At 48.7% G+C, this 56904-nt stretch carries 58 protein-coding genes and 1 tRNA gene (2 of these 59 running past the window's edge); 25 read left to right on the top strand and 34 right to left on the bottom strand.

The features are described 5' to 3' along the window. On the top strand, positions 1-781 hold the 3' portion of the coding sequence (gene pabB / locus AYK67_RS05685) for an aminodeoxychorismate synthase component I (RefSeq protein ID WP_068083559.1). The gene continues 1019 nt to the left of window position 1, outside the view; the window shows 781 of its 1800 coding nt (coding positions 1020-1800); the start codon falls outside the window, past its left edge; the stop codon is at positions 779-781. Here the strand turns inward: pabB and AYK67_RS05680 are convergent. The 3 genes from AYK67_RS05680 to AYK67_RS05670 form a co-directional block, all read right to left on the bottom strand. Next, positions 778-1407, bottom strand: coding sequence for a nucleotidyltransferase family protein (locus tag AYK67_RS05680; protein WP_068083556.1), 630 nt, complete (start codon positions 1405-1407; stop codon positions 778-780). The two genes, pabB and AYK67_RS05680, sit on opposite strands and share 4 nt — an antisense overlap. An 81-nt stretch (positions 1408-1488) precedes the next feature. Further along, positions 1489-2103, bottom strand: coding sequence for a nucleotidyltransferase family protein (locus AYK67_RS05675; RefSeq protein ID WP_068083554.1), 615 nt, complete (start codon positions 2101-2103; stop codon positions 1489-1491). Positions 2104-2161: 58 nt separating this feature from the next. Then, positions 2162-3196 carry an alcohol dehydrogenase catalytic domain-containing protein gene (locus tag AYK67_RS05670; RefSeq protein ID WP_244266886.1) on the bottom strand — a complete coding sequence of 345 codons (1035 nt, stop codon included), beginning with the start codon at positions 3194-3196 and terminating at the stop codon, positions 2162-2164. Positions 3197-3702: 506 nt separating this feature from the next. On the opposite strand from AYK67_RS05670, the gene AYK67_RS05665 reads away from it, so the two are divergent. From AYK67_RS05665 to AYK67_RS05630, 8 genes are all read left to right on the top strand, one after another. Beyond that, a complete protein-coding gene (locus AYK67_RS05665; RefSeq protein ID WP_068083545.1) occupies positions 3703-4731 on the top strand; it encodes a TRAP transporter substrate-binding protein in 1029 nt (342 codons plus the stop codon). Positions 4732-4859: 128 nt separating this feature from the next. Then, positions 4860-5366: a TRAP transporter small permease gene (locus AYK67_RS05660; protein ID WP_068083542.1), complete on the top strand. Its 507-nt coding sequence runs from the start codon at positions 4860-4862 to the stop codon at positions 5364-5366. After that, positions 5363-6643, top strand: coding sequence for a TRAP transporter large permease (locus tag AYK67_RS05655; RefSeq protein ID WP_068083539.1), 1281 nt, complete (start codon positions 5363-5365; stop codon positions 6641-6643). Before AYK67_RS05660 ends, AYK67_RS05655 begins: the two co-directional genes overlap by 4 nt. A 3-nt stretch (positions 6644-6646) precedes the next feature. Further along, positions 6647-7492, top strand: a complete 846-nt coding sequence (locus AYK67_RS05650) for a dihydroorotate dehydrogenase electron transfer subunit (RefSeq protein ID WP_068083536.1) — start codon at positions 6647-6649, stop codon at positions 7490-7492. After that, positions 7486-8430, top strand: coding sequence for a dihydroorotate dehydrogenase (locus AYK67_RS05645; protein ID WP_068083533.1), 945 nt, complete (start codon positions 7486-7488; stop codon positions 8428-8430). Before AYK67_RS05650 ends, AYK67_RS05645 begins: the two co-directional genes overlap by 7 nt. Beyond that, the gene (locus AYK67_RS05640) at positions 8427-9719 is read left to right on the top strand and encodes a Zn-dependent hydrolase (protein ID WP_068083530.1); all 1293 of its coding nucleotides are present in this window, start codon (positions 8427-8429) and stop codon (positions 9717-9719) included. The genes AYK67_RS05645 and AYK67_RS05640 overlap by 4 nt, the downstream gene beginning before the upstream one ends. Next, complete coding sequence (gene pyrC / locus AYK67_RS05635) at positions 9716-10774, top strand: dihydroorotase (protein WP_068083528.1); 1059 nt, start codon at positions 9716-9718, stop codon at positions 10772-10774. The genes AYK67_RS05640 and pyrC overlap by 4 nt, the downstream gene beginning before the upstream one ends. A gap of 32 nt (positions 10775-10806) precedes the next feature. After that, positions 10807-11502, top strand: coding sequence for an orotate phosphoribosyltransferase (locus AYK67_RS05630; protein ID WP_068083524.1), 696 nt, complete (start codon positions 10807-10809; stop codon positions 11500-11502). Between the two features lie 105 nt (positions 11503-11607). Here AYK67_RS05630 and katG read toward each other — a convergent pair whose 3' ends face one another. Further along, the gene (katG, locus tag AYK67_RS05625) at positions 11608-13803 is read right to left on the bottom strand and encodes a catalase/peroxidase HPI (RefSeq protein ID WP_068083522.1); all 2196 of its coding nucleotides are present in this window, start codon (positions 13801-13803) and stop codon (positions 11608-11610) included. A gap of 489 nt (positions 13804-14292) precedes the next feature. Here katG and pheS point away from each other — a divergent pair, with 489 nt between their 5' ends. Both pheS and pheT read left to right on the top strand, forming a co-directional pair. Then, positions 14293-15375 carry a phenylalanine--tRNA ligase subunit alpha gene (gene pheS, locus AYK67_RS05620; protein ID WP_068083520.1) on the top strand — a complete coding sequence of 361 codons (1083 nt, stop codon included), beginning with the start codon at positions 14293-14295 and terminating at the stop codon, positions 15373-15375. Between the two features lie 39 nt (positions 15376-15414). Next, positions 15415-17835, top strand: a complete 2421-nt coding sequence (gene pheT / locus AYK67_RS05615; protein WP_068083517.1) for a phenylalanine--tRNA ligase subunit beta — start codon at positions 15415-15417, stop codon at positions 17833-17835. Positions 17836-17933: 98 nt separating this feature from the next. Here pheT and AYK67_RS05610 read toward each other — a convergent pair whose 3' ends face one another. The 6 genes from AYK67_RS05610 to AYK67_RS05585 form a co-directional block, all read right to left on the bottom strand. Continuing rightward, entirely contained in the window at positions 17934-18482 is a 549-nt protein-coding gene (locus AYK67_RS05610; RefSeq protein WP_068083515.1) for a hypothetical protein, read from the bottom strand. 98 nt (positions 18483-18580) lie between these two features. Next, entirely contained in the window at positions 18581-19690 is a 1110-nt protein-coding gene (locus tag AYK67_RS05605; RefSeq protein ID WP_068083512.1) for a hypothetical protein, read from the bottom strand. Between the two features lie 25 nt (positions 19691-19715). Further along, on the bottom strand, positions 19716-19928 hold the full coding sequence (locus AYK67_RS05600) for a helix-turn-helix domain-containing protein (RefSeq protein ID WP_068083509.1): 213 nt from the start codon (positions 19926-19928) through the stop codon (positions 19716-19718). Positions 19929-19996: 68 nt separating this feature from the next. Then, positions 19997-21181 carry a hypothetical protein gene (locus AYK67_RS05595; RefSeq protein ID WP_068083506.1) on the bottom strand — a complete coding sequence of 395 codons (1185 nt, stop codon included), beginning with the start codon at positions 21179-21181 and terminating at the stop codon, positions 19997-19999. A 65-nt stretch (positions 21182-21246) separates the two neighbouring features. Beyond that, the gene (gene mepA, locus AYK67_RS05590) at positions 21247-22284 is read right to left on the bottom strand and encodes a penicillin-insensitive murein endopeptidase (protein WP_082735660.1); all 1038 of its coding nucleotides are present in this window, start codon (positions 22282-22284) and stop codon (positions 21247-21249) included. A gap of 218 nt (positions 22285-22502) precedes the next feature. Further along, positions 22503-23285: an alpha/beta hydrolase gene (locus AYK67_RS05585; protein WP_068083503.1), complete on the bottom strand. Its 783-nt coding sequence runs from the start codon at positions 23283-23285 to the stop codon at positions 22503-22505. A gap of 87 nt (positions 23286-23372) precedes the next feature. Here AYK67_RS05585 and AYK67_RS05580 point away from each other — a divergent pair, with 87 nt between their 5' ends. The 8 genes from AYK67_RS05580 (at position 23373) to AYK67_RS05545 (ending at position 30944) form a co-directional block, all read left to right on the top strand. After that, positions 23373-24608, top strand: a complete 1236-nt coding sequence (locus tag AYK67_RS05580) for a glycosyltransferase family 4 protein (protein ID WP_208976221.1) — start codon at positions 23373-23375, stop codon at positions 24606-24608. Between the two features lie 204 nt (positions 24609-24812). After that, the gene (gene infC / locus AYK67_RS05575; RefSeq protein ID WP_082735658.1) at positions 24813-25355 is read left to right on the top strand and encodes a translation initiation factor IF-3; all 543 of its coding nucleotides are present in this window, start codon (positions 24813-24815) and stop codon (positions 25353-25355) included. A 249-nt stretch (positions 25356-25604) separates the two neighbouring features. Next, a complete protein-coding gene (rpmI, locus tag AYK67_RS05570) occupies positions 25605-25802 on the top strand; it encodes a 50S ribosomal protein L35 (RefSeq protein WP_068083497.1) in 198 nt (65 codons plus the stop codon). A gap of 28 nt (positions 25803-25830) precedes the next feature. Beyond that, a complete protein-coding gene (rplT, locus tag AYK67_RS05565; RefSeq protein WP_068083494.1) occupies positions 25831-26187 on the top strand; it encodes a 50S ribosomal protein L20 in 357 nt (118 codons plus the stop codon). Positions 26188-26398: 211 nt separating this feature from the next. Beyond that, a complete protein-coding gene (locus AYK67_RS05560) occupies positions 26399-27805 on the top strand; it encodes a methyl-accepting chemotaxis protein (protein WP_068083491.1) in 1407 nt (468 codons plus the stop codon). Positions 27806-27942: 137 nt separating this feature from the next. Then, positions 27943-28290: an ArsR/SmtB family transcription factor gene (locus AYK67_RS05555; protein ID WP_208976220.1), complete on the top strand. Its 348-nt coding sequence runs from the start codon at positions 27943-27945 to the stop codon at positions 28288-28290. A gap of 41 nt (positions 28291-28331) precedes the next feature. After that, the gene (gene arsB, locus AYK67_RS05550) at positions 28332-29378 is read left to right on the top strand and encodes an ACR3 family arsenite efflux transporter (protein WP_173645101.1); all 1047 of its coding nucleotides are present in this window, start codon (positions 28332-28334) and stop codon (positions 29376-29378) included. Between the two features lie 228 nt (positions 29379-29606). After that, complete coding sequence (locus tag AYK67_RS05545) at positions 29607-30944, top strand: MFS transporter (protein WP_068083486.1); 1338 nt, start codon at positions 29607-29609, stop codon at positions 30942-30944. Positions 30945-30996: 52 nt separating this feature from the next. Here the strand turns inward: AYK67_RS05545 and AYK67_RS05540 are convergent, their stop codons facing one another. Then, entirely contained in the window at positions 30997-31647 is a 651-nt protein-coding gene (locus AYK67_RS05540) for a DUF2799 domain-containing protein (RefSeq protein WP_068083483.1), read from the bottom strand. Positions 31648-31772: 125 nt separating this feature from the next. Between AYK67_RS05540 and AYK67_RS05535 the strand changes: the two genes are divergently transcribed. Further along, positions 31773-32177 carry a GFA family protein gene (locus AYK67_RS05535; protein ID WP_068083480.1) on the top strand — a complete coding sequence of 135 codons (405 nt, stop codon included), beginning with the start codon at positions 31773-31775 and terminating at the stop codon, positions 32175-32177. Between the two features lie 67 nt (positions 32178-32244). Here the strand turns inward: AYK67_RS05535 and AYK67_RS05530 are convergent, their stop codons facing one another. Genes AYK67_RS05530 through AYK67_RS05520 form a run of 3 tightly spaced genes read right to left on the bottom strand, consistent with a single transcriptional unit; the run spans position 32245 to position 34869 of the window. Then, positions 32245-33111 (bottom strand): SDR family oxidoreductase, encoded by an 867-nt coding sequence (locus AYK67_RS05530; RefSeq protein ID WP_068083477.1) that lies wholly within the window; start codon positions 33109-33111, stop codon positions 32245-32247. 43 nt (positions 33112-33154) lie between these two features. Then, positions 33155-33997 carry a TrmH family RNA methyltransferase gene (locus AYK67_RS05525; RefSeq protein ID WP_068083474.1) on the bottom strand — a complete coding sequence of 281 codons (843 nt, stop codon included), beginning with the start codon at positions 33995-33997 and terminating at the stop codon, positions 33155-33157. Next, positions 33994-34869 (bottom strand): class I SAM-dependent methyltransferase, encoded by an 876-nt coding sequence (locus tag AYK67_RS05520; RefSeq protein ID WP_082735673.1) that lies wholly within the window; start codon positions 34867-34869, stop codon positions 33994-33996. Before AYK67_RS05520 ends, AYK67_RS05525 begins: the two co-directional genes overlap by 4 nt. Positions 34870-35405: 536 nt before the next feature. Here AYK67_RS05520 and AYK67_RS05515 point away from each other — a divergent pair. Continuing rightward, entirely contained in the window at positions 35406-35717 is a 312-nt protein-coding gene (locus AYK67_RS05515; protein WP_068083471.1) for a hypothetical protein, read from the top strand. Positions 35718-35793: 76 nt separating this feature from the next. On the opposite strand, the gene AYK67_RS05510 is transcribed toward AYK67_RS05515, so the two are convergent. Continuing rightward, on the bottom strand, positions 35794-36753 hold the full coding sequence (locus AYK67_RS05510; protein WP_162265083.1) for a DJ-1/PfpI family protein: 960 nt from the start codon (positions 36751-36753) through the stop codon (positions 35794-35796). Between the two features lie 115 nt (positions 36754-36868). Between AYK67_RS05510 and AYK67_RS05505 the strand changes: the two genes are divergently transcribed. Next, a complete protein-coding gene (locus AYK67_RS05505; protein ID WP_068083467.1) occupies positions 36869-37267 on the top strand; it encodes a rhodanese-like domain-containing protein in 399 nt (132 codons plus the stop codon). Positions 37268-37341: 74 nt separating this feature from the next. Here AYK67_RS05505 and AYK67_RS05500 read toward each other — a convergent pair whose 3' ends face one another. From AYK67_RS05500 to AYK67_RS05485, 4 genes are all read right to left on the bottom strand, one after another. Further along, positions 37342-37842 carry an RNA pyrophosphohydrolase gene (locus AYK67_RS05500; RefSeq protein ID WP_068083465.1) on the bottom strand — a complete coding sequence of 167 codons (501 nt, stop codon included), beginning with the start codon at positions 37840-37842 and terminating at the stop codon, positions 37342-37344. 66 nt (positions 37843-37908) lie between these two features. Next, positions 37909-39024: a divergent polysaccharide deacetylase family protein gene (locus tag AYK67_RS05495; protein WP_068083462.1), complete on the bottom strand. Its 1116-nt coding sequence runs from the start codon at positions 39022-39024 to the stop codon at positions 37909-37911. Between the two features lie 76 nt (positions 39025-39100). Next, the gene (locus AYK67_RS05490; RefSeq protein ID WP_068083459.1) at positions 39101-40432 is read right to left on the bottom strand and encodes a S41 family peptidase; all 1332 of its coding nucleotides are present in this window, start codon (positions 40430-40432) and stop codon (positions 39101-39103) included. After that, the gene (locus AYK67_RS05485; protein WP_208976219.1) at positions 40429-41727 is read right to left on the bottom strand and encodes a murein hydrolase activator EnvC family protein; all 1299 of its coding nucleotides are present in this window, start codon (positions 41725-41727) and stop codon (positions 40429-40431) included. Before AYK67_RS05485 ends, AYK67_RS05490 begins: the two co-directional genes overlap by 4 nt. A gap of 554 nt (positions 41728-42281) precedes the next feature. Between AYK67_RS05485 and AYK67_RS05480 the strand changes: the two genes are divergently transcribed. Then, a complete protein-coding gene (locus tag AYK67_RS05480) occupies positions 42282-42731 on the top strand; it encodes a glyoxalase superfamily protein (RefSeq protein WP_068083456.1) in 450 nt (149 codons plus the stop codon). A gap of 64 nt (positions 42732-42795) precedes the next feature. Here AYK67_RS05480 and rlmH read toward each other — a convergent pair whose 3' ends face one another. The 12 genes from rlmH to rplU all read right to left on the bottom strand — a co-directional run bounded on the left by rlmH (position 42796) and on the right by rplU (position 51597). Further along, complete coding sequence (gene rlmH / locus AYK67_RS05475) at positions 42796-43278, bottom strand: 23S rRNA (pseudouridine(1915)-N(3))-methyltransferase RlmH (RefSeq protein ID WP_068083453.1); 483 nt, start codon at positions 43276-43278, stop codon at positions 42796-42798. A gap of 152 nt (positions 43279-43430) precedes the next feature. Next, the gene (gene rsfS / locus AYK67_RS05470; protein WP_082735670.1) at positions 43431-43844 is read right to left on the bottom strand and encodes a ribosome silencing factor; all 414 of its coding nucleotides are present in this window, start codon (positions 43842-43844) and stop codon (positions 43431-43433) included. A 151-nt stretch (positions 43845-43995) separates the two neighbouring features. Further along, entirely contained in the window at positions 43996-44685 is a 690-nt protein-coding gene (locus tag AYK67_RS05465) for a nicotinate-nucleotide adenylyltransferase (RefSeq protein WP_244266883.1), read from the bottom strand. A gap of 9 nt (positions 44686-44694) precedes the next feature. Beyond that, positions 44695-45936 (bottom strand): glutamate-5-semialdehyde dehydrogenase, encoded by a 1242-nt coding sequence (locus tag AYK67_RS05460; protein ID WP_068083775.1) that lies wholly within the window; start codon positions 45934-45936, stop codon positions 44695-44697. A gap of 48 nt (positions 45937-45984) precedes the next feature. Continuing rightward, a complete protein-coding gene (gene proB, locus AYK67_RS05455) occupies positions 45985-47115 on the bottom strand; it encodes a glutamate 5-kinase (protein WP_068083448.1) in 1131 nt (376 codons plus the stop codon). Beyond that, positions 47115-48161, bottom strand: coding sequence for a GTPase ObgE (gene obgE, locus AYK67_RS05450; RefSeq protein ID WP_068083445.1), 1047 nt, complete (start codon positions 48159-48161; stop codon positions 47115-47117). Before obgE ends, proB begins: the two co-directional genes overlap by 1 nt. A 121-nt stretch (positions 48162-48282) precedes the next feature. After that, positions 48283-48834, bottom strand: coding sequence for a GNAT family N-acetyltransferase (locus tag AYK67_RS05445; RefSeq protein ID WP_068083442.1), 552 nt, complete (start codon positions 48832-48834; stop codon positions 48283-48285). Between the two features lie 26 nt (positions 48835-48860). After that, positions 48861-49418, bottom strand: coding sequence for a GNAT family N-acetyltransferase (locus tag AYK67_RS05440; protein ID WP_068083439.1), 558 nt, complete (start codon positions 49416-49418; stop codon positions 48861-48863). Then, positions 49396-49983, bottom strand: a complete 588-nt coding sequence (locus tag AYK67_RS05435) for a GNAT family N-acetyltransferase (RefSeq protein WP_082735656.1) — start codon at positions 49981-49983, stop codon at positions 49396-49398. Before AYK67_RS05435 ends, AYK67_RS05440 begins: the two co-directional genes overlap by 23 nt. Then, positions 49949-50590, bottom strand: coding sequence for a GNAT family N-acetyltransferase (locus AYK67_RS05430; protein WP_068083433.1), 642 nt, complete (start codon positions 50588-50590; stop codon positions 49949-49951). The genes AYK67_RS05435 and AYK67_RS05430 overlap by 35 nt, the downstream gene beginning before the upstream one ends. 131 nt (positions 50591-50721) lie before the next feature. Beyond that, entirely contained in the window at positions 50722-50991 is a 270-nt protein-coding gene (rpmA, locus tag AYK67_RS05425; protein WP_068083430.1) for a 50S ribosomal protein L27, read from the bottom strand. Positions 50992-51033: 42 nt separating this feature from the next. Then, positions 51034-51597 carry a 50S ribosomal protein L21 gene (gene rplU, locus AYK67_RS05420; RefSeq protein ID WP_068083427.1) on the bottom strand — a complete coding sequence of 188 codons (564 nt, stop codon included), beginning with the start codon at positions 51595-51597 and terminating at the stop codon, positions 51034-51036. A gap of 430 nt (positions 51598-52027) precedes the next feature. Here rplU and AYK67_RS05410 point away from each other — a divergent pair, with 430 nt between their 5' ends. After that, complete coding sequence (locus tag AYK67_RS05410) at positions 52028-54040, top strand: methyl-accepting chemotaxis protein (RefSeq protein ID WP_068083421.1); 2013 nt, start codon at positions 52028-52030, stop codon at positions 54038-54040. Between the two features lie 285 nt (positions 54041-54325). Next, a tRNA-Ser gene (locus AYK67_RS05405) sits at positions 54326-54415 on the top strand. A gap of 220 nt (positions 54416-54635) precedes the next feature. On the opposite strand, the gene AYK67_RS05400 is transcribed toward AYK67_RS05405, so the two are convergent. The 3 genes from AYK67_RS05400 to dapE all read right to left on the bottom strand — a co-directional run. Continuing rightward, positions 54636-55472 (bottom strand): DUF2189 domain-containing protein, encoded by an 837-nt coding sequence (locus tag AYK67_RS05400; RefSeq protein ID WP_068083772.1) that lies wholly within the window; start codon positions 55470-55472, stop codon positions 54636-54638. A gap of 218 nt (positions 55473-55690) precedes the next feature. Next, a complete protein-coding gene (locus tag AYK67_RS05395; RefSeq protein WP_068083418.1) occupies positions 55691-56296 on the bottom strand; it encodes a hypothetical protein in 606 nt (201 codons plus the stop codon). 99 nt (positions 56297-56395) lie between these two features. Then, positions 56396-56904 carry the end of a succinyl-diaminopimelate desuccinylase gene (dapE, locus tag AYK67_RS05390; RefSeq protein WP_068083415.1) on the bottom strand. Its footprint extends 661 nt past the window's final position, so 509 of the gene's 1170 nt are visible here — the last part of the coding sequence; its start codon lies off the right edge, out of view; its stop codon occupies positions 56396-56398.

Raw genomic sequence — 56904 nt, 5'->3', positions numbered from 1 at the left:
TAACGTTGCAATTCGAACGTTGGAAATAGATGATAATGGACGCGGAACCATAGGTGCAGGTGGCGGTATTGTCTGGGATAGCGGCGTGTCGGCAGAATACGATGAATGCCGCTTGAAATTAAACTTTTTGACCGGTAATCGCGAAGAATTTACGATTTTTGAAACATTGAAATGGACACCCGAAGATGGCTATTTGCTGTTGGCACGCCATATGAAACGGCTTGAGGCATCAGCAAATTATTTTGGTTTTAATGTTTCCTCGCAACAGATTAGCACTGCATTGAATGAGCATGTAGTAGACTGTGATACACCGCAACGCGTTAGGGTCGACCTGTCAGAAAATGGAGATTTTTCGGTGAAATCTACGGCTCTAAACGTAAGTGAACGAGATAAGGGTCAAGTTTGGCTGGTGGCCTTAAGTGATAAAACAGTGTCATCACAAGATCGCTTTTTGTTTCATAAGACCTCAAGAAGATCGTTCTATGACAATGAGAGGTCGCTTTGGCAAAGCCGATTAGACCTACAAGAAGTTATTTTTACAAATGAAAGTGGCTTTCTTACAGAAGGTAGCTTTACCAACATATTCCTCAAAAAAGATGGCATATTGCTCACTCCATGCTTAATGCATGGCTTATTGCCGGGTACCTTTAGACAAGGGCTTTTAGATTTAGGTTTGGCCGTAGAGGCAGATTTAAAGGTGGATGATTTAAAAGCTGCTGATGAACTGTTTGTAGCCAATTCAGTTCGTGGGTTGAAGGCAGCTAAGGTCGTTAATGTTTAATCGTCCCTGAACGCTGTGAGGTATTGCAGCTTTTCTTTTCGATAAGTGGCGGGATCAACAACCAGTGGGTTTGGGGTAAATTGCATCTGAAGAACCGACTTAAGACCAAAGGGCGCAAAGATCTCTATACGTCTATTTGCACAAAGCCTTATGCCAAAAGCGTAGGTTTGCACAGGATGTCGTGTCAAAGCTTCTGTCGTTGCGCTGATTGGTTGCGATAACTCAACATATTGCAGCAAGGCATTTCGGTTGAGTTGGCTTACATTGATTAGTTTAGAACGACCGCCCAAGCATTGCATTAGCTTGTTGTAGTTTTGTGCGCGAAGTTGGTTTCTTTCTAGCGGCCTATAGTAGCAAACGAAAACTGGCTCAGGCAGTATTTTAGTTAGAGACAGTGAGCGGCTTGATACGAGCGCGGCCCACAAATACCAGCAAACAGTTTTTCCAGAAATGTAATAGTCATTGAGATTCAAGGAACGGCAGGCATTCAGCCGTATCATGAGTTGTTTACACTGGAGAACAGACAGCCTTAGGAGCACTTGATAGTCTTGTTCCGAGGCATGATGTGTATCCAATACAAGTAGGGGGTGCTTCTCTTGCTGAAAACAAAATTCTTGTTGGCTCATGTTACCTGACTTTTTGCCAGAGACTTTATTGCCATACAATGAATGTGGCTAGAGTAAGTGATCGTTAAGGCTAGCAAACTCTTACTTGGTCAGATCGTTTTCCCATGGCAGAACGGTTAGTTGTGGCCAAATGCTTTGTTGGCGCATGGCTTTGCTAACATAACTCTTTTGATTGTTGAGCGCATAATTGGGGCGAATAATCATAGAAAAAATATCTTCCAAACCAAAAGGTGCATGTATTTCCAATTCCCCCCGACCACTTAACCGCACTGCAACACTATGTGTTGTCGAAGCATAATATAATAGGGACTGTAGAGCGGTTTGGAGTTGCGGGTAAGGGCATTGAAACCGTTTGGGATACCACAAATGCACGCGTGCCTGGTTTTTAAGCTCAACTTCGATTCTCATATGTGCACTTAGCTTATTTAGGGTGCCAATATGCTTGTCTTCCCCGTCATAGCTTAAATCATCCGCATCATAATAGATGATATCGTAGTCTTTAATCCCGTTGCCCAAAGGCTTATTTGAGAGGGTATTCCAGACATTTTGATAAATCGCACCAGAAACCAGCCAACATTGTTTTAGTTGCAAGCGGTTTACAATGTGCAAGAGCTCCATTGTAACTGGATCGTCCAGTATTATTTTCTTCAATCTATCTTCTAGCGTGATCGTGTCTTCCACTTGAGAACTGGCCATGCGGTGCTCCTTGATAGCCGTTTCAAAGCAAGCAGCATATCCGCGTATTTTCAAATATCTACTCGTTTCTAGCCGATATCAGAACTTTAATTGTGGGTCGTTTCGAGCTTGCGAGCTCAAATGCGCTGATAGATTCTTCAAATGGTACGCTGGTCGTGATTAAGGGTAAAAGGTTTACTTCCTGTCGGGCAATAAGGTCAACTGCTTTAGCAAACTCGCCGTCGAATTGTGTTGCTCCGCGCAGCTCGAGTTCTTTTTGTGCAATTAGGTATAGCAATGAGATAGACACATTATCTTGTTTTCCACTCGAATAAACAACGCGTCCTCCACGGGAAACATAATAAAGGCAATCGTGCAGTAAATGTGTACTGCCACTTGTTTCTATTGCGATATCGATATCAGATAAGATTTCCTGTTTATGTGTATCTGACAGGCGAGTATCGACAATATTAGTAATGCCCAACTGCATTGCTGTAAGGATAGTGTGCTCGGAGTCTGCGAGATAATAGACTTTTTCTGCCGCCTCCAACGTCGCCGCTAAAGCAGTAAGAAGGCCGTTGGCGTTTGAGCCGGACACCAGAACACGCTTGCCCAATAAGGGGCCCGCTCGATTGGTGCGATGTAGCGCACCTGCTAGTGCGGCACACAAGCTTAGTAAGTGTGTATCGCACTCAGGGCCAACAGGGTAGCATTGATAATCCTCTACTACAAAATACTCGCTGAGCATGCCGTGTTTAGCATAGGCTAACTCTTGATTGGTTGTAATAGTATCTAAGCATAAATGAGTTTGATCGTTGAGGCAGTATTTACAGTGCCAACAAGGACGACAGGGGTTAATGGCAACAAGCTCTCCAACATCAAAGCCTTCCACCAGGTCCCCGTAGGAAACGACAGTAGCACATGCTTCATGGCATGGCGTTATACTGGTATTTGTTTTTATCCTCCCTGAAACTGTATCGTTGTATAAGTCAATGTCATTTGCGTTAAGGCTTGCGCATACAAGTTTTAGAAGTACCTGACTTCTGGAAGGTGAGGGTACTTCTTGCTCAATTATTTGACATCCTGCAGAAGGGTGGAAAGACACTGAGGACATTAATAGTGGTGCAAGCATGACAATTCCAAACCAATAACAGTAAAACTCTAAGTCATAATGATTTTCTAATGCCTACTGAAAGCTATAGGAAGAGTTCATTGATAAGAATTCTTCACCAATTGCTATTTAGTCACAGCGCATATGTGGGATGGATAAGTATTTACACTTTGTGACGAATTCATTCAATAACTATTTATATAAATTAAAGAAATAATTACAGTAAGATTACAAATTAAAATCTACTGTGTTTCGAAGCGTAACTGCATCGATATATTTAGTGAAATTATAAGTAATTCTACATTTATTTACTAGTAAATTTAGTATCTCATGTATTCAATTGCTTTTAAAAACTATTATTAAACGATTAAAATTTGATCAAATGGTAAATAACTAATATATTTATAAAGTGAATACTAACTGTTGACACTGAATGTCTCTCAGGTAAATGTAACTTTTGTTTGTAACCCGCAAAAAGGCGCGAGTTATATTTTACTTTCGGAGATATTATGTCTAACACAAACCGTAGATTGCGTTCTGTTGCCGCGTCAATTGCCTTGGCTGGCTCGCTTTCAATCGCTTCATTTCAAGCTTTAGCAGCAGATTACACAGTCCGCTTAGGTCATTTGGAATCAACAGCTCAAAGCCGTCACATTCACTTGGAAAAAGTGGCAGACCTTGTGAAAGAGCGCACAAATGGCGCTGTTGAGTTTCAAATTTTTCCGCAGGGCCAACTTGGTAACCAGCGTGAAATGACTGAAAGTGTACAGTTAGGCGTGATTGAAGCAACAGTTTCACCCGCTGGCTTTTTAGGGGGCTTTAACCCAAGTGTATCCGTATTGGATATTCCATACTTGATGCCAAATGATGCTGCGAAAGCTAAGGTTATTCGCGATGGTGCATTTGGTAAAGCATTGTTAGGTACATTTGATAGTCGTGGTGTGAAGGCAATTGCATTATGGCCAAATGGTTGGAAAAACATGACTTCCAACAAAGCCCTTAACAATCTGGAAGACTATAAGGGCCAAAAGTTCCGCGTGATGGATTCTAAAATCCTCATCGAGCAATTCACTGCTCTTGGCGCTTCCGCTATCGTACTGCCGTTCAACGAAGTATACACTTCTTTGCAAACCGGTCTGGTTGATGGTCAGGAAAACCCGCTTGATACCATTCAGCGCATGAAGTTCTATGAAGTTCAAAAGAACTTGGTTGTAACCAACCACGGGGCTTTTGAAGATGTTGTTCTGTTTAATCCTGCATGGTGGAATGCGCTTCCTGCAAACTACCAGGACGTTATTGTGGCAGCGTTCCACGAAATTATTCCACAAATGGTAGAGCACAAAGCAAAAGCTGCTGAAGAAGCTCTGGCAACAATGGAAAAAAGCGGTATCAAAGTGCGTCGGCCTAATGATGCGGAAAAAGCTCAAATGCGTGAGCTGATGTATCCTGCAGCACGTGAAGCTTACCTCGCCGGTGCAGGCGATGAAGGTAAAATGTTGATCGATACCTACGAAAAGGCCTATGCAGAGATAAACTAAAGTATTTTTAGTTTTATCTACGCAATTTAACAGTTGCTTTTAAAAGCCGAGGTGATCATTAAATTGGTCTCCTCGGTTATTTCTTTTCTGGTGAGCAGAAAAAAGAAAATAAAAACTAAAGGTGTGTCATGGATTTCGTTGGAGTGCTGCGGAAAATCGAAAAGAGCGTGATAGTGGCGCTATTTCTTTTGATGGTTTCTTTGTTCTTCTTGAATATTCTTGTGCGTGAGGTTGCTGTTACTTATGTGCATTACTTTGCGTGGATTGAAGAAGCCGTAAGGCTGTTAAATATATACCTTATCTTTTTTGCCCTGGGGCTTGCATTGGAAAAAGGCCGCCATGTCAGCATTGATAGTCTACGAAACAAATTGAGTAAGAAATCCCGTCGAGTACTCACGAAGCTGATTGATTTAACTGGTTTTTTGGTTTGTCTCTACATGATTATACTCTCATATCGCCTTATGAATTTTATTTTTGGGACAGGGCAGGTAAGTCCGACACTAGGCATTGAAATGGGGTGGATCTATTTTGCACCTGTCGTGGGTTTTTCAAGTTTAGCACTTCGATATGCGCTTAGTTTCTTCAATTGCTTTGATCGTTATGCCAGCCAGAAACCAGCGGGGCCAAATTCATGATTCTTATTCCGGTAGTTTTAGCGCTCTTATTGCTGCTTCTAGGCTTTGAAATGTTTTTGGTGTTGGCTGTGCCCTCATTGGCTATTAAGGAAATTTATTTTCCAGCACTTAATGACGTCGCGCTTATTCAAAAAGTTGTTGGTGGTGTAAACCACACAACTCTTTTAGCAATTCCGTTTTTCATTTTTGCTGCCCAGCTCATGGGGGCAGGACAAATTGCCAAACGTTTGACCGACTTCATTCAAGCTCTGGTGGGGCATACCCGCGGTGGTATGGGCCATACAACCATTGGCGCCTCCATGATGTTTGGCTCGGTCTCTGGTTCTGCGCCTGCGACTGTGGCCGCCATGGGCAAGATGGTATATCCACGCTTACTGAAAACTGGTTTTTCCGAAAAATTCAGTCTTGGCCTGATCGTCTCAAGCGCTGAAACCGCATTACTTATTCCCCCTTCCATAACACTTATCATTTATGGCTGGATGACGGGGACTTCCATTGCGCAGCTGTTTGCTGGAGGTCTTGCCATTGGTGTGTGTCTTGGGTTGGCCTTTGCAGCACTTGTGATGTTGGAGGCACGGCGTAGTACCATTCACACAGTTGCCAAAACCACATTGAAAGAACGTTGGCAGGCATTTTTACGTGCCGGTTGGGCGCTGGGAATGCCGCTCATAATTTTGGGGGGTATCTACTCGGGTTTTGTAACACCCACAGAAGCTGCGGTCTGTTCGGTTGTCTACGCTATCTTTGTGGAGCTTTGTATCTACCGCCAGCTTACATTGAAAGACCTATTTGACTTAACCGAGAAAAGCGCCCTGCAAACCACGGTGATTTTCATTCTGCTTGCCTTTGGTGGCATGATTTCCTATTTCGTGACGCTGGCACAAGTCCCGTCAATGATTATCGGTTTTCTTGATTATATCGATGCGGGGATGATCCTGTTCCTGCTGGTGATAAATATTTGTTTCCTCATTGCAGGGATGTTTATTGACCCCAACTCGGCCCTGCTGATCCTCATTCCGCCGCTTTATCCGGTGGCTATGTCACTTGGGGTTGATCCGGTTCACTTTGGCATGATTGTTACCTTGAACATCAGCCTTGGTATGATCACGCCGCCGTTTGGTCTGGATATATTTGTAGCCTCTTCCACGCTCAACAAGCCTGTAACGACCATTGTTTCCGGTGTGTGGCCGTTCGTTATTGCGAACATTCTGGTGCTGTTGCTTATCACCTATGTGCCGCAAATCTCCCTGTTTATCCCTCGCCTCATTTTCGGCTAAAACATGCAAAAAAAAACTCTTCAAGCGGCTTTAGGACACCCTGAAACCGCACTAACTGCTTTTGAAGTCCCAACGACTGTGCTCTCGAACAAGCCGGTAAATGCCGAGTACCACCTGTTGGTTGTCTCGGCTCCAGAAGAAATCCTTGCCTGTACGCCGGGACAGTTTTTTAATCTTTTGTGTCCGGTTTCAGATGCGCACAGCCCTTACTTACGTCGCCCTATGAGCATATACGGCTTTGACCGCCACAAGCGGCGCTTATCGTTTTTGTACAAAGTTGCAGGTGAGGGGACAGGGGCGTTAACCGCCCTGAAAAGAGGCGCGATTTTGCCTGTTCTAGGCCCGCTTGGCCATGGATACTCCATAAAAGATGACTGGCAAAAACTGCTTATTGTCGCGCGTGGGGTCGGCTTGGCAACGCTTGCCCCCCTTGCTCAATATGCGCGTCAGCAAGGGCGGCAGGTAACGGCGATCTGTTCGGCCCGCTCGCAAGCGGCGCTGCTTTCTACCGATTATTTCCGGCAATTAGGTGTCAATGTCATCGCGCTAACCGATGAAGATGGCACTTCGGATACGCAGAACCTGCGCAGCATCATTGAAAAGCAGATTGCCGAGAATGGGGTTGATGCCTTTTATACCTGCGGTTCCAACCGCTTGTTGGCTATGCTGCAAGAGCTGTCTCGCCATTATGGAATAGAGGGACAAGTGGCACTGGAGCAGCAAATGGCCTGTGGTTTGGGCATGTGCCAGTGTTGCGTGCGCCCGTTCAACCGTGATGGCGAGCAGGTACAGTTGCGCGTGTGCCGTGAAGGGCCAGTTTTTGACTTGATGGAGGCAATACCATGCTAGATCTCTCGGTTAATTTGGGCGGTTTGCAACTGGCAAACCCCATTATGCCCGCGTCCGGTACGTTTTCCGAAGACTTGGCGGATGTGTTTGATCTGGATGTCATTGGCGCCCATGTGACCAAAACCATCACCCGTGAAAAACGCAGTGGGAACCCCACACCGCGGGTTTGCGAAGTAAAAGGAGCGATGCTCAATGCCATTGGCATACCCAGCAAGGGTATCGAGCATTTTTTAACCCACACGGTGCCTTTTTTTAACCGCTATCAAGCGCCACTGGTGGCGTCGATCTCGGCCCCCAGTGCCGATGAATTCGCCAGATTGTGTGAAGAGGTCAGTGTTGAGGGAGTTGCGGCGATTGAGGTGAACATCTCTTGCCCGAATATTGAGGAGGACGGCAAGGCATTTGCCATGCGCCCGCATACCACAAGCAATGTGCTCAATAAGCTGCGTCAAGCGACCGACAAGCCCTTATGGGCGAAACTCTCCCCTAATACCGGCGAGGTGACAGAGGTAGCATTGGCAGCACAAGAGGCCGGAGCCGATGCGCTGGTTGTGGCCAATACACTGCTGGCGATGGCGATTGATATTCGCAGCCGCAAGCCCAAGCTGGGCAATCTGATGGGCGGGCTTTCCGGTCCCGCGCTGAAACCAATTACGCTGCGCATGGCCTACCAGTGTGCCAAGGCGGTTTCCATACCGGTTATTGGCTGCGGTGGTATTGCCACACTGGATGATGTGCTGGAATATTTGATCGCGGGTGCTAGTGCGGTGCAAGTGGGGACGGCAACTTTTATCAGCCCCATGACCATGGTGCATCTGGTGGGCGAGTTGCAAGAGTATATGCGCACTAACAACATCACCAGTTTGAGCGAGATAATCGGTTCGGTGCGCGATGATGAAGCCTCGGACAAACCAGTGATGCAGGAGATTGGGCAATGAGCACAACAGCACCGCAAGAAACCAGGCACTCTTTACGCCCGAAAATGCATCAGTTGGCTACCGAGATTTTTGAGTATTTCGCGCAAAATACCAAGGATACCGAGGGAGTCAGCCGACCGGCCTATTCCGACATAGAAACCCAAAGCCTTGCCTATCTGGATGCCTTGGCAACCCGCTATGGGCTTTGCGTGCAAAAGGATACCCTGCAAAACAGCATTTACTGCTTGCCAGAACATGCAACGCAAACGCCTTATATTCTTGTGGCTTCGCACATCGATAGTGTGCCACAAGGGGGCAATTTCGACGGTTTGGCGGGGATTGTCGGCGGCCTGCTTTGCCTGATTGAAGCCAAACAAACGCAAAAGCAACTGCCAATGGCAGTGCGGGTGATGGCGCTGCGCGGCGAGGAAAGTGCGTGGTTTGGCCCTTGTTATATGGCTTCAAAAGCATTGCTCGGCAAATTATCGCGCGAGGAGTTAACCTCCAAGCACAAAACCGACGGTCACACGCTGGAACGTGCCATGCAAGCGGTGGGTATCGATACCGCGCCCATAGCAGCGGGAACTCCGCTACTTGATACTAGCGAGGTCTATCAGTATCTGGAGCTGCATATTGAGCAAGGACCGCTCTTGGTGGAAAAAGATTTGCCCGCCGCCGTGGTTTCAGGCATTCGCGGTAATTTCCGCCATAAAAAACTGCGCTGTATTGGTGAAGCGGGACACTCGGGCGCTGTGCCGCGTGCTTACCGCCATGATCCGGTGTTTGCCTTGGCCGATTTGCTCACCCGCTTGGATGAGAGCTGGTTGACCATTTTGCAAAAAGGCTCGGATATGGTGCTGACCAGTGGTATTGTAGGCACTGACCCCGCACGCCATGCCATGACCCGCATTCCCGACGAGGTGAGTTTTTCGCTGGACATTCGTAGCCAGTCAATCCATGTACTCAACGCAATGCGTGCGCTACTGCGTGAAGAGATGTGCACCTTGGAAAAAGATCGTGGTGTGCGATTCGAGCTGGATGAAGAACACGCGGTGGCACCGGCTCTTTGCGATGACTATATGGTGGCCCAGCTCAGTGCTTCTATGGCGGATGTGGTTGGCGAGCCATTTGTGATGGCAAGTGGTGCGGGCCATGATGCCGCCGTTTTTGCCAATGAAGGGGTGGCAAGTGCCATGGTCTTTGTGCGCAACGCCAATGGATCGCATAATCCACTTGAACAAATGGAAATTTCTGACTTTATGGTCGCAACAGCAATCATATATGACTATCTTGGAAAGGCCCACCCATGAGTACGACCACAAGGCTGACCCTGCGCCGCCCCGATGACTGGCACTTGCACTTGCGTGATGACGAGATGCTGAAGGGCATTTTACCATCTACCAGCGAGAACTTTGGCCGCGCGATTATCATGCCTAACCTGGTTCCGCCCGTGGTGAGTGCAAAAGATGCCAAAGCTTACCGCGAGCGCATTATGGCCGCGCTGCCCGAGGGTCATGATTTTACCCCGTTGATGACTTTGTATCTGACCGAAACCACGGATCCGCAAGATGTAGCGGAAGCTGCAAAAAGCGGGTTGATTAGTGCGGTTAAGCTCTATCCGGCCGGTGCCACCACCAACTCGCAAAGCGGTGTCCGCGATTTTGAAAACGTCTCAAACGTTTTGGAAAAAATGGCCGAAATCGGCTTGCCCCTATGCGTTCATGGCGAAGTGACCGATGCAGACGTTGATATTTTCGACCGCGAGGCCGTGTTTATTGACCGTATTCTCGACCCCATGCGCAAACGCTTTCCGCAGCTGAAAGTGGTCATGGAGCACATCACTACCAAGGATGGCGTGGACTATGCCAAATCCGGTGGCGATAATCTGGCTGCAACCATTACCACGCACCACCTGATCATTAATCGCAATGACATTCTGGTGGGTGGTATCAAGCCGCATTTCTACTGTTTGCCAGTGGCCAAACGCGAAGAGCACCGCTTAGCGCTGGTCGCTGCGGCAACTTCTGGCAGTCCGCGTTTCTTCTTGGGAACTGATTCTGCCCCGCACCGCGACGAGCGCAAAGTGTGTGGTTGTGGCTGTGCCGGCATCTTCACCGCTATCAATACAATGAGCTGTTTGGCACATGTTTTTGAAAATGAAGGTGCACTGGACCAATTAGAGGCATTTACCTCCTTGAACGGACCGGCATTCTATGGCATGGCAGCCAACGAGCGCACCATTGAACTTGTGAAATGTGATGCGCCGGTTGAGTTCCCCAGCCATATACACACCGGGGATGGCTCTGTGACGGTATTTGACCCCGGCTTCCCGCTGCACTGGAAAGCCATCAATAATCCGTCCTAATTAGATACGACCCGTAATACCTGAGGTTACGCATGTTCTCAAATAGCTTCCCTGATCGCGAGCTGATGGCTGAAATTACCGCCAAGATGCTGATGGAAATCAAGGCCGTTCATTTTCGTCCTGAAGAGCCGTATACATTTACATCCGGTCTTGCCAGCCCGGTATATATCGATTGCCGCAAGCTGATTTCCTACCCGCGCATCCGCAACACCTTGATGGACTTTGCCACAGCAACCATGTTCCGCGATGTGGGCTTTGAGCAGTTCGACGCTGTTGCAGGCGGCGAAACCGCCGGTATTCCGTTTGCTGCATGGATTGCCGACAAAATGAACCTGCCGATGCAATATGTGCGCAAAAAACCAAAAGGTTTTGGCCGTGACGCGCAAATTGAAGGTCATGTGGAAGAGGGCAGCCGCATTCTGCTGGTGGAAGATTTGACCACCGATGGCGGTTCGAAAATCAAGTTCTGTGAAGCATTGCGCAAAGCCGGTGCCGAAGTGAACGATACCATGGTGGTGTTCTACTACGATATCTTCCCTGAAACCAAAGTGAAGTTGCAAGAGCACGGCTTGAAGCTGCACTACCTGGCTACTTGGTGGGATATTTTGAAAGTATGCCGTACCAACGAATACTTCGACACCAAAACCTTGAACGAAGTTGAGAGCTTCCTTAATGATCCGTTGAAATGGTCTGGTGACCACGGCGGCATTACCAGCATCTCTATCTAAAAGCTTAGGGCTGGCGCTTGTTTTATGAGCGCCGCTAGAGCTAGACCACTAATAAAGCCCCGAGCGCCAGTGTGTGGCCCGGGGCTTTTGTTATTCAAGCGTAATTTAGGCCAGATCAAAACGATCGGCATTCATGACCTTCACCCACGCTTTGATAAAGTCGTGAACGAATTTCTCGTTAGCACCTTCTTGCGCATAGATCTCGGAAATGGCGCGCAGTTGAGCGTTTGAGCCGAACACCAAATCAACCCTTGTGGCGGTACGGACCGGTGTTTTACTGCCATCCTCAAAGGCTTCATAAAGCGTTTCGCTCTCATCAGTTGCTTGCCAAGTCACCCCCATATCGACCAGATGGGTGAAATAGTCATTACTGAGAGTACCCGCCTTTGTGGTCCACACGCCGTGTGCCGCGCCATAGGCATTGACCCCAAGTGCCCGCATACCCCCAACAAGGACGGTCATCTCTGGAGCGCTCAACCCTAGCAGCTGGGCTTTATCAAGCAGCATTTCCTCGGCTTTTACCGGTAGGTCCGGATTGAAGTAATTACGGAAACCATCGGCAAACGGCTCAAGCACTGCAAAGGAATCAACATCGGTTTGCTCTTGTGTGGCGTCTGTGCGGCCAGCTGTGAACGGCACGATAACATCAACGCCCGCTTTCTTGGCAGCGCTTTCAACGGCAGCACAACCGGCGAGCACAATCATATCGGAGAGTGTTATGCGCTTGTTGCCTTGTTGTGCGGCGTTGAAGTCTTGCTGGATTTTCTCCAATACGGCAAGCCTGCCTTCCAAGGTCTCGGGCTCGTTGACAGCCCAGTCTTTTTGCGGGGCAAGGCGTAAACGTGCCCCGTTGGCACCGCCGCGTCTGTCTGAACCACGGAAAGTGGCAGCGCTCGCCCATGCGGTTTTTACCAGATCGGCAATGCTTAGGCCGCTGGCAATAACCTTGTCTTTAAGCGCCCTGATGTCTTGCGCGTCGACTAGCTCATGGTCCACGGGTGGCAACGGGTCTTGCCATAAAAGCTGCTCGCTTGGCACATCTGGCCCCAGATAACAGCTTATCGGTCCCAGATCGCGGTGGGTGAGCTTGAACCAGGCGCGGGCAAAGGCATCAGCGAAAGCAGCTGTGTCCCTTTGGAACTTTCGGGAGATTTTCTCGTATATAGGGTCATGCCGTAACGCCAAATCGGCAGTTGTCATCATGGGCGGGTGAGTGACGCCCGCTTCATGGGCATCAGGTGCATAACGGGCAGCTTTAGGAGCGACCCATTGTCCGGCACCTGCTGGGCTTTTAACCAATACCCATTCATTATCAAAGAGGGTGTTGAAATAACTGTCGTCCCATTGTGTCGGAGTTGCAGTCCATGCCCCTTCAATGCCGCTGGTGGTTGTGCTTGAGCCTTTACCGGAACCAAAGGCATTTTTCCAGCCAAGGCCCATGGCTTCGAGTGGGGCAGCTTCCGGCTCCGCGCCCACAAGGGCAGCGTCTCCTGCCCCGTGGCATTTACCAAATGTATGACCTCCGGCCACCAGTGCCACGGTTTCCTCATCATTCATGGCCATACGCCCAAATGTCTCGCGAATATCTTGGGCAGATTCTAACGGGTAGGGTTTACCGTTTGGCCCCTCGGGGTTCACATAAATCAGCCCCATTTCGACCGCACCCAGCGGATTGTCGAGCAGTCTTTCCTCGCGGTGTCGCTGGTCGGTGAGCCATTCACTTTCCGGTCCCCAGTAAACGTCTTCTTCTGGCGACCACAAATCTTCGCGGCCCCCTGCAAATCCAAATGTTTTAAAGCCCATGGATTCAAGTGCGCAATTACCTGCTAATATGATAAGGTCTGCCCATGAAAGTGCATTGCCATACTTTTGTTTAATCGGCCACAGTAAGCGCCGTGCCTTATCAAGGTTGCCGTTATCTGGCCAACTGTTTAATGGGGCAAATCGTTGATTGCCGCCAGCCGCGCCGCCACGCCCATCGTGAATGCGGTAAGTGCCAGCACTGTGCCAAGCCATACGAATGAACAGCGGACCATAATGGCCATAATCGGCAGGCCACCAGTCTTTCGAATCGGTCATAAGTGCATAGAGGTCTTGCTTAACGGCAGCTAAATCGAGCCCACCAAAAGCATCCTTATAACTAAAATCAGGGTCTAGCGGGTTCTCCGCTGGGCTATGTTGGTGTAAAATCCGCAGGTTAAGCTGGTTGGGCCACCAATCCCGGTTGCTGCGTTCGCCGGTTATAGTGTGTGCCATCTCGGCTTTAGAAAATGGACACTGACTTTGAGGTGTATTTTCCATCTGACCCTCGCTTCCATCGCTCTTGTGGTGGCTATAGTCAACCATAAGCTAGCAGATACCGGTTTGGGGTCATCCCAATATTTATTTAGGGTTGATTATGGGTAATGAATAATTTGCAATTTACGTTAAATAAACGGGCCTTCAATTTTTCCGGAAGGCGTGCTATTTGAAGAAACGAGAAGATTCCTTAATATGGAAATTGTAAATGGCTACATACCAAAATAATCTGGTAATGGCTTACCGGTTCGTTCATTCCGGGCCGGCATGTGGCCGATTTATGAGCGTAAACTAGCGATAAATGTCCCCGAGGGGGGATTAAAGCATCAAGTGCGCATTTATTAAGTGTGCTGAGCAAGCTGCCCCTTTATTGCGCTGGCATTTCTGCTAAAACAACTCCACGAATTCCGACAGGTGGACCTTGGCCAAGGCGCTGACGCTGCATTTGGCAGGCTTTTGTCAAGAAGTCACCAAAACCGATGAAATGAGATCATGTCCGACCTCAATACCTTAGAAGCTGAGATCAGCGCCGCTATTGCCAGCGCTGAAACCGAGGCCGCACTGGAAGATGTGCGTGTCGCCGCCCTTGGGAAAAAGGGCAGTGTCTCTGAAAAAATGAAGACACTGGGCAAAATGTCACCAGAAGAGCGCAAGGAAATGGGTCCCGCGCTGAATGGTCTGAAAAATCGCGTGGCTGACGCCATTAACGCGCGCAAGGGCGTGCTGAAAGAAGCTGCGCTTGAAGCCCGCCTTGCCAGCGAGAAGGTGGATGTTACCCAGCCGCTGCGCTTGAACCCTGCTGATGAAGGCCGCATTCACCCTGTTTCGCAAGTGGTGGACGAGCTGACTGCCATTTTTGCCGATATGGGGTTTGCCGTGGCTGAAGGCCCCGATGTGGAAAGCGATGAGCTGAACTTCACCGCGCTGAACTTCCCCGAAGGCCATCCAGCTCGCGAAATGCACGACACTTTCTTCTTTAACGAGAAAGAAGATGGCGAGCGCAAGCTGCTGCGTACCCACACCTCGCCAGTGCAAATCCGCACCATGCGTTCTCAGCAACCGCCGCTGCGCGTTATCATGCCTGGCCGTACTTACCGCTGTGACAGCGATCAGACCCATACACCAATGTTCCATCAGCTGGAAGGCTTGGTGATTGATAAGTCCGCGCATATGGGCCACTTGAAAGGCACGCTTGAAGAATTCCTCAAGGCATTTTTCGAGGTAGATAACGTGGTGCTGCGTTTCCGCCCAAGCTTCTTCCCGTTCACCGAGCCTTCCATGGAGGTGGATGTGCAGTGCGACCGCTCTGGCGCTGAAGTGAAAATTGGTGAAGGTAGCGATTGGATGGAAATCCTCGGTTGCGGCATGGTGCATCCAAATGTTCTGCGTAATTGCGGCCTTGATCCCGATGAATACCAAGGCTTTGCATGGGGTATCGGCATTGATCGTCTGGCCATGTTGAAATACGGCATGAACGATCTGCGCGCCTTCTTCGATGCGGATGTCCGCTGGCTGAAACACTATGGGTTCCGCCCGCTTGATATGCCCACCCTGCTTGGCGGCCTGTCCGACTAAGTGGTCTTGAAGCAAACAGATTTTTAAAAGAGAAGCGCAATGAAATTCACTCTCTCCTGGCTGAAAGACCATTTGGAAACCACAGCCAGCCTTGATGAAATCCTCGAAAAGCTGACCATGATCGGCCTTGAGGTTGAAGAGGTTAACAACCCTGCCGACACACTGGGCGTTTTCAAAATCGTTCATGTGCTTGATGCCCAACCCCACCCGAATGCAGACCGCCTGCAGGTGCTGAAGGTGGACACCGGTGAAGGCGAGCCGCTGCAAGTTGTTTGTGGTGCGCCAAATGCCCGTAAAGGCCTGAAAGGTGTGTTGGGTAAACCAGGCGATTATGTCCCGGGTTTGGACATTACACTGGCAATTGGCAAAATCCGCGATGTAGAAAGCTATGGCATGATGGCTTCGGAAAGCGAATTGCAGCTTTCTGACGATCATGATGGCATCATTGATCTGCCGGAAGATGCACCGATTGGTGTGCCCTTTGTGGAATATGCCGGTCTGGACGATCCGGTTATCGAAATTGGCCTGACGCCGAACCGCCCGGACTGTGCCTCTATCCACGGTATTGCCCGTGATCTGGCAGCAGCTGGCCTTGGTACGCTCAAAGCCAAAGACCGCCCGCAAATTGCCGCTCAAGGTGAATTGCCGTTTGAAGTGAAACTTGAGCTTGGCGATAAGCCGCAGGATTGCCCGGCATTTGGCTACCGCCTTGTGCGTAATGTCAAAAACGGTCCATCGCCGAAGTGGCTGCAAGATCGGCTCACATCTATTGGCCTGCGCCCGATCAACATCCTCGTTGATATCACCAACTACATGACCTTTGATCAGGGCCGCCCGCTGCACGTGTTTGATGCAGACAAGGTTGCCGGTGATTTGGTGGTGACCCATCATCAGGGTGAAGCTGTCGAGTTCAAGGGGCTGGACGACAAAACATACCAGATCGAAGCTGGGATGCTGGTTATCCGCGATGATAACGGGGTTGAATCCCTAGCAGGCATGCTGGGTGGTGAAGCCTCTGGTTGTTCGGATGAGACGACAAATGTGATCATCGAGGCCGCGTTATGGGATCCGTTAATGGTTGCGCGCACTGGCCGCAAACTCGGGGTAAACTCTGATGCCCGCTACCGCTTCGAGCGCGGTGTTGACCCTGCATACCTTGCTGAAGGGCTGGATGTGGCCACGCAGATGGTGTTGGACATGTGTGGCGGTGAGCCGACAAATGCACGTATTGCCGGTGAAGTGCCACAGCCAGAGCACATCATCGATTTCCCGCTTGCAGAAGTGAAGCGTCTCACCGGCCTTGATGTTTCTGAAGCTGAAATCAAAGCGACCCTGACACTGCTTGGCTTCTGGGTTTCCGGTAATGGGGCCGTTGTTAAAGTGGCAACGCCAAGCTGGCGCCCTGATGTGCATGGCAAAGCCGATCTGGTGGAAGAAGTGGTGCGCATTGTCGGTCTTGATAAGCTCAAGTCCGAGGCACTGCCACGCATTCATCCGGTAAGTGAAAAAGTACTGACCTTGGGCCAGATCCGCCGTGGCAAGGCCCGCCGCGCACTGGCTACCCGCGGTATGCTGGAAGCGGTCACATGGTCGTTCATTGCCAAGGACCAAGCGGAAATCTTCGGTGGTGGCGGGGCGGACCTGTCGCTCGCCAACCCGATTTCCTCTGATATGTCCGAGATGCGGCCATCACTCCTGCCGGGCTTGATGTCCGCCAGCCAACGTAATGCCGACCGTGGCTTTGCCGATGTGGCGCTGTTTGAAGTGGGCCAGACATTCGCCAATGACAGCGAAAAGGGCCAGAAAATGGTCGCCGCTGGTTTGCGTCGTGGCACAGCCAAACTCACCGGTGCGGCCCGCCATTGGCAGGGCAATGCAGCGGATGTGGATGTGTTTGATGCAAAGGCCGACGCAGAAGCTGTATTGGCTGCTATTGGCACACCAGCGGACCGCTTGATGGTGTTCACCGATGCACCGAGCTACTATCACCCCGGCCGTTCAGGTGCGCTGAAGTTGGGCCCGAAAAACACATTGGCATATTTTGGTGAAATTCACCCCAAAGTGCTGGAGCAGCTCGACATTGAAGGCCCGATTGTTGCCTTTGAAGTGTTTGTCGATGCCCCGCCAGCACCAAAGAAAAAAGCAACCCGCTCCAAGGGCGCGATGAGTACCACCAACCTGATGCCGGTACGCCGTGACTTTGCATTCTTGGTAGATGCGGATGTCCCAGCAGAAAAACTTCTTAAGGCGGCCAAAGGTGCTGATAAGGCTCTGATTGCCGGCGTCAACCTCTTCGATATTTATGAGGGACAGGGCGTGCCGGAAGGCCAGCGATCGCTCGCCATTGACGTCATGCTGCAACCGATAAAGAAAACCTTGAGTGATGAGGATATCGAGGCGGTAAGCGACAAGATTGTCAAATCTGTTGCCAAAGCGACTGGCGGCACCCTGCGCGGTTGATGAAATAAGCTTTGTGGCCCTTGCTGAAAGGGCCGCATACAAGACAAATAAAAAGCGCTGGTGTTTGGGCACCAGCGCTTTTTTAATGCTAAATAATTTTAATAATTGTAACCTTTGGCTTGTAAGGCCAATACCTCGCGAAAGGCTTGCTTGGGAACAACGCCGTAAACCGAACCATGGGTTTGGTTGCCATAAGTTTTATTGTTGTAAACGCCTTCGATATAGAGAGGTAGGCCGATTTTGGCGGCCTCATTAAACTTGGCTTGCGAGAGCCCGATAAAGCCGACGACTGTGTAGGAGTAGGGGCCAACGCCGCTTTGGGCATGCCATAGCTCTGTAAAACTAGCCCGCTGGTTTTTAGAGGTGATGGTTTTGCTGTAGGTTAACGGATAGTCAACAGTGGTGAGCGAAACAAGTACGCCGTAGCCACGCTGTGTTTGATAAACCGCTTGGACTTTAACCTCGTCTATTTGCTTGCCGCGCAAATACATGCTGCTAGAGCTAAGCATTTTACCAATACGAATTGGCGGTGTTAAAATACCAGGCTCACCGCGGGGCTTGCAGCTCCCAACAACCAAAAGCGCTAGTACCACGACTATGATGCGCCCTAAAGGCGCTTTGGCAAACTGCAGGCTTGCTAAATTCATCTGCTACTCACAGGCTAAAAATAATATTAGGTGCTCGCAGTTTACACTCTGCAGCTTGTATGGGCCTAGCCAATTGGTAGCTTTCTAAGGCGTAGATATTAGTTTCTAATTTGTTGTGGGATAGGTAAATCTATCTTGGCATCACTATGTCCAGGTAAAGGAGCAAAAAGTGCTCGTAATAATAGTTCTCGATCCTCTGTTTGGGAAACATTGTCACCTATTAGTTGCAAGTAGGTGTCAAGAATAACTCTTCTCTGGTTAGCATCGTCCATTAACATTAAAGATCGTAAACAAAACCGAACAGTGAGGCGGCAAAGCCAAAAATAAATTACAATTGGTATCGATATAAAAAGTAACTTGCCAAATTGACGTATTATTTCAACGCCAAGTGAATTGGTTGTTTCTTTTGGTAGGGCACTTGCAAAGCTAATGCTCACTTGCGCAACATAATCTATTATTTCTTTATGCAGTATTATTGTTGCGAATATTGGTATGGTAAATAAAAAGAGGCAGAATATACCGCTACAAATCAAACTACACTTATGTCCGTTGTATTTTTTAGTCCAGTTAGATCGGGCACTGTTTAATTTAAATGACTCTGCAAACTCATTGAGTTTCGCTTGTGCTGATTCTTTGATATTGCCGATAGCTTCTTGTGTTTTTTGTTTTGCTAATAACTCAAAATCTTCGGTATTAGCTTTCTCCTTCTCTTGTATATCCTTCTTAAGGATATCGGCTTGTTTTTTAATTTCTACTGAAAGATAAGATTTATTTAGGTTGCTATTTATAAAAACATAATACTGCATGTATGCAATATCAAACTCTTGGTCCTTACCTAGAACTGAAAGTGAAAAATCTGGCTCAAACTTTGATATTACACAGGTTAGGGCTGCGAACCCTAGTAGCGAAAAATAATTTGTATACTTAATTGTCAATAATTTGTTTTTATTAAAATAAGGAAGCTTGTTATTTTCACAGATTAAAACTATTTTATTAAATATTGTATTGTATATATTTGAGTGCTTTATTTCTCCTCTTCCAATAAGCGTGATGTGTTTACTTTGATGCGCTAATCTTTCAAGTAATTCCTCATAATCTTTAATACTATTTGTTTGTTTTGAGTGCCCTTCATCATTAAAAAAGCTACCCCAGAACTCAATCGGATTGTTCAGTTCTATATCGTCACTAATTTTTAAAAATTTTGCCATTGAAACCTCGAAAATACTCTAATTCTCATTTCCCCTCTGGCCATTCAGGTGGCCGAAAGCCCGAAAGAAACCAGTTCATGGCCCGCACCATAGTTGCATGGGGTTTTGAGGAAGATTTCTTTTCCGCTGGAATTTCCGAGCGCTGGACGGTGATAATGCTGACCCCCAATATGTGTGCAAGCTCGGCCTGTTTGAGACCTAGCTGTTTACGAGCAACTTTAAATTCTTCTGGTGACATATGGTTTCTCAAATTTAAATTAAAAACAATGTATAGACGCACTATAGTGTTCTGAGAAGATAATCTGTTTAGTGCGGTAGTTGGATGTAGCCCTGCTGGCTAAGATGTAACATCAATCCGGCTGCAAATGGAAGTGTAACGCCTTTTTCATCTGGGCACTGGTCTTTGCTTGCAAAACTATCGCAGACATGCACGCCGAAACCATCAATAGCGACATACTTCTCGGAGGCAGTTTTTAAAGCTTTTGCCCCTGTTCCGAGTATACTTTTATAGGCCACCCATGCAGCTAAATACCCCGGTTCTTGCCAAAGGTCCGGCTTTTCTTGCATGTATTCTTCCAGTTGTTTTAGCCCTGTTTTATAAGCCTCTTTCAGCGCTGGATTATATTTTTGGTCGATAAGCTCAATGCCTTTGAGTTTTTCTAGTTTTAGTGGGGCATAACTGCCGGCATAGGAGGCATATTGATAAAGAAAACTGTTATCCCGACTGACAATCTCAAGCTCATGGTCACCATCTAAATCAACGTATGAATACCCCTCAAACCCATCAAGTGCACCTGCATCGATGGTGTGCCACTTGTTGTTTTGGTAGGTGTGAACGGTGTGAAGTGAGCAGCAATGCGCCCCGCCACTATAGCTTTTTGTTATGATTTGCGGATGGGGGCTGGAATTGTCTAGCCAGACCAATTCGACTAACTGTCCGTATTTACTCGGGTATTCAACGGGTATCTTTTTATCGAATAGGGTTTTGCCGCTTTTATTGAGAGTGACGCGAAAGAAAATCGGGTTAAAATCATCAAGTGTGCAGCCGGCCTTTTGACAGCTTCTCAGTGCACTGATTTGGTAATCTCCCTTGTGTGTGGACAAAGAGCCAAGATGAATTTTCATGTCATCCAACTCTAGCCTAACGATTGGCTGCGGTTGCCATAAAAGCTGCGAAAACCCACGGCCATCAGTTATAAAAACATCATCGGGCAGATTACTGCTAATCTGTTTCTTGGCTGTTTCGAGATCGGTTGCTTTTAAGGGCCCAAAAACAATTGCATACCAGCCGTTCTGGGAGCGTACAATGGCGATAGGGTCTTGATGGTTATTAAATTTACTCGTCGCAAGTTTAGCGGCAGTTAAACTGGATAGGCTTTCGGCCACAAGCCATTTTTGACCCGCTGTTAACCGTAGAGTGTTGCTAAGAGCATAAGTGCCGAGAGTAAGTGTAAAACATACAAACCCAAGTAATCTGAATAGTAGTAACATGAGAATTCACCAAATAATAATTTGGTGAATTCTATCCCATGGCTATAAGCTATACAAGTATACCACTAGCGCGCCAGAATCTGCGCACAAACCTTCGGCAATTGGTCTAATTGCATGGGCGGCTTGGGTTTGCGGGGCTTGGGTTTTACACCCGGTTTTGGCTTTTTGGGCACCCATTTGGCATCGGATAACCAGTTTGTGAGTTCCGTGCCGCAGCCGTCGCCTAAGGGTGGCGGGGCTTGGTTCACACAGCCACGACTGTCTTTGGGGCAACTCATGCGCACATGGAAATGGTAGTGGTGCCCCCACCAAGGGCGCACTTTTCGCAACCAGTGGCGATCTCCGGTTTCAAACTCGCATAATGCTTTCTTGATCACCGGATTAACGAAAATACGCGCTACTTTCGGGTCCTGTGCCGCGCGGCGAATGAGCCTTGCATGGGCATCAGTCCAGCGCTTGCGGTTAACGGTTCGATCTGCGCCCGCAACATTCAACGGGCCTTTCAGCATGGAAATTGCGCTAACGCTCTCGCGTTGCTGCATATTGTATCGCTGTTTGGGCATGGGTTTGAGCCAGATGTCTACATCAAGCCCAATTTGGTGGCTGGCATGACCGGTGAGCATAGGGCCACCGCGTGGCTGTGCCATATCGCCCACCAACAGGCCGTTCCAGCCAAGGGCCGGGGCGTCTTTTGCCAATCTGTTTAAAAAAGCGATTAACTCGGGGTGTCCATAATTGCGATGGCGTGACAGGCGCATCACTTGCCAATGCGGGCCATCAACAGGCAGGGCCTGCCCACCAGCAAGACAGCCACGTGCATAACTGCCAAAGGCACGGGCTTTCATATCCGCCGGGGTGAGCTTGTGGCCAAACAGTTGTTTGGCAGGAGATAAGGGGCGTTGGTATAAATGAGGCGGTAATTCACCACTTACCGAATAGCTGCCCGCCTGCGGTTTTGAATGTGGTAGGGCAGCCAAATTCTGAGCTTGGGCAGTCGGTGCCAATATGGCGAAAAACAACAGCAGGGCACAGTAACCAACCGCAAGCAATGGCAATCGCTTGTTATGGTTTGAAAGGCAGGGCTTGGTTGGAATGCTGTTCATGCTTTTCTCGTTAAATGGCAAAATAAATGAATGCCTCGCTATGACGAATAACTATAACATTTTTGTGACAACAGGATCTTGATTAATTCTTATATAAAATTGCCAATGCAGTAAAGGAAGGTGCATTTTCAGCATGAATTATACTTGCCGCTTAAGTAATTGGCAGGTGGACCTGCCAAAACATTTTTTGGAGATGAATAGGTTGTGTTAAGACCCTGTCAGACACAAAGCTGCTTTAAAGACTGCTTCATCAGTTCTAAATCTTGCGGGCGGGATAAACGGTGATCGCCATCTTTGATCAGTGAGAGAATAACATCTTCTTCCTGACAAGCTTCGATAATGCGTAGGGCATGTTGCCAGGGCACCGCGTCGTCTTTCTGACCTTGTAAAATAATCAATGGGCAATCGGTGGCAATCGGATCTCCGAGCAGCAGGTTGTTGCGGCCATCTTCAATTAGGGCTTTGGTAATGATGTAAGGTTCGTCATAGTCCGAGGGTTTTTCATAGGAGCCGGTTTCCATAATTTGCTGCTTCACCGCATCGGAAAATTCATGCTTCCACATCAGCTCCTCGGTAAAATCGGGGGCCGGTGCAATGAGCAACATGCCATTGAGCACGCCATTGCTGGAGACTTGCCGTTCTTTCAATATCTTGGCCAGCAAGAGTGCCATCCAGCCGCCCATGGAGGAACCAATAACCACGGTCGGCTCCTCACAGAACCGGTCAAATACTGCCAGCACTTCCTCCAGCCAAACACTGATGGTGCCATCGGTGAACTCGCCGCCTGATTCGCCATGGCCGGAATAATCCATACGCGTGCAGGTAATGTTTTGCGCTTCAGCCCATTCGGCCACCACTTCTGCTTTGCTGCCGAGCATGTCGGATTTAAAACCGGAAAGCCACAAAACACCCTGAACGCCGCGTTTTGTGTGTTTCACGGCGATCTTGCGACTGCTTTCGCCTTTGCCAACATCAATAAATTGGGTTATTTCACCAGCCATTATGTACTCCATACTCTTGCAGCCAGTTCAAAGAGTTTTGTCCACGCTGCACTGCCAAGATGAACCAGATAAAACATTAGGGTAACAATGTCCTATAGTGTATCGCAAAGTGACACGATGAATTCAAATGATCCGTGGGCAGGGACAAAGCCCGATGAACAAACGCAAACGATTATGCAAGTTATTCCTGATTTGCAAACCGGTGGAGCTGAGCGAACGACGTTAGATGTAGCCGAGGCTATTATCGCCAAAGGGTGGCGATCGCTGGTTGTCTCGCAAGGTGGGCGCATGGTGGCAGAGCTGTGCCAAATGGGGGCAACGCATGTTGAACTGCCGGTAAAATCAAAAAAGCCCTGGGTGATTTACCAAAATATCGCCCGCCTGCAAAAGCTGGTCGAGCGCTATAATGTGCAGCTCATTCATGCTCGCTCACGTGCCCCTGCATGGTCAGCCTATTATGCTGCTAAGCGCTGTCAGTTGCCTTTCGTCACCACCTATCATGGTATTTATAAGGAAACCAACTGGTTTAAGGCCCGTTACAACAGCGTGATGACCAAAGCGGACTGCGCTATTGCCAACTCCAAGTATACCCAGAGCCTGATGTGGCAGCGCAACCCAAGTTGTCAGAACCGCACCACGGTTATTTATCGCGGCTCGGACCTGCAAGCTTTCCAAGAAAGCGCGGTCAGTGAAGAGCGTCGCCAAAAGCTGCGTACAGCTTGGGGGCTGAGTGGCGGTGAACATATTGTGCTGACCATTGCCCGCATTACCGGCTGGAAGGGACATAAAACCATTATTCAGGCGGCTAAGCTTCTTAAAGAGCGCGGTCTGAACCAACTGACCTTTGTATTTGCCGGCGATACCCAAGGGCGCGAAGAGTACAAGGCCGAACTTGAGCAGCTCATTGCGGCGAATGGTTTAACGGGGGCGGTGAAACTGGTAGGGCATTGCCATGATGTTCCTGCAGCACTATCACTTGCTGAATATTCGGTTGTTGCATCCACAGAACCTGAGGCTTTTGGTCGCGCTGCCGTGGAAGCGCAAGCAGCGGGTGTGCCGGTTATTGTGAGCAATATTGGCGCGGTGCCGGAAACTGTGTTGGTGCCGCCAGTGGTAACAGATAGCCTACGCACCGGTTGGCATTTTGAAGCCGGAAACGCGGAAGACTTGGCGCAAAAGCTGGCTCTTGTGAATGCGTTACCTACCATAGAGAGGCAAGGATTGGTGAAACGAGCCCGTGAGCACGTGACGGGTGCTTTTTCCAAACAGCAAATGTGCGATAAAACTATTGCGGTCTATGAAGAGTTATTGACCCCTAAATAGCAAGAGGCCTAGAGTTATTAAGGTTTTTTGCAGGGGCGCGACAAAAGCAATATTGACTTATTCGTGAAATTTCATGATCTTTAGCCAGTAATCAAGTTTCTGGGTCGCTCTAGCAGTTTTTTACTTGACGAAACGCTGTATTCTTGCAATGGGATAGGCCTTGAAATTTCATCATTATCGGCAATTAAAGAGGAGAGCTCGACCATTCGCCGTCCGTTTCGCGCACCACCCCCCACTAAGGAAGGGCCGCGCACTAATAAAGAAATTCGTGTCCGTGAAGTTCAGTTGATCAACGCGGAAGGAGAAAACCTCGGTCCCACACCGACTGAGCAAGCGATGGAAATGGCGCAGGAGCAGGGTCTTGACCTTGTAGAAATCGCGCCAAACAGCCAGCCGCCTGTCTGTAAGATTCTGGATTATGGTCGCTACAAGTACCAAGCCCAGAAGAAAGCAGCAGAAGCTCGGAAAAAGCAGAAGGTCGTCGAGATCAAAGAGATCAAGATGCGCCCTAACATCGACACCCATGACTATGAGGTGAAGATGAAGAATATCGAGCGCTTCTTCAAAGACGGTGACAAAGTTAAAGTCACACTTCGCTTCCGTGGCCGTGAAATGGCGCACCAGGACTTGGGCATGAAATTGCTCAACCGTGTGAAGGACGAGACTGCAGAAATTGCTAAGGTCGAGTTGCACCCGAAGCTGGAAGGCCGTCAGATGATGATGGTTCTTGCACCTATCGCAAAATAATCTACCAATGATTATCGACACCCGGATAACTTCCGGGTGTTTTTTTGTGCCCGAAGGGCTGCGAATACAAGTCTTCACTTGCTTTTATCTCGAGCATCTCCTATAAGGCGCCGGTTCAGAGTCGCCCGGCTACATCTTTGGTCTATCGAATCTCGATAGCCAAAGGCGTCATAGGGCATGCCGTGGCGGCTCATGATGCATCCCAACATCATTGATCGTTAACGATCAACTAAAAGAAAGGACGCAAAAATGCCCAAGTTGAAGACGAAGTCTGGAGCAAAGAAGCGCTTCAAACTCACCGCGACTGGCAAGGTTAAATGCGGTCAGGCTGGCAAACGCCACGGCATGATCAAACGCACGACCAAGTTCATCCGTAACGCACGTGGTACAACCACACTGTGTGAAGCAGATGCACGTATCGTGAAAAAATATCTGCCTTACGGCTAAGCCAAGTAACCTGATTTAGGAGACCTCCATGTCACGTGTAAAAAGAGGCGTTACCGCCCACGCTCGTCACAAAAAAGTTCTGAAGGCTGCCAAAGGTTACTATGGTCGTCGCAAGAATACCATTCGCGTTGCTAAGCAGGCGGTTGAAAAAGCGGGTCAGTACGCTTATCGCGACCGTAAAGCTCGCAAGCGTAATTTCCGTGCACTGTGGATCCAGCGTATCAATGCTGCCACTCGTGAACACGGTATGACCTATGGTCGCTTTATCGACGGCCTGAACAAATCTGGTATTGAAGTTGACCGTAAGGTTCTTTCCGACCTTGCTATCAATCAGCCAGTTGCGTTCAAAGCACTCGTTGAAAAAGCACAGGCAGCGATCTCTTAATCCTAAGAGAACCTGTTGAGTTTTTAAGGGCACATCCGTTGGGTGTGTCTTTTTTTATGCTTTCTATAAACTTTAAACTTAGTTTAAGTACTGATACGCACGACAAACGACTTATATTCTCAGTATCGATTATACCGTATTTATACTAGTATAGGGAGAGTTGGCGGCAAACGCCAACGGCTAAAATCGCCAAGGGAACAATCATTAGGTAATGAACAATCAAATAGATAAGGAATTTAGCCAAACAGAAAATTTGGCGCTCACTCCACTGTTGCAGCGTATTGAATCTTTGGGCACGGATATCTCGCAGTCCAAAGCCGAGCTCGACGATGTCAACAAAACGGCAGCCCAACTCAGCAAAGCCATGCACTTGCTGGAAACAGCGCTGGAAAGTGTGCACGCTAGTAACGGTCATGTGCGAACGGCAGTCACCACCTCGAAAGATCAAACAGAAGTGGTGCATGAGGCTATGAGTTCTGCCCGTCATGTAATGACACATGCGCTGAGAAATATTGAACAACTCTCGTCTGCAGTTATCGCGATGAATGGCCAGCTAGAAGGGCTAGAGTCTTCTTTAAAAAGTGTGCGTGAGTTCTCCTCATCTATTGATGGTATTGCCAGACAAACCAACCTTCTGGCTTTGAACGCTACGATTGAAGCAGCTCGTGCCGGTGAGGCTGGTCGCGGCTTTGCTGTTGTGGCTGGCGAAGTGAAAGCCTTGTCTCGAGAGACAGGTAAAGTAACGGAACAAATTGACCAAACAATCGCGCATTTAGGGGAAGAAACTAAAGCTCTCACCACATTAGGTACAGCTGCACTGCAACATGTGAGTGGCGTGGAAGAAAGCACTAACGCTTTTACAGAGGTATTTTCAGAGCTCGACACATCCATTGAACTGATTGCCCAAAGTACAGCAACAATTGGCGATGCATGTAATTCTAGTGATGAAGATACTACCCGTCTTACGGGTGAAGTTGGCGAGATGGCGCAAATCGTCGACCGCAACCATGAAATGCTTACCAGTATTTCAGAGGGTATGATGCAAACTGCCATCAACTCAGATGCTATATTGGCCGATGTTGCCATTGCGGACCCAGATGGAGAAACAGCCCAAATAATTGACGATGTGCAGTGGGGGGCCTCTGAAATATCGCGCCAGTTCACAGCCGCTCTTGAAGCCGGTAAGGTAACCCTTTCGCAGCTTTTTGACCGCAACTACGTTCATATTGATGGAACAAACCCCAAACAATATTTGACCGAATTTACCCAGATTGCAGAGCAATTACTTCCGGCAATTCAAGAGCCGTTATTGAATAAGCACGAAAAAACAGTGCTTTGCGTAGCAACAGACCCGAATGGCTATATCCCAACTCATAATGCCCAATATTCCAAACCACAAAGGGATGATCCGGTATGGAATATGGCGAACTGCCGAAACCGTATGATTTTTAGTGATCGTGTTGGTCTGGCATCCGGGCAGAATGAAAAGCCGTTCTTGTTGCAAACGTATCGACGCGATATGGGGGGTGGTAAATTTGCTCTTTTAAAGGACATCTCTGCCCCCATTTATATCGAGGATCTGCTTTGGGGTAATCTGCGCATTGCCTATCGTGTGTAACTAGTTATTCACGCAAGCAAATTTTGCAGGTTCCAAGAGAACAAGAGAACTAAGCTTCTAATCGCGGTATTTTTAATTTGACCACAAGGGATAAGGCTTGCTTTTTATAATATGTCCATTATATTGGACATATGGAAATGAAAGATGCAATCCCTATTTTTGAAGCCTTTGCGCAAGAAACACGGCTAAAGGTTTTTCGGCTTTTAGTGGCAGCTGGCCCTAAAGGGTTGCCTGCTGGCCAAATAAGCCAGAAGCTAGAAATGCCACATAACTCACTCTCTTTTCACCTTGGCCATTTATCGCGGGCGGGAATACTGGACAGTGAACGTCAAGGGCGATCAATCGTCTATAGTGTTGATTTTACAAAGGTAAATGAGTTGATCCGGTTTTTGGTGCAAGACTGCTGCGGTAGCACTGTGGCAAATGATGTCCCACTTGCCTGCGACTTTCAAAAACTGGGCGACTTCGCAAAGTGTGATCAATAGGGCCGCCGAGATAGAGGCACTAATCCAGAAGGATACCCCCAATGGCAACAGCAAAAAAAGAAAAATCACCTATCGGTGTTTTTGAGAATTACCTTTCTGTATGGGTTGCGCTGTGCATCGGCGCAGGCGTTATTTTAGGTGTAGGTTTTCCGAGTGTATTTGAGTTTATCGCCTCGCTAGAATATGCCAGCGTCAACTTCGTGGTGGCTATTCTGATTTGGATCATGATTTACCCCATGATGATAGGCGTTGATTTTGCCAGCTTGAAAGATGTTGGCCGTAAACCAAAGGGCCTGTGTATTACACTGGTCATTAACTGGCTGATCAAACCGTTTACAATGGCTGCCCTTGGTATTTTATTCTTTGAATATGTATTTGCTGGCATGGTTGAGCCTGCCACGGCAAAAGAATATATCGCCGGGATGATTTTGCTTGGTGTTGCGCCCTGTACTGCAATGGTTTTTGTCTGGAGCCAACTGGTGAAGGGGGATGCCAATTACACCCTTGTGCAAGTATCCATTAACGATATCATTATGGTGTTTGCTTTTGCTCCTATTGCTGCTTTTTTACTGGGCATTACAGATATTGTTGTGCCATGGGAAACGCTGCTTCTCTCTGTTATTTTGTATGTGATCATTCCGCTCACCGCCGGTTATTTCACCCGGAAGGCGCTGGATAAAAAAGACGACCATAGCGAGGTTGAGAGGTTTACCAGTAGGCTTAAGCCGTTCTCTATACTTGGCTTGTTGGCAACAGTGGTACTGTTGTTTGCATTCCAAGCGCAAACAATTGTCGAGCAGCCAACTATCATCGTGCTGATTGCTATTCCGCTTTTGCTGCAATCCTACGGGATCTTTTTTATCGCCTATGGCTGGGCCTACTTATGGCGGGTACCGTTTAATGTGGCCGCTCCTGCAGCGCTAATTGGTACCTCGAATTTCTTCGAGCTCGCAGTTGCTGTGGCGATTAGCTTGTTCGGGCTTCATTCTGGAGCAGCCCTAGCAACGGTTGTTGGCGTGCTGGTCGAAGTACCTGTAATGCTGTCTCTTGTCGCCTTTGCCAATCGAACAAAAGCACGGTTTGCCTAACTACGGGTATAGCCAATCAATACAGAGTGAAAAAATTTCCTCTCTCTGAAAAAATATAGTTATAATAGTAGGGGGCACAATTGTGTCCCCTATTGCTTTGTTGTATCTGTCAACGGTGTCCTTCGGTCATTCGTTAGATAAAACGATAGATTGATAGCGAAAACAGTTCGATTTTTTCAATTATAGTTCGAACACCAGTTGGTGCGTAATGCATAGGGAGAAAAGGGAATGAACCGGCACCAAGTGCAGCACAATAAGTTGAATGAAACTCAGCTTCCAGATCACAGTGAGTATCGGGGTAAAGGGCGTGCTTGGCTTAATTGGTCTTTAGGTGTTGCTTTTGTTGTTGTTGTTTTCATTATGCAGTCCGGCTATGCCATCACTAATAAATCAATGGCAGCAGATTTAAGCCTAACCATAACGCAGGTGGGCTTGGTCGGCTCGGTTTATACTTGGGTTTTTGCCTTAGCGCAGTTGGGCTCTGGTTCAATGCTGGACTTGTTTGGAGCCAAGCGTTGCCTACCATTTGCGGCTATTTGCTTGACGCTAGGCATTTTGGTTTTCTCCCAAGCACAAGGTTTTGAACTTTTAATCATTGGCCAGGTTTTGATGGCGTTAGGTGCCTCCTTCGGCTTTATTGGTGCTGGCTTTATTGGGGGACAGTGGTTCAATCCGGCCAAATATGGCCTTATGTTTTCTCTCGTCCAATTTGCAGCCTCAATAGGCGCTTTGATTGGGCAAAGGGTGATCTCCTACTTGATTATTGATCTATCAATAACCTGGAGCTCTTTGATTTTGGGCATTGCTGTTATGGGAGCCCTCGTAAGCATAATGATGTTTATTTTGCTCAAAGACCCACCAGAGCAAAATGCTAAAACCCAAGGTTGGACAGGTTTTGCTAATTTCGCTAACAGCATAGGGACATCAATAAAAATTGTTGTTTCAGTACGAGCCAGTTGGGTCAATGCACTCATCGCAGGGGCGACATTCGGTGCTATGTTTGCCCTAGGCGTTGTATGGGGGCCGCGAATAATGATGGCCGGAGGCATGGAAGCAACGACCGCTTACACGACATCGTCATTATGTTGGTTGGGGCTTGCGACTGGTTCTCCCGCCATTTCTTGGTTGTCAGAGCGTATTGGCAAGATGGTCTTGCCAATGACAATCGCCAGCCTTGCTCAAGCGGTTGTTCTCATAGTTCTATTGTTTGTTGGCAGTAATGTGGATACCATCACTGCATCGTTATTGTTTTATTTCTTTGGCTTCTTTGCCGGTGGTTCTATGTTACCTTATGCCATCGCGGCCAAGTTGGTACCATCAGGTTTGGTAGGTACATCAGCTGCAATTGTTAATGCAACGCAATTTATTGTCAGCGGTATTCTTATGGCACTTCCAGGACAAATTCTGGCGGGAGCAAGCAATGTGGTTGGTCCTGAATCTATGCCACAAGACCCGAGCTATGGTGACTATCAAACGGCACTGATCATATTACCTGTTGCTTTAATTGCAGCATTTTTACTCAGTCTCTTCTTGTCTGATCCCTATAAAAAAGAAGAATATGCTTAAGTTTTACGATAAAGCAGGCTCCAAGGTGGTACCGGAGCCTGCTTTATTTTATTTAGCGGTAAATAACTGTTGGCCGAACGTAATTGGGATCCATAAGTTGCATTTGTGAGTAGACTTGTGAACGTGTTGAGTTCAACCTGCTTTCCGAGCGGTGCAAGTCTGCGTATGCAATAACCAGATCTAGGCGTAACTCTGAAATTCGGCTTTCTTTTTTGCGCCTGTCTTTTCGGCATTCCTTAGGCTTTTTCGCATCATGACAGGAAGTTTCGCTCACCTCATCTTGTAAACGGTTGATGCGGTCCTTGATGCGAGAAACTTCTCGTTCTGCATCATCGTTTGCGTCCTCGGCTTGTCGAAGGGTCTGTCCAAGGTTATAGCCGTCTAAAAACAGCGATGCAGCGCGCCCGGAGCAGACCTGATAATATCTCTTGTCCGCGCGTCCCTGCGAAAAACCAGATGAAACACTACAATATGTTTTCAACCCTTCTTTGCGGCCACTGTTATATGCCGCTCTATCGGGTATAACTTTATACTTGGCACAAGCCTTTTGGTGTTCTTCAATTCGGGTCTCTGGACGGCCTTCCTTGCCATCTAAAACACCGATTCCCTTCCAGTCTCCTTGCAAGCACTGGTCTTTTGATAAAGATGCACAACCACCTAAACTAAGCGCAACAGCAGTTAAGCAAACAACATATTTAAGCATTATATTCCCCCTAGAAATACTGGATATATTAATGTGGGGAGCAAGTTGAACACAATATGAATAACTGCTAATTTTAGGCTGTAATATTAATTGATTTGAAGCATTAAATTACAAGAGGTTACTTGATGGCAGAAGTGAAAGGGAGTTGTTTATGCGGGGAAATCCGGCTAACTATGAGGAATTTAGCTGAGGTTTCAAGTAGTTGCCATTGTGGTCAATGCCGCAAGTGGGGCAGTGGACCATTTATTTGCGCAGAAGTTGAAGAAGACGACCTCGCAATCAGTGACCCCAAAGACTATGTGGGCATCTATGAGGCCTCGGAGTATGCACGCCGCGCTTTTTGCAAAAACTGTGGTTCCAGCTTGTACTGGCATGGTCATAAACTACAAGGCCATGAGAAAACCTACAGTATCTCATTGGGACTGATTGAAGGACCAACTGATGTGAAAGAAGGCCGCCACATTTTCTGCCAATCAAAAGGCGATTACTATGATATCGCAGAGAATGTCGAGCAAGTAGCTCTTTACTAATTTTATTGCATCATAAGTTGTCGCTAAACGCCGAACCCTCAAACAGGGTCCGGCGTGCGACCATTGATTATCCCTGCCAACCCTGCACCCACATATGGTCGAAGGCTTCTCGGTATGTGGGGTATTTAAGCTGGTATCCCAGCTCCTGTTTCATTTTGTCGTTGTTCGCGCGTTTTATCTCGCCATAAAACGAGCGGGCCATAGGTGACATTTGCGCATCTTCAAAGGCAATCTCGGCAGGTGGCGTTACCCCCATAATTTGCGCTGCATATTCCACCACATCCTGTGGGGCAGATGGTTCGTCGTCACTTACGTTGTAAACACCAGCGGCGTTCTTCTCTATCGCGGCCATCACAGCACCGGCGATATCCTCGCAATGGATGCGGTTAAAGACCTGACCCTTTTTGATAATCCGCTTCGCCGTGCCACGCTGCAAATTGACAAAGGCATTGCGTCCCGGCCCGTAAATACCGGAGAGGCGGAAAACAGCCAACGGAAACCCTTGCTCTTTGGCCAAACGTAACCAGTTCTGTTCGGCTAATACGCGTTGCTGTGAGCGGGCCGAAACCGGATAACAAGGGGTGTCTTCATAAACCCATGCGCCGTTATGGTCGCCATAAACACCGATGGTTGAAAGATAGCCCACCCAGACCTGTTGTTTGGCGGCGATACGCTGCGATAACAGGTTGTAAACCGGATCTCCAGCCTCATCAGGGGCCACGCTGATTAAAATATGCGTGGCTTTATCAACCGCCGCTAACAACGTCTCGCTGGCTGTTTGTCCATCAAAAATCAGGGCAGAGATACCAAGGGTCTCGAGAGCTTCACGCTTTTCTACATCGCGGGTGGTGCCGGTTACACTGTCAAACTGTGCGCTATATTCTTTCACAAGCGCTTGCGCAGAATAGCCACAACCCAAAATCAAAAGGTGCATGAAAATATTTCCTTAAATACCAATATGACCCGACAGCTTAAGCCTACTTGGCAAGCTGGAGCATGTCACGGCGCACTTCAAACAACATCACGGCGGTTGCAATGGCAAGGTTCAGACTGTCCGCTTGGCCTTCCTGAGGGATTTTAACCAGCGTATTGCACGAGTCGGCAAGCGCATCACTTAAACCGGCCTGCTCGTTACCCATTACCAGCAATAGCGGTTCCTTATATTGTGGCTCACGGTAATCCATTGTACCGCGCAAATGGGTCCCCACCACAAGACCCGGCCAGTTGCGCCGCCAGTCGATGAATTCGTCTTCACGGCAGCGTATAAGCGGCATGTGGAACAGCGAGCCCATGGTTGCCCGCACCGCTTCCACGGCGAAGGGGTCGGTGGTATCGCCAATCAATACCACACCGGCAGCCCCTACAGCATCACCGGTGCGGATAATGGTGCCAAGGTTCCCCGGATCGCGCACCCGATCCAGACAAATCCATGTTTTGCGCTCATTGACGTCAATAGTATCAAGCCCACGGACTTTTTGCTCGTAAACCCCCACAACCATCTGCGGGTTATCGCGCCGTGTGAGGTTGGTGAGTATCGCATTGCTCACCTCAAGAATGAGCGCACCTTGTGCCTTTGCCTTGGCTGCCACATCGAGCGCGGCTTGGTTTTCACGGGCTTCCGGCCCCATGGCAAGGTAGCGCACGCCCCATCCGGCTTTTAGGGCATCACTGGCAAGTTTTAGTCCTTCGGCCACAAACAGCCCGCTATCGCGGCGGTGTTTGCGCTGCGCCACAAGGCCTTTAATTTCTTTAATAATCGGGTTGGCGTGTGAGGTAATCTGCTTCACTCCGCCTTGGCGTTCTTTACCCTGAAAGCTCATTGGGCATCTCCTTTGGGCGCACTCCAGCGGCTGAATAGCGAGGTCGACAATAACCGCCCGCCAGCTTGTTCGCGAATGGCCAACTCACCAGACTCCAAAGTTCCGGGCAAGCCGCCCAAGTGCTCTAGCACCAACTCGTGCGAGGCAATAAACGAGGAGCGAATGGCGTAACTTGTTAAAATCATGAACTGGGCTTTGGGCGAAAGTAGTTGCCGCAACAGCGCCAACATTTCCGGCATGGAGGTGAAGAAATCCCAAACCTCGCCTTTAGGTCCGCGGCCATATTTCGGTGGGTCAAGAATAATACCGTCATAGGTATTGCCGCGCCGCACTTCGCGCTGCACGAATTTCATCGCGTCATCACAAATCCAGCGTATGGGCTTATCATCCAGTCCCGAAAGTACTTGGTTCTCACGCGCCCAGCCAATAGCTTTTTTCGAGGCGTCCACATGGGTTACATGGGCACCGGCAGCGGCAGGCAATAGCGAGGCAAGACCGGTATAGCCAAACAGGTTGAGAACCTTAAGTGGCCGGTTGGCTGCCTTGATCTGCTGCTGTACCCAGTCCCAGTGTGCTGCTTGCTCGGGAAACACCCCAAGATGGCGAAAAGACATAAAGCGGCCGTTATAGGTTACGGCACCATATTTCATGTGCCACGTTTCGGGCAGCTGTTTGTTATAACGCCAGCGCCCCGGGCCTTCTTCTTCCACATCGCCAGAAAAAACAGCGTCTGCTCGGTCCCATTGTGCTTTTGGTAAGGCAGGGGCCCCCATCGCTTGTTGTTCCGGGCGTACCACCGTAAAGCGGCCGTATCGTTCCAGCTTTTGGCCATTGCCCATGTCCAACAGTTGGTAGTCTTTCCAACCGTCCATCTCTAATAGGACAGGCAGAACACTGGTTGGTTTGTTGACGCGCTTGCGGGTACTTTTATTTTTCTCATGATGGGTCAAAACGCTTGGGCCTCACGTGGTCAAACATCGCCGTTCACATATAATGAAAGCTTGAATACTATTAAGTACGCCTTAATCCCCCTGTGAGCTGTGGTCAACGTTAACACGGGCAAAAAACGGTTTCGAACGGTATCAGCAATAGGTTTGTCCTTCAAAAGCGTGCGGGTTGTTATTAAAAAACTTCGAATACACTGCAGCTTCAAGTTTTGTTCGCACCAAGACCGTTAATCCGTATATTTAAAATCATCGCTAGATAGATTCAGTAGAGGGGCCGGTTTTGCAAAGGGCCAAGCCGGTGTTACAGTGAATGCGGGAAGTGAAGGCATCATTTTCTGTTCGCAGTTCAACATCTGTGTTGGTGGGCTGGCTCAACTGGGCAAGTGCCTGACTGAATAGATAGTGAATAGCTGCAGGATAAGCTCTTCTCAAATTTAAGTGCGTAGCTTGGAGGTACCGCCATGACAAGAAGCACCCATGAAAAACCAACGAAAGCGGAACAACAAAGAATTACCAATACGGGCGAATCGCTTAAATCGACCGAACTTGATGTAGGCCTTTTAGAGGAAGCCAAAAAAATAACCATGGAGCAGGCTCCAGAGGTTGTTTCTGAAGTACTGCATGATGCAGAAGCGGCTATTGAAGAAAAGGTTATTGATGCGGAAGAGAAAATAGAAGTTGCCGCCGGGCGTAGTGTTTGGGGTGGTCCCGTTGGCTGGGGAATGCTCGCCCTTGCTGCTGTGCTGGCTGTGTATCTATTGCTGACGGCATAACAAAGTAGCTTATCACGATCGCTCGATCATGCTGCGTTGATTATATCGCCTTCGAAGCGAAATCTTTAAAGGCGATTTACCCATAACTTTTTCTGTATTGGTCAGGTGTGATATTGTGCCGTTTTTTGAAGTGGTGGCGCATGGTAGCGGCACTTTGCAGCCCTGCTTGAAAAGCGATTTGTTCTAGTGTGAGTTGCTTTTCACATTCCAGTAATTCCATCGCATATGCGAGCTTCTTCGCTACAAACCACTGTAGCGGTGCACACCCGAATTCTTCATGGCATTTACGTATAAAACTGCGCTGCGACATGTTTGCCTTTTGAGCAAGGCTGGCAATATCTAGCGGCTGTTGCAGATTATTGGCCTGCGCTTCCATAACTTCAATAAATCTATGGTTTCGCTTTGCGGGTAATGGCGGATGCTGTGGTGCTTGTGCTTGATACCCCTCTCTTACCGCCGGTACCAACAACCGTTTGGCAACTTGGTTGACAATAGCATCGCCGTAATGTTGCCTCGTTATTTTCAAGCATAAATCAATACCGGCAGAGCTGCCTGCCGAAGTAATCAGGTTTTCATCTTCTACAAATAGTTTGTTGTTTTCGAAAGTGCTATCGGGGAAGAGCTCTTCAAATAGTGGCTTATACTTCCAATGGGTCGTTGCGCTTTTGCCTTTTAAAAGCCCTGCATGGCCTAAAAGAAATACACCTGAGCAAATCGAAGCCACTTGCGCGCCGCGTGCTTGTGCCTGTTGTAGGGCTCTGCAAATTTCAAGAGCGGGTATTTCTCGTAGTCTTCGCCAACCGGGTACAAGAATGATATCGGCGTTTACGAGTGCTTGCCAGTTACAGCTACAGTTGATGCTTAGGCCGCTAGAGGTGTGTAAAGGACCATCCTCTACTGCCACTGCCTGAAATGAAAACCAGTTATCGCCATATTCAGGGCGCTCCAGCCCAAATACCTCGTAGGTGATGCTGAACTCAAAATGGCAAAGACCATCATAAACCAAGGACACAACTTTAGGACCACTGAGCGTCACACTCTTTCCTTTTCGACAAATTTGGCAATTATTTGTGGTATTGTAGCATTTTTGCCAGTTTTTGTGCGGTGATTTTTCTTGAATGATGTTTGTAGTCAACATGAGGGAATAAAAGATGAGCACGATTGGATTGAGTTATTCAGCAAACGATTTTTGTGAGATCGTCAATCATTACAGCCGTAAACTGGCATTTGAAACGGATTGTAGCGATGTAAATAAAGCTTTGAATGCCGGATCAAATGACTTTCAGCTACTCGATGTCCGTGGAAACAGTGATTATGCCAAGGGGCATATTCGCAGTGCAAAGAACATTCCGCACGCAACAATTTCTAGCGAAACCCTCCAGAGTATCCCCCAGGGCACACTATTGGTTGTCTACTGTAATGGCCCCCATTGCAATGGCGCTGATAAAGCTGCACTCAAGCTGGCTTCACTTGGCTATCAGGTCAAAGTGATGCTGGGAGGGATTTCGGGCTGGAAGCATGAAGGCTTCGCCTTACAAACAGATTGCTGATGTTAATGTAAGGTGAGACTACAAACATCACCAGACCCATACGTAGTCTGGTGATGAAACAAGTAGATTAATTGTTAACTTGTCAGGTGCTTAAAGGCAGCAACAACTTGCTGGTAAACTTCGCGTTTAAAAGGCACAATCAACTCGGGCAGTTTGTCCGCATCCATCCATTGCCATTCAGAGAATTCCTGATGCTGGCCTTCGGGCGGCTGCAAAATATTGATCTCGCTGTCCGGTCCGTCAAAGGCCACGGCAAACCAGCGCTGTGCTTGCCCCTTGAATTTGCCACGCTTGGCTGAAAGCTGCACCTCGGGCGGGTAGTCGTAGCAATACCACAGCGGTGCTTCTTCCAGTATCCGCGCAGAACGTACCGAAGTTTCTTCATAAAGTTCGCGCAGTGCAGCTGTTGCCGGTTCTTCACCGGCATCAATACCACCCTGTGGCATTTGCCAGATAAACTCGTCCGGTATGGGCATTTTGTCGCCAAAACGCTTGCCAACCCATACTTTGCCTTGCTTGTTAATGAGCATAATTCCCACGCAGGGGCGGTAATCATTTGGGCAGTCCAAAACCATTTAGAAATTCCTTTTATGCTACTTCCTAAAACAATAACGGGGCGTTTTGCGAGATACTTGAGTGTCTTACTGCGGCTTATTCAAAGCAGCCGAGATCGGGATAAGCTTTAGTCCACGTGCTTCGAGGTTTTGCGACCAGCGCTTGAGCTCCTTCAAAGTAATTGGAAAGGCGGTCGCCGATGCAACTGCAATGCCTTTACGCCTTGCAATCGATTCCAGCTCCAGTAACTGCGCGCCAATGTCCTCGCTGTTCAACTCACTATCAAGTACCAAGTCGGCACCTATAAAAGGGACTTGTGTGTTCCGGGCAACTTTACGAGCTTGGCTGCCATTGGCGTTGCCATCGTCCATAAACATCAAACCGCGTTTATGGGTTTCCTTCATCAAGGCTTGTAATGACAATTCCTTGCTTAAAAAGCGGCCACCCATGAAATTGATAAGGCCCACATAGTTGGTAGCGCGCGAAAGCACCCAGTGTAGCCGGTCTACATTGTCTGCCGCTTTGTTGTTCACCAGCAAGCTTTGCGGACCAGCATCGTTACTTGGAAAATCAAAGGGCTCTAGCGGAACTTGCAGTAATAGCTCATGACCTCGCCGCCGCGCTTTGCTTACCCATTGCCCCAGCGCTTCTCCATAGGGGGATAGAGCCAATGTGATATCCCGGGGTAAATCGTTAATGGCTATATCTGACATTGCGGCACTTTGGCCGATACCGCTCACAACAATTGCAATTCTTGCCTGATAGGCATTTGCAGCGGGGGCTGGGCGGGCATACTCGCGCAAAGGCTGTAACCCCTTTGCCGACACTTTGGGCAACAAGCCATAAGGGCCTGTTTCAACCAGCTCTGCATTCGGTGATTGGGAAAGACTGGTCGGAGCCGGGGCGTGACCTTCACCATAAGCACTTGCAGCTTTTATAGCAGCCTCGCTTAAAGGTTGATTTGCACCATCACCAAGGTCCACAATACCGATATCATTGCGTGAAATACCGTCGGGCTTGTAGTTCAAACTGACAACGGCTGTCGGTTCTCCGCCAAGCGGGTCATCAACGACATTGGTCCAGATAAAGCCAGTCACCAGTACCAGTGTGATAATTGTAAGGCCGATCAAACCGTAGGGCAGGCGAAGCAATACCCCTTTTTGTGTTTTTCCAAGTGGTGCCCTAAGGTCGTCACCCGCCATGTTACCCCCAAAAGCGGCTGCATATCATTCAAAATGCGTTGTCGGGCAGCTTAGGCAGCCCGACGCAATGCCATTATTACTTTTCAACTCGCTGATCACTCACAGGTGGAAAAGCATCATCGGTTTTGTTCCCGCGCAGCAAGTCCAGCGCCATGTTCAACTGGGTGTCTTTTTCCTTCTCGCGTGGCACATAGGCCTGGCTGCCAGAGCCTTCTTCACCTTCTTCTGCCTGCAAGTGACCGCGCAAACCGGCTTCACCCTTGGTTTCCAGCAGCTTACCTTTCAGCTCGTCCGGCAGCTCCTGCTTAACCACAATGTCAGGGTGTATCCCTTTGGCTTGGATGGAGTTGCCAGAGGGTGTGTAGTAGCGTGCTGTGGTTAAACGAATAGCGCCATTTGCACCAAGTGGAATAATAGTCTGCACCGAACCCTTACCAAAAGAGCGGGTCCCTAGAATGGTTGCGCGGCGATGATCTTGCAAAGCACCAGCCACAATTTCTGAAGCACTGGCTGAGCCACCGTTTACCATTACAATCACGGGCAGACCTTTTGTTAAATCACCATTGCGGGCATTGTAGCGCTGGGTTTCTTCCGCATGGCGTCCACGGGTGGAAACAATTTCACCGCGATTAAGGAAGTCATCGGAAACTGCAATGGCCTGATCCAATAATCCGCCGGGGTTGTTACGCAAATCGATAATATAGCCTTTCAGCTTATCACTTGGCACCTTACCGGAGATTTCTTTTATGGCCTTTTCAATGCCTACCTGTGTTTGCTCGTTAAACTGGGTAATGCGGATATAGCCCACATCTTCCATTGGCTCCCAGCGCACACTGCGGATCTTGATGATGTCACGGGTGATCTTGATTTTGAGCGGCTCATTAACCCCTTCACGGCGAACTGTAATTTCAATATCGGTTTTCACCGGTCCGCGCATTTTCTCAACCGCCTGGTTCAAGGTCAGGCCCATTACCTGTTCCCCGTCCAGTTGGGTAATCAAGTCACCGGCTTGCACACCAGCTTTATAAGCGGGGGTATCGTCGATAGGTGCCACAACCTTTACAAGGCCGTCTTCCATGGTTACCTCAATGCCAAGGCCGCCAAATTCCCCTTTGGTCTGTACCTGCATGTCGCGGAAGCTTTTGGCCGAAAGATAGCTGGAATGCGGATCAAGATCGGTAAGCATGCCATTAATAGCGGCTTCAATCAGTTCCGAGTCTTTAGGCTCTTCAACATAGTCCGAGCGTACGCGTTCAAATACATCGCCAAACAAGTTCAGCTGATTATATGTCTCGGCCGTTGCCGCATGTGCAGGCTCGGTCAAGTTCACAGGGGCGTTGTTCAATGTAAATACGGCAGCGGCCCCCATAGCCATACCTACCAGCATTAGTGATGCATTTCTCATCATCCACGAACCTTTTTGTTGACGCCACCAGCCCACCAGGATTTGGGGTTAATGGCATTGCCGTCTTTCCTAAACTCTATATAGAGCACCGGCGCTGTTGAGTTAAAGTTAAGGGCATTCACACTGGCAAGCCGTGTTTCTCCCATTCGCGCAACCGGTTCACCGGCCAGTACAAACTGGCCCAATTCAACATTAATATGATCCATTCCTGCAAGTAGCACCAAATAGCCGTCACCTGCATTTATAATCACCATTTGCCCATAGGACCTGAAAGCACCAGCAAAAGCCACCCACCCATCTGTGGGCGAGGTTACTTGCGCGTTCGGTCCGGTTACAATGGACTGGCCATTCGTTTTATTTCCAAATCCATCTGCAACGCCGTAGTCTTGTAGTAAACTGCCGGAAACAGGCAAGGGCAGCAACCCTTTCGCTTTAGCAAAAGCAATTTGTGGGCTTAAACGACCCGGGTCTGCGTAAGGGTCCACAAAATCCTTGTGCTTTTTTCGTTCCTCAGCAGCTTTACGTGCTGCATTGGCAGCGCTCTTTGCGCTGTCCATTTGCTGTTCAATTGTAGCAAGCAACTCTTTCAAACTGGTTGCTTTTGCTGCCAATTGCTGTAACCGCATGCGTTCTTGCTCCAGCTGGGCTGCGGTTTTGCTGGATTGCTTTTCCTTCTCGCTCAACAACGCTTGCATTTTTTGGCGCTCTTCAGCCAGTTGCTGTGCGCCACTACGATACCGGTTACGTTCATCTTCAATTTTGCTACGCAAACTTGTCAGCTCGTTTAAATCGCTCGCCAGTGCTTCGGCTTCTACGCGTAGTTCAGGCATTACTGCATTGAGCAAAATTGCACTGCGTACTGCTGAAAGCGCATCTTGAGGGTGTACGGCCAATGCTGGTGGCGGCCGGTGGCCAATGCGCTGTAAAGCACTTAAGACCTCGGCAAGGACATCGCGGCGTGCATTCAATGAAGCTCGGACCTTATCCTCATTATGGCGGTGCCTTGCCAGTCGGGATTCAGTAAGCGCCAACTGGCTTTCAAGCTGTTTTAACTTCTCTCCTGAGCGAATGAGTTCACCATTGAGTGCTCTTTTATCCCGATCAAGAGTGCGTATTTCCCGCTCAATTTGCGCTTTCTTTTCTTCTGAAATAGATATATCGCGCGTTAAGTCCAATAGTTCTTTTTCACGGGCTTCTTTTTCTTTTAGCGCTTTTTCTTGTTCGCTTTTGAAATCATGTGTGAGAGAAGCCTGCTCTTTTTTTGCGGCCAAAGAAGGGCGAACAGCTAGAAACGACAAAACGAAGACGCTTGCAATAGCTACAAGACAGAGCTGTTTAAGCTTTATATTGCAATGCTTCCTAAGCGCCAATTTTGTCGTTTCCCGGTTTGTCAGCCCTAAATATTATTATGATCGAATAACGCAATCGTAATAGCAAGTGAACCATATAATGGAGATTGAGCGTTAAGGAAATGTCAACCACAACTGCATTTACACTGTCAGTGCATTTTAATAACCGCAAGAAAACGGGTCATTGCGTACATAAACATTACATCAACTCCTGATTTTGAAAAATTATAGAGAAAATGCGGCAAGGAAAGGGCCTTGTTTCATTTACACACGAACTTTGTCACAAAGAAAGGCCTATAAAATGCAGGAATTGGCGGTTAATTAGACTTGACAAATCTGCACTTCTAATTCTAAGCATTATCTGACTGGTTGTATGCCACCTGCCGCTCACGATATTGGTGAAGGTATACCGAATAAAGTACTGTCCAACATGCACCTAAGGGATCGCCATGTTCGGTAATGTGAGCAACTGACATGATGTGCGATGCCCAAAAGGCATGACGATGACAAATGTTAGCTCACAACAACCTTCAGCTTCACTTACCAATCTGAAACGACAGGCCAAGAACCTGAAACTTGCATTAAGCGAGCAAGGAAAACCTGTATCCCATTCACAAGCGCTCGAGCTTGTGGCCCGCCAAAACGGTTATAAGGACTGGAATAGCGCTTCTGCACTTTGTGAAAAGCAAAGTGGCAAGCTGGCACTGCAAGCGGGGCGGCAAGTGCAGGGGGAGTACATGGGGCAGTCGTTTAAAGGTAAGTTGATTGCCGTTAAAGCTCTTGGCCAAGATCAGTTTATGCAAATCACTGTAGAACTGGATGAGGCGGTGGATGTGGTCGAGTTTGAAAGTTTTTCAAACTTTCGCAAACGCATCACTTGTACGCTGGATCGAAACGGCGTTTCTACCTCTGTTCATGGCAACGGTTTGCCGCACATGCGTCTACTGAGATAGTTTCTTAGCGATGTTGGCCATGGCAAGGACTGCTTGTCATGGTTGGCAAAACAGCATCAGAACCCTACACCCGGTGATAAGGGTGCCCGGTCATTATGGTAATAGCGCGGTAAATTTGCTCGGCACAGAGAATGCGCACAATCTGGTGCGGCCAAGTCATCGCACCGAGTGCGAGTTTGATATCGGCGCGTGCAAGCACTTCAGCACCATGACCATCCGGTCCGCCAATGGCCAAAACCATGTCGCTGGCCCCCATATCGCAAGCATTGCTAACTTTTTGGGAGAAATTTACAGAATCAAGCGCTTTGCCGTGTTCATCCAGCACAATTAATTGTGCGCCGGCAGGCACTATTTTCAAGAGAGCAGCCGCTTCCTCGGCTTTGCGGTCCTGTGTGCGCGCTGCTTTGCTTTCGGTGAGCTCAATCACATTTACAGCGGTAATACCAACAGCGCGGCCCGCTTTCTTGGCGCGGTCCAAATAGCGCTCGCACAGATCTTTTTCTGCGCCAGCTTTCATTTTGCCCACACAGGCAATGGTAATTTTCATAAATTAACCCGAGCGGTTTCACCCCAGATGGGATCCGACAGGAAAGCTGCAGATCATCCGGGGAGCTTGGCCAGCACCTTTGCCATAGCTATAGCAAGCCCTACCACAGGGCTGTTTTCGCGGTGGCAAACTATGGTTTGGCCAATACCGTACTAGCTGATGTATTGTACAGGGCTATCGCTGTCGTTTTCGGTCGACCACATACGCTCCACATTATAAAACTCGCGCACTTCAGGGCGGAAAATGTGGATGATGGCATCACCGATATCGATCAGCACCCAGTCACAGTTTGGCATGCCTTCAACCCGGGCACTACCGTAACCAGCTTTTTTAAGGTCTTGCAGCAAATGGTCGGCAACAGCGCCCACATGACGATGTGAACGGCCAGAGGCCACCACCATGTAGTCGGTCAGCGAAGTTTTACCCGCAAGATCAAGTGAAACGATATCCTCGGCCTTGGAATCTTCCAGGCTGTTCAGGATTGCTTGAAGCACTTTGGCATCTGCTGATGCGCCTTGTGCGTGAAGAGGAGCGATACTTTCGGTCCCTTCAAAGTCATTTGTCATGGTCAGCTTAAGAGCCCTCGCCATGGTTTGATGGTTAACTAGGCTATTCGCCTTCGATTGGAACCCATTCACATGCACCGTTTCTAGGCTTCCGTCAAGCACGATAGCCCTAACAAGAGTGTTTTTTCAAGTCACATATGTTAGGAGCACTCTAGCTTTTGGTTTGTGTTGCCACATTGTCTCTAATAAAACTCGATGACATCGGGTTCAGTGGACAATGTAAAAACACCCAGCAAGGAGCGGGTGAACAGGCAATTTGCGATGCATTACGCTCACGCGCTTTTGCCTTCGCATAAGTAATAGCCATAGGGGAAAACAACGGCGATAACGTGGCACCAGGCCGGTTGATGACCGCAATGGGCACGGTTTCGACAATTTCGCGCCAGTTTTGCCAGCGGTGGAAACTCTCTAGGTTATCCGCCCCCATAATCCAAGTAAAATGCAAGTGTGGACGGATCAACTTCAGCTTGCGCAGTGTGTCTGCCGTATAGCAAGAGCCAAGAGTGGCTTCGATTGCACAAATGCGCATACGCGGGTGGCGTACCATTTGTGCTGTGGCCGTTAATCTGGCATCTAACCCATTTAGGGCGCTATGGTCCTTTAACGGGTTGCCAGGTGTGACCAACCACCACAATTGGTCCAGCTGTAAGCGGCGCATAGCGGTGAGTGCTACTTGCAAATGTCCTTCATGTGGCGGGTTAAACGAGCCGCCATAAAGCCCAATGCGGTTGCCTGCTGCCGCTGCCGGTATTCTATAAAAATCTGGCCTAGACGTATTCTGGGCATTGTCGTTATTACGCTGCCGTTGATTGTCCACGCCAGATTTATCCATTTCGATCATTTAGCTTACTCAAGGGCGGGTTTGACCCGTACCTTTTACCTGATACTTGAAGCTGGTGAGCTGCTCCACGCCCACAGGACCACGCGCATGCATACGGCCAGTGGCAATACCGATTTCTGCGCCCATGCCAAACTCGCCGCCATCGGCAAACTGGGTCGAGGCATTGTGCAAAACAATGGCACTGTCCACTTCAGCCAGGAACTTGTCGGCCGCCTGCTGGTCTTCGCTGATAATACAATCGGTATGGCAGGAGCTGTAGCGATCGATATGGGCAATCGCGGCGTCGAGACCGTCCACAACCTTCACCGCAAGGATTTTGTCCAGATATTCGGTAGACCAGTCTTCTTGGGTTACGGGTACAATATTGGTGCAAAGCTCTGCCACTTGCGCATCACCGCGAATTTCGCAGCCCTTTTCTTGCAGGGCAGCCACAATTGCGGGTAAGTGGCTAGAGGCTACTGCACTGTCAACCAGCAGGGTTTCCAGTGAGCCACAAATACCGGTGCGGCGCATTTTGGAATTGACCACAATATCAAGCGCTTTGTCCAAATCGGCGGCACGGTCAACAAACAGGTGCACCAGCCCCTCAAGGTGGGCAAAAACAGGTACGCGGGCCTCGTCTTGCACCCGTGCCACAAGGCTTTTGCCGCCACGTGGTACGATCACATCCAGATTGCCACCAAGACCTTTCAGCATTTCACCTACGGCTGCACGGTCGGTGACCGGCACAAACTGTATGGCGTCTTTTGGCAGGTTTGCCGCTTCCAAACCACTTTGCAGTGCCGCATGAATTGCCATATTGGAGCGAATAGTATCAGAGCCCCCGCGCAGCACCACAGCATTACCTGCTTTCAGGCAGAGTGCGCCTGCATCGGCGGTCACATTAGGACGGCTTTCGTAAATAACGCCAATTACGCCCAATGGTGTGCGCACGCGGGCAATTTGCAGGCCATTAGGCCGTTGCCAGCTGGCAATTTCACTGCCTACAGGGTCGTTCAGTTTGGCAATGCTTTCCAAGGCCTTGGCAATATCTTCAACCCGCTCCGCCGTTAAGGTACCGCGATCCAGATAGGCTTCGCTTTGGCCTCCTGCCTTCATGGCGGCAATATCTTCGCTGTTGGCAGCCAGAATGGTCTCAGTTTGAGCACGCAATGCACTTGCCATGGCGTTCAGGGCAGCGTTCTTTTGTGCGCTCGTTGCCAAAGCCAGTGCCTTGGCCGCACGACGTGCCCGCACGCCCATCTCGTTCATCAGGCTGGTAATATCTTGTGTCACGTCAATAAATCCTGTTTTTTTACACTAGGAATCGCTGCTGCAATCCGGTGTTAAAACCAAATCATCACGGTGGATCATTTCTGCCCGCCCTGGGTGGCCTAGAATAGCCTCAATTTCGGTAGAGTTGCGACCTATCAAAAGGGCGGCCTCGCCAAAGTCGTAGGTAATCAGGCCGCGGCCCACATCATTTCCTTGCGTGTCTTGCAGTTGAACGGCATCACCACGCCGGAACGCCCCTTCAGTGGCTGTAATTCCCGCAGGCAGCAGGCTTTTGCCAGCACGGACGGCTTTTAGAGCGCCGTTATCAAGGTGTACCACGCCGGTTGGTTTCAAGTGACCACTAATCCAGCGTTTGCGAGCTTTCGTTGGCGAATCTTGTGCAGGGAACCAAGTGCTACGGGTACCATTTTCCAGTGCCTGTAGCGGGTTCATGACCTTGCCCGAGCAAATGGCCATGGTGGTACCCGCTGCCTGTGCGATTTTACCGGCGTCAATCTTGGTTTTCATGCCGCCCGAGGCCATGGCCGATCCGGCAGAACCTGCCATTGCTTCGATCTTGGGCGTAATTTGTGGCACTTCCGGCAAGAAAACCGCATCGGGGTTTTGCTGTGGCGGGGCGGTATACAGCCCGTCAATATCGGAAAGCAGCACCAGCAAGTCGGCGCTGGCCATGGTCGCAACCCGCGCACCTAGCCGGTCATTGTCGCCATAACGGATTTCGTTGGTGGCCACACTGTCGTTTTCGTTAATAATCGGCACTGCTTTCAGTTTCAACAAGGTGCCAATGGTTTCGCGGGCATTGAGATAGCGCCGCCGCTCTTCCGTGTCTTGCAAGGTCAGCAAAATCTGACCGGCGCTCAAATCCCGCTCCCGCAAAATTTCAGAGTACGCCTGAGCCAGCGCAATTTGCCCTACAGCGGCTGCGGCCTGTGCTTGCTCCAGCTTTAACAAGCCTTTGGGCAAGCCCAGCACACGCCGACCCAGCGCAATGGAGCCGGAGGACACCACAATGACCTCCTTGCCCGCATCGGTGAGCATTTTTAAATCATCGCAGAGTGATTGCAGCCACTCGCGGCGCAAACCGTTTTCGTCCACCAGCAGGGCCGAGCCGATTTTAACGCAGATGCGTTGATAATCACTAGGTCTACGAGACATTATGGCCGCCATGTATCCTCTTGCGAAGAAGGAACGCTATTGGCTTCCTCTTCTTTATCCTTGTCGATTGCGCGAATAACCATGCGCTGCGCGGTGTCGATATTCTCACCGCTGGCAGAGGATATGATCAGCGGCTTTTGTCCGCAAGCAGCTTCCAGTGCGGCGAAGCGCTCTTCACGCAGCTCTGGGGCCAACGCATCGGCCTTGGAAAGGCACACAATCTCGGGCTTATCCGCAAGGCCGTTGCCATAGGCTTCCAGCTCGGCGCGGACCGTGCGATACGCATCGGCTGGGTCTTCAAGACCCGAGCCATCCACAAGATGCAAGAGCACGCGGCAGCGCTCCACATGGCCCAAAAAGCGGTCACCCAAACCGGTGCCCTCGTGCGCGCCCTCAATCAGGCCGGGGATATCGGCCAGTACAAAACCGCGTCCGTCAATTTCACAAACACCCAAATTGGGGTGAATGGTGGTGAATGGGTAATCGGCAATTTTCGGCTTGGCTGCAGAAACAGCAGAAAGGAATGTGGATTTACCCGCATTCGGCAGGCCCACAAGGCCCGAATCCGCAATCAGCTTCAGCCGCAACCAAATCCACTTCTCTTCACCGTCCTGACCGGGGTTCGCATGGCGCGGTGCCTGATTGGTGGGTGTTTTAAAGTGGGCATTACCAAAACCGCCATTACCGCCGCGCATCAAAAGCAGGCGCTGACCTTCATCTGTCAAATCGGCAATAACGGTTTCGTTATCTTCCTCCAAAATTTCGGTGCCTTTGGGAACACGCAAAACCACATCGTCGCCTTTTGCGCCGGTCCGGTTGCGGCCCATGCCGTGGGTACCGATTTTTGCTTTAAAGTGCTGGGCATAGCGGTAATCGATCAAGGTATTCAAACCGTTGACGCACTCAACCCAAACATCGCCACCACGGCCACCATCACCGCCATCAGGGCCACCTTCAGCCACATACTTCTCACGGCGGAAGCTAACGCAGCCTGCGCCGCCATCACCGGATTTTACAAAGATCTTTGCCTGATCGAGGAACTTCATTTTTATCTCTTGTTCGTCTGTTCTGGTCTGGCTGCCAACTGAGCAGATGCCTGTTTTCGGGCATGAAGGCAAAGACCGTGGGTTAGCCTGCAAGACTATATACTTGCAGGCTGTTAAAAAGCTAGCGGGCGGTGCTGTCAAGCACTTCTGACAAAAACACCTCGCGTGGCAGCTCATAAAGAATATGCGGTATTTGCTCATCCCCGCGTGCAGCACTTAGGGCAAACTCCCGCCCAACCTCTTTAAAACCGAGTTTACCCAGCAAATGCTGCGAGGTCGGGTTCTCCTCAAACGCTCCGGCATACAGCATGGGTAGTTCCATCTCGACAAATAGGTGAGCGACTACGGCACGGCTTGCCTCGCTCATAATGCCTTGGCCCCAATGCGGTTTGCCAACCCAATAGCCAATGGAGGTTTTACCCTTCAAATTGCGCGCGCCAACAGTGCCAATAAGACCGCTGCCATCGTCAATCACCCAGTTGCGCACCTCGCTCGGATCGCTGCTGAGATTAAAATCTATCCACCAGCGCGCATCATCAAGACTGTAAGGGTAGGGGACCGGAATGAGCATCTTCGAGATGTCATAGTCCCTCAAGTATTCAAGGGAGCGCTGAACATCCTTCTGCTCATATGGGCGTAAAATCAAGCGTTTTGTCTTAATAATCGGAAACATTTATAAAACTCCAAATAGATAATAAGCTATTGTAATAAAGCGCTTTTATATGTGTCGCGTGTGAGCGTGAAAATTCTGTCAGGGACATTTTCATCGCTTCTGGCAAGGCTATGACTGGTGCAGGTGGCTGTGAAGCTAAAGCCAGCCTGCAATAGCACATTGGCAGAGCGCTCATTACCTTCAAAAACATGGGCTGAAGCGTTAGCCATGCCGCGCTCATTAAACAAATAGGCAAGCACGCGGGCCAGTGCCTCGCGCATATAACCAAGACCCTGAAATGGTGGACCGAGCCAATATCCAAGCAGCGCATTGGGGCTTTGTAATTTTCTAGCCCCTATAGAGCCAATCATGCCCGAGCCATTGTCAATCACCCAGCGTAGCACGTCGCCATTTTTACGTTCTTCCAGCGAGGCAAAGTAGCCGTTTCGTGCATCTTCCAGCGTGTACGGGTGCGGAACACCCGCAAGCATGCTGGAGACAGCGTAGTCAGATAAATATTGATGGAAGCAGGCAATATCCCGCTCTTCAGCAGGGCGTAATTGCAGGCGGGATGTTTCAAGTCTAACGTTCAAAATGGTTTGCATCTTTAAGATCCAACTGTTTTAAAAAATCGTCATGAGTAACTATCAAAACATGGCAAGCCACGGTTTCTCCGCGGGCTTTACTGTAGCGTTTGCAAGCCCCAACTATCTTAAATCCAGCCTTAGATAGGACGTTAAGCGAACCGGCGTTCTCTTGAAATGCACGCGCAGCAACTGTGCCTACACCCTCAATTGCAAACGCCTGCTGCAGTATTAAACGCACAGCGCGGCTAGCGAAGCCTTTGCCCCAGAACGGCTCACCCAGCCAATAGCCAATTGTCGGCAGATGCGGGTAATCCTCCAGATCACCGGGAAGTGCAAGCTCAATGGTGCCGGCAAAGGCACCATCAACCACTATGGCACGGCGCATAGGCGCTTGCGGGTAAGGGGCAGGGGAGATCTGCGCGAAGAAAGCCTCGACATTTTCACGTTGTGGCGGCCAAGGTGCGCCGGTTAGCCAGCGCACCACGTTGTAATTGCAACTGCCAAGCTGCCAGAATGCGTCAAAATCAGTCCGAACTATAGGTCTTAAACTAACTTGCGTATTGGCTAATAACCAGTTTTCCATCGTCTCGCGCCCCCCAGCGCCGCAATGCTTTCCAAGTGCTTTTCTTCAAAATAAAGCGTTCCACAGCCACATGGCTTTTCAGCGCACTGGAATGACCCAATGCCTGACCGATTTGCTGGAAACCGGTTTTTTCCAAAACACGCTTGGAGGCCGGGTTGGTTAAGCGGCAGGTGGCGAGAATTTCTTCGTGCTCGCAATGCATGAAAGCAAAGTCAACGGCGCTCTGGGCGGCTTCGGTGGCATAACCTTGCCCCCAAAACGGCTCGCCGAGCCAGTAGCCAAGTTGTACCATGCCGGGCTCATCTATGGAGGGAGCAAAGCCGACAGCACCAATAAACCGGCCTGTGTTTTTCATACGAGCGGCGAAAACGCTTTGATGGGCCATCGGGTTTTGCGAGCGTTTCACAATAGCCTTAGCGTCTTCAAGCAAGAAAGGGTGCGGCATATTGGAAAGCGCTTCGGCAATCTTGCGGTTGTTGGCCAAATAAAGGATGTCGGCCAAATCATCCTTGCGCGCCGCATCAAGGCGTAAACGCGCGGTGTCCTGCGGCAACCCGTCCGCACTGCAACTGCTTTCCTCTGGGATTTCCTCGTATTCGATAACCATTTTAAAAACTCCGGCACAAAATGAAAAAGGGAAGATGGCATCCCATCTTCCCTTGATCTTTGTGATCTAGCCGGATCTTCCATCCCGCCGGGTCGATGAGACGCCGACGGTTTGGTATGTTCACGTCGGCTTTACTCTGCGGCTTCCGCCACTGGCATCACGTTAATATAAGTTCGGCCATTGCGTTTGGTTGCAAATGACACGTTGCCATCTACAGTCGCAAAAATGGTGTGGTCTTTGCCCATACCTACGCCGTTACCAGGGTGCCACTTTGTGCCACGCTGACGTGCAATGATGTTGCCAGCAACAACAACTTCACCACCAAATTTTTTGATACCTAGACGGCGGCCCGCGGTATCGCGACCGTTGCGGGATGAACCGCCAGCTTTTTTATGAGCCATAACGAAACCTCGTTTTTTCTCTTAAGCGAAAACTACTGCGAATTAAGCAGAGAGTTCCTTAGCTTGTTCAACCCAGTTGTCGCGTTCGAAGCGGCCTTTCAAGCCGTTTTCTTCTTCGATGCGGGCGATATCTTCAGCGCTAAGAGCAGCAATCTGAGCGTAAGTGGTCAAGCCAGCAGCGATCAGTTTCTTCTCGATAGCAGGGCCCAGGCCGTTCAGCTTCTTCAGGTCATCAGCGCCTGCAGGAGCTGCTGCAGCTTTTGGTGCTGCTGCCTTTTTAGCTGCTTTTGCGCCACCAGTCAAAATCTCGGAGATTTTAACAGTGGTGAAAGCCTGACGGTGGCCGTTGCGGCGGCGTGAGTTCTGACGACGACGCTTTTTGAAGATGATGATCTTGCGATCACGACCTTGCTCAACAACTTCTGCAGCGACAGAAGCGCCTTCAACAGTTGGTGCACCAATGGTGGTTTCACCTTCGGAACCAACAACCAGAACCTCGTCAAAAACGACGGTTTCGCCTGCTTCAGCAGAGATTTTTTCGATCTTCAGCAGATCGTTAGCAGCAACAGTGTACTGCTTGCCACCTGTTTTGATGACTGCGAACATTGTTCACGTCCTTATTCTTGAGGCGCACTCTTCGGCGTCACATAATGTGATCTTGTTGCCATTCTTTTGGAAATCCCGTGAGAATCGACAGCCTCGAGCAGCGCAAATCGGCGGAATCTTTTCAATCCCGCACTATAGAGCCCGCGCAATATACGCAAATGCTAAGTGAAGTCAATTCCTATTCCAAATTGCATGTTAGATTTTATGGGGGTGAATTATTCGATGGTGAGGTTATGGGTGAAATTTATTCACCTGCATGAAATGATGAGCAGGAAGAAAAGTGTTTGAGCTAGTCTAAAGTTGTATAAAATAGTTTTGCAATTGTTTTTTTTTGAAAAATGCTTTTTAAATTACCAAAATAATAAACGATGATTGATTTTAATAGACTGATTGTCGTTAGCCTATAAAAATAGCAGGGGGAGTTCAAGTTATGAGCGATATTGAAGCTCAAGAATTGACTAAGCAGCCATGGCTATACTCTATAGTAACTAGGGTTCTTCTCCTAGGGGTGATTCCGGTCATAATATTAGCTTTATCGGTTGGAATGCTTTACTTGCTGCAATTGAAAACCGTGGCGTTGCGCACTGAGGCATCGAAGTATGAGAAGATATCCGAGGCGGCGACGGCCCTCACAACATCTGTGGATCGGTTAAGGGCGATTAGTAGTGAGTTTGTTGCTAAACCAACACCCTATGCGCTTCAGCAAGCGCAAGTTACTACAGGAAGAACGCTAAGGTATCTAGAAAATACTAGAAAAATTGTGACAGAAGAAGCAAATATTAAACTTCTGGAAAAAGTCAAAAGTCATATTTTATCATATAAAGATTCATTTTCTGTTGTGCTGGAGGCAACTTTAAAGCGTGGTTATGGCCCAACAGAAGGGGTGCTTCTCGAAGTGCGTCTTGCTGGTGTTGCCCTACAAGAAGCCATAAAAAATGCGCGAAAACAGGATCCAATGGATCAGGACCTTTCCAAACTGGCATTCACCATTGGCGCGATAGAGCGTTTAAGATGGAGTGTTTTGGTTGAGGGATTCGAAAAAGACCGCAAAAAATATGATAAGCTCGTTGCTAAATTTGATAGGGCGCTGGATGCGAGTGACAAAACTAAAGCGGCAATTCAAAAAGTGCAAAAGCTGTGGCAAAACTACAAGGATACTGTGGCTTTAAGCGACAAACTACGAGCTGATACTCATCAGCAATTAAGAATTGCAAAAGTTGAGCTTGGAACAGTTATCCCGCTTGTGCGTAACCTCGCAAAGAGTGCAAATAAAAGTAAAGCTAAAGCCTTTGCAGACTTTGACGCTGAACGTTCCTTTTATATCAATCTTTTCAAAGTTATGGGCATCATAACCTCGCTAGTCTTATTGCTGGCATCTGGGTTTATTAGCTGGTCAATTGCTGTGCCCATGCGCCGTCTTCAATCGGCTATGCAACGTTTGGCCAATGAAGATACAAGCTTTGAAATCGAAGGCACAAAAGGGCGTGACGAGTATGCAAAAATGGCACAAACGCTGGAGGTGTTTAAAGCCAGCGTGCAAGAACGCCAATGGCTGAATGATGAGCGAGAAGAAACCAACCAGCGCCGTAAAAAACGCGAGCAGCAAATGCGGGCTATGGTGAAGCACTTCGAGGACAGCTCGAACTCAGCGCTTACAGGTTTTGATGAGTCTATCAGTGCTTTGAACAGTGCATCAAGCAGCCTTACCAGCTCCGTTAACGAAATTGTTGCCAAGACGGGTAATGCTGGCACATCTGTTGCTCAAGCATCAAGCAGCGTTTCTTCTGTTGCCGCGGCGAGTGAAGAGTTGTCCAACTCCATTCGCGAGGTCGCACGTGAGGCTTCTAATTCTAACGATGTAGCGACAAAAGTACGTGAACAAACCCGTACCACTGCAACTACGGTTGAAACACTTTCACAAACCGCGCTGCGTATCAGCGAAGTTGTTAGCTTGATTAAAGATATTGCCGATCAAACCAATCTGCTGGCACTAAATGCGACTATTGAGGCCGCGCGTGCGGGTGAAATGGGTAAGGGCTTTGCAGTTGTGGCTTCCGAGGTGAAAGAGCTGGCCAACCAGACAGCCAAAGCAACCGAGGAAATTTCAGGACAGGTAAGTGAAATTCAGCAAGCTTCAGGTGATGCGGTTTCATCCATTGAGCATGTACGTGATATGATGGACAGCTTAGCCACCAGTTCATCCGCTGTTGCTGCGGCTGTTGAGCAGCAATCCATCACTGTTAGCGAAATTACCCGCTCGGTTACCGAGGCTTCCGATCAGTCCCGTACGGGCGAAGAGGAAATGCAAGGTGTAAGCCAATCTATAACAGCAACATCTTCTGTTGCAAAAGAACTGGATACGCAAGCAGGCGTGCTCCTTAAAAATGCCAATACGCTGACCAAGGAAATTGAGAGCTTCATTGGCAATGTGGAAGCTGTATAAATAAGGTGGCAATAGTGTATCGGTGCAAAGCATTGTCTTTTTACCGGTACGCTTTAGCAAAGAGTGTAGATTTATTATTGCCAAGCCAAATAGGCTGTTGTTTTAGGTAGTTAACCGCATAAGGCAGGTGATAAATTGCAACATCTGTGTAAACTCAAGGCACATTTGTCTTCGGGTCTTGAGTTTACTTGCTTTCGGGCATAGTTTGGCCGCGCTTTGATGGCTAACTAAAAGGGCGCAGGACCATAGCGCTTGTTAGCAGAGCGGGTACTATGTCAAATAAGTGGAGAGTTGCCGGAGTGGTCGAACGGGGCGGTCTCGAAAACCGTTGAGCGCGCAAGCGTTCCGAGGGTTCGAATCCCTCACTCTCCGCCATTAATAACTACTATCATTTAGCTTGTGATTTAATTAGTGGTAAACTCTTATTCGGGAAATACTAGCTCGGCCTTAAAAGGCGGATGCTTTTGATTATCAGTATCTTGTAAAATAAGTAAATTTATTCGGCCATAATAATTCTTACAAATAACAATTACTCTTGCGAGATTTCTAATATCCTCGCAAGAGTTAGCGCTGCTAGTTTAATGATCCAAGCTTATCAATTAGTCTTTGTTTGCTGGTTTTCTTCCTGTTCCATTTTGTTAGGTAGTTCCTCGTCTTCTTCAAACGATATTGCTGCACGGTAAAGGTGCCAAGTGGCATGGCCCAGCACTGGTAGCGTGAACAACAACCCTAAAAAGGCCGGTAGCATGGAAACCAGCAGCTCGACTGTAATCGACGCGCCCCAGAGCAGCATTGGCAGCGGACTGGCAACAACCACTTTCACACTGGTTATCATAGCCGTGACAAAGTCATAATCCTTTTCCAAAAGCAGTGGGAACGACACTACTGAAATAGAAAAGAGTACGATTGAGAAGGCCGCACCAACCAAGTGGCCAACCAGTAAGAACATGATGCCTTCACGGGTGGTGAGCACCACTTCAACAAATTCGTGCATTGTGGAAACGCCTTTAAAGCCCAAGAAAAGGGCAATAAGCAGACGAATTTCAAACATCCACATCAACAAGATAAACAGGACAACAAATGCCATCCAGGCAAGCTCGCGTCGGTGTTGACGCCAGATAACCCCAAGAACCCCGGACCAGGTCAGCGGCTCGTTTTTTTCCAGCCGCCTGGAAACCTCATAGAGTCCTACGGCAACAAACGGGCCTATCATCCAAAAGCCGGCTGCAAGCGGGTAACTTAAGTAACTCATGTCGGCCATAAACGCACATAGAATGACAATGTTGCCACCCACTGCAAAAACCAGACCAAAAAACAGCCCATAAGCAGGAGCTGCTCTAAAGTCTCGAAGTCCTGCTTCAAGCGCATTTATGATGTCTGAAAGTTTTATTGCGTGCACACGAGGGGCGGCAAGTTTCGTTTCCGCGCCCATATCAGATGCTTTTTTGTCTTGTTTTAGTGGTATTGATGATGAAACCGAAGCGTTATTCTCTCCCATAAGCGACTCCCATGTTCTGTACTTACACAGTGACGGGAAAATACTTAATTGACCACTAGAAACTTTCATAGATTTATAGGTCATTGGTATTGTGATATACCAATATGATAATTTAATGACCAGTAATTGTCATAAAATGAATAGGTCAGGCATCAGCTCAAGAGTTTATCGATACCGGCATCAATAAATAATGAAAGCAAGAAGCCAAGCGCAACCAGCCCTAAAGCCGGACCAATGGCTATGCCTGTCACGTAGCGGGTCAATATATAACGAAAATATAGGCTCCACCCCACTATTGGCAGACTAAGCATAATCAGCACCATTGCTGGCAATAGGCCCAAGAGATAAAGTAGGCTCAGAGCAGCATGTGGTAATAACAGTAGAAGTGTCGACCAGTTATAGGTTGCGATATAAGCAAAATAGGCTTTTTGAATATTTAACGAGCCTGCAAGTAAAGCCAATACAAGCGGATAGGCGATCCAATCCAGAACCAGAACCAGCGTTTGCAGTGCATAAAAGCTGCTGAAATCTGCTGTTATCTGAGTGGAGCTACCAGCCAGATTGGGGTCGGAAAGCATTTTAATGCCGCTTTGCAAGCTAATGTAATACAATGGCGCAACCATAATTATGGCTGCAAACGAGCGCCAAAACCCCTTTAAGCTAAGGTCGAAAAAAGCCAAAGCGCCTGGCTTTCCGAGAAAAATTCGCCACGAGCCTATTATTGCAAGTTGTGCTTCACGCAGTGATGGCAGTTGCATTCTTTTATTATGAACCTGTTAGCGTTATTGGGGTGATAGCGAACCATGAAGTAATAGTGCTGCCTATAAACGGCACTATTACTTAAGATTTTATTGGCTTCAAGGTGCTGCGAAATAACTTTCGAGAAATTTGAGGTAAATTTTTGCAAGATTATCCAAGTCTGCGGTTGCAACTTGCTCGTCTACCTTGTGCATTGTTTTGCCAACCAGACCAAACTCCACCACAGGGCAATAGTTCTTTATAAAGCGGGCGTCAGATGTGCCCCCTCCTGTGGAGAGCTCCGCAGTTTTTCCTGATACAGCTTGAATTGCAGCAGAAAGCGCTGAAATCAGCTCGGCATCATGGGTTAAAAAGCTATCGGAATGGTCTGGCTTGAAGTTAATTGACCAGTTTACACCATCAGTAGCCGCTGCACGCAAAACCTCTTTGATTTCACTTTGCAAGCTCTCAACCGACCACTTATCGTTAAAGCGAATATTAAAGCGGGCCTCGCACTTGGCAGGGATAATATTGGTTGCGCTATTACCCGTATCTACGCTGGTGATTTCCAGATTCGAGGGCTGGAAACGCTCGTTACCCTGATCGAATTGCTTGGCATTCAAAGCGC

It is taken from the genome of Polycladidibacter stylochi (assembly GCF_001562055.1).
GTDB classification, from domain to species: domain Bacteria; phylum Pseudomonadota; class Alphaproteobacteria; order Rhizobiales; family Stappiaceae; genus Pseudovibrio; species Pseudovibrio stylochi.
The sequence above is the reverse complement of the archived record's forward strand: the minus strand, read 5'-3'. Positions and strand labels throughout refer to the sequence as shown.

Coding starts and splice junctions, on each gene's coding strand:
- AYK67_RS05410 (WP_068083421.1), top strand. CDS start 52,028: ATGAGCGATATTGAAGCTCAAGAATTGACTAAGCAGCCATGGCTATAC.
- katG (WP_068083522.1), bottom strand. CDS start 13,803: ATGGAAAATACACCTCAAAGTCAGTGTCCATTTTCTAAAGCCGAGATG.
- pheS (WP_068083520.1), top strand. CDS start 14,293: ATGTCCGACCTCAATACCTTAGAAGCTGAGATCAGCGCCGCTATTGCC.
- rplU (WP_068083427.1), bottom strand. CDS start 51,597: ATGTTCGCAGTCATCAAAACAGGTGGCAAGCAGTACACTGTTGCTGCT.
- rplT (WP_068083494.1), top strand. CDS start 25,831: ATGTCACGTGTAAAAAGAGGCGTTACCGCCCACGCTCGTCACAAAAAA.
- AYK67_RS05520 (WP_082735673.1), bottom strand. CDS start 34,869: ATGGACGGTTGGAAAGACTACCAACTGTTGGACATGGGCAATGGCCAA.
- pyrC (WP_068083528.1), top strand. CDS start 9,716: ATGAGTACGACCACAAGGCTGACCCTGCGCCGCCCCGATGACTGGCAC.
- AYK67_RS05440 (WP_068083439.1), bottom strand. CDS start 49,418: ATGCAAACCATTTTGAACGTTAGACTTGAAACATCCCGCCTGCAATTA.
- AYK67_RS05445 (WP_068083442.1), bottom strand. CDS start 48,834: ATGTTTCCGATTATTAAGACAAAACGCTTGATTTTACGCCCATATGAG.
- AYK67_RS05540 (WP_068083483.1), bottom strand. CDS start 31,647: ATGCTTAAATATGTTGTTTGCTTAACTGCTGTTGCGCTTAGTTTAGGT.
- AYK67_RS05670 (WP_244266886.1), bottom strand. CDS start 3,196: ATGTCCTCAGTGTCTTTCCACCCTTCTGCAGGATGTCAAATAATTGAG.
- AYK67_RS05600 (WP_068083509.1), bottom strand. CDS start 19,928: ATGTCACCAGAAGAATTTAAAGTTGCTCGTAAACAGCTAGGTCTCAAA.
- AYK67_RS05645 (WP_068083533.1), top strand. CDS start 7,486: ATGCTAGATCTCTCGGTTAATTTGGGCGGTTTGCAACTGGCAAACCCC.
- AYK67_RS05430 (WP_068083433.1), bottom strand. CDS start 50,590: ATGGTTATCGAATACGAGGAAATCCCAGAGGAAAGCAGTTGCAGTGCG.
- arsB (WP_173645101.1), top strand. CDS start 28,332: ATGGCAACAGCAAAAAAAGAAAAATCACCTATCGGTGTTTTTGAGAAT.
- AYK67_RS05490 (WP_068083459.1), bottom strand. CDS start 40,432: ATGATGAGAAATGCATCACTAATGCTGGTAGGTATGGCTATGGGGGCC.
- mepA (WP_082735660.1), bottom strand. CDS start 22,284: ATGAACAGCATTCCAACCAAGCCCTGCCTTTCAAACCATAACAAGCGA.
- AYK67_RS05435 (WP_082735656.1), bottom strand. CDS start 49,983: ATGGAAAACTGGTTATTAGCCAATACGCAAGTTAGTTTAAGACCTATA.
- AYK67_RS05460 (WP_068083775.1), bottom strand. CDS start 45,936: ATGAACGAGATGGGCGTGCGGGCACGTCGTGCGGCCAAGGCACTGGCT.
- AYK67_RS05610 (WP_068083515.1), bottom strand. CDS start 18,482: ATGAATTTAGCAAGCCTGCAGTTTGCCAAAGCGCCTTTAGGGCGCATC.
- AYK67_RS05640 (WP_068083530.1), top strand. CDS start 8,427: ATGAGCACAACAGCACCGCAAGAAACCAGGCACTCTTTACGCCCGAAA.
- AYK67_RS05505 (WP_068083467.1), top strand. CDS start 36,869: ATGAGCACGATTGGATTGAGTTATTCAGCAAACGATTTTTGTGAGATC.
- AYK67_RS05675 (WP_068083554.1), bottom strand. CDS start 2,103: ATGGCCAGTTCTCAAGTGGAAGACACGATCACGCTAGAAGATAGATTG.
- AYK67_RS05465 (WP_244266883.1), bottom strand. CDS start 44,685: ATGATCGAAATGGATAAATCTGGCGTGGACAATCAACGGCAGCGTAAT.
- rsfS (WP_082735670.1), bottom strand. CDS start 43,844: ATGACAAATGACTTTGAAGGGACCGAAAGTATCGCTCCTCTTCACGCA.
- AYK67_RS05595 (WP_068083506.1), bottom strand. CDS start 21,181: ATGTTACTACTATTCAGATTACTTGGGTTTGTATGTTTTACACTTACT.
- rpmI (WP_068083497.1), top strand. CDS start 25,605: ATGCCCAAGTTGAAGACGAAGTCTGGAGCAAAGAAGCGCTTCAAACTC.
- AYK67_RS05585 (WP_068083503.1), bottom strand. CDS start 23,285: ATGGCTGGTGAAATAACCCAATTTATTGATGTTGGCAAAGGCGAAAGC.
- AYK67_RS05605 (WP_068083512.1), bottom strand. CDS start 19,690: ATGGCAAAATTTTTAAAAATTAGTGACGATATAGAACTGAACAATCCG.
- AYK67_RS05480 (WP_068083456.1), top strand. CDS start 42,282: ATGACAAATGTTAGCTCACAACAACCTTCAGCTTCACTTACCAATCTG.
- AYK67_RS05395 (WP_068083418.1), bottom strand. CDS start 56,296: ATGCAACTGCCATCACTGCGTGAAGCACAACTTGCAATAATAGGCTCG.
- AYK67_RS05515 (WP_068083471.1), top strand. CDS start 35,406: ATGACAAGAAGCACCCATGAAAAACCAACGAAAGCGGAACAACAAAGA.
- AYK67_RS05525 (WP_068083474.1), bottom strand. CDS start 33,997: ATGAGCTTTCAGGGTAAAGAACGCCAAGGCGGAGTGAAGCAGATTACC.
- rpmA (WP_068083430.1), bottom strand. CDS start 50,991: ATGGCTCATAAAAAAGCTGGCGGTTCATCCCGCAACGGTCGCGATACC.
- AYK67_RS05545 (WP_068083486.1), top strand. CDS start 29,607: ATGAACCGGCACCAAGTGCAGCACAATAAGTTGAATGAAACTCAGCTT.
- proB (WP_068083448.1), bottom strand. CDS start 47,115: ATGTCTCGTAGACCTAGTGATTATCAACGCATCTGCGTTAAAATCGGC.
- rlmH (WP_068083453.1), bottom strand. CDS start 43,278: ATGAAAATTACCATTGCCTGTGTGGGCAAAATGAAAGCTGGCGCAGAA.
- AYK67_RS05665 (WP_068083545.1), top strand. CDS start 3,703: ATGTCTAACACAAACCGTAGATTGCGTTCTGTTGCCGCGTCAATTGCC.
- AYK67_RS05630 (WP_068083524.1), top strand. CDS start 10,807: ATGTTCTCAAATAGCTTCCCTGATCGCGAGCTGATGGCTGAAATTACC.
- AYK67_RS05580 (WP_208976221.1), top strand. CDS start 23,373: ATGTCCTATAGTGTATCGCAAAGTGACACGATGAATTCAAATGATCCG.
- AYK67_RS05680 (WP_068083556.1), bottom strand. CDS start 1,407: ATGAGCCAACAAGAATTTTGTTTTCAGCAAGAGAAGCACCCCCTACTT.
- pheT (WP_068083517.1), top strand. CDS start 15,415: ATGAAATTCACTCTCTCCTGGCTGAAAGACCATTTGGAAACCACAGCC.
- AYK67_RS05400 (WP_068083772.1), bottom strand. CDS start 55,472: ATGGGCGCGGAAACGAAACTTGCCGCCCCTCGTGTGCACGCAATAAAA.
- obgE (WP_068083445.1), bottom strand. CDS start 48,161: ATGAAGTTCCTCGATCAGGCAAAGATCTTTGTAAAATCCGGTGATGGC.
- AYK67_RS05530 (WP_068083477.1), bottom strand. CDS start 33,111: ATGCACCTTTTGATTTTGGGTTGTGGCTATTCTGCGCAAGCGCTTGTG.
- AYK67_RS05500 (WP_068083465.1), bottom strand. CDS start 37,842: ATGGTTTTGGACTGCCCAAATGATTACCGCCCCTGCGTGGGAATTATG.
- AYK67_RS05650 (WP_068083536.1), top strand. CDS start 6,647: ATGCAAAAAAAAACTCTTCAAGCGGCTTTAGGACACCCTGAAACCGCA.
- AYK67_RS05560 (WP_068083491.1), top strand. CDS start 26,399: ATGAACAATCAAATAGATAAGGAATTTAGCCAAACAGAAAATTTGGCG.
- AYK67_RS05495 (WP_068083462.1), bottom strand. CDS start 39,024: ATGGCGGGTGACGACCTTAGGGCACCACTTGGAAAAACACAAAAAGGG.
- AYK67_RS05555 (WP_208976220.1), top strand. CDS start 27,943: ATGAAAGATGCAATCCCTATTTTTGAAGCCTTTGCGCAAGAAACACGG.
- AYK67_RS05535 (WP_068083480.1), top strand. CDS start 31,773: ATGGCAGAAGTGAAAGGGAGTTGTTTATGCGGGGAAATCCGGCTAACT.
- AYK67_RS05660 (WP_068083542.1), top strand. CDS start 4,860: ATGGATTTCGTTGGAGTGCTGCGGAAAATCGAAAAGAGCGTGATAGTG.
- AYK67_RS05655 (WP_068083539.1), top strand. CDS start 5,363: ATGATTCTTATTCCGGTAGTTTTAGCGCTCTTATTGCTGCTTCTAGGC.